At 57.7% G+C, this 57,477-nt stretch carries 56 protein-coding genes and 1 pseudogene (1 of these 57 cut by a window edge); 43 read left to right on the top strand and 14 right to left on the bottom strand.

Features of this window, described 5'->3' with window-relative positions; genetic code table 11:
* Positions 1–64: 64 nt before the first annotated feature.
* The 10 genes from ruvC to ybgF all read left to right on the top strand — a co-directional run bounded on the left by ruvC (position 65) and on the right by ybgF (position 7,781).
* On the top strand, positions 65–601 hold the full coding sequence (ruvC, locus tag NAT23_RS02455; RefSeq protein ID WP_251925156.1) for a crossover junction endodeoxyribonuclease RuvC: 537 nt from the start codon (positions 65–67) through the stop codon (positions 599–601).
* 106 nt (positions 602–707) lie between these two features.
* Positions 708–1,328, top strand: coding sequence for a Holliday junction branch migration protein RuvA (gene ruvA / locus NAT23_RS02450; RefSeq protein WP_251925154.1), 621 nt, complete (start codon positions 708–710; stop codon positions 1,326–1,328).
* A 1-nt stretch (position 1,329) separates the two neighbouring features.
* The gene (gene ruvB, locus NAT23_RS02445) at positions 1,330–2,367 is read left to right on the top strand and encodes a Holliday junction branch migration DNA helicase RuvB (RefSeq protein ID WP_251925152.1); all 1,038 of its coding nucleotides are present in this window, start codon (positions 1,330–1,332) and stop codon (positions 2,365–2,367) included.
* Between the two features lies 1 nt (position 2,368).
* A complete protein-coding gene (gene ybgC, locus NAT23_RS02440) occupies positions 2,369–2,767 on the top strand; it encodes a tol-pal system-associated acyl-CoA thioesterase (RefSeq protein ID WP_251590039.1) in 399 nt (132 codons plus the stop codon).
* 33 nt (positions 2,768–2,800) lie between these two features.
* On the top strand, positions 2,801–3,484 hold the full coding sequence (tolQ, locus tag NAT23_RS02435; RefSeq protein WP_285836022.1) for a protein TolQ: 684 nt from the start codon (positions 2,801–2,803) through the stop codon (positions 3,482–3,484).
* A 2-nt stretch (positions 3,485–3,486) separates the two neighbouring features.
* Entirely contained in the window at positions 3,487–3,921 is a 435-nt protein-coding gene (gene tolR / locus NAT23_RS02430; RefSeq protein WP_251590037.1) for a protein TolR, read from the top strand.
* A 9-nt stretch (positions 3,922–3,930) separates the two neighbouring features.
* On the top strand, positions 3,931–5,151 hold the full coding sequence (gene tolA / locus NAT23_RS02425) for a cell envelope integrity protein TolA (RefSeq protein WP_251925150.1): 1,221 nt from the start codon (positions 3,931–3,933) through the stop codon (positions 5,149–5,151).
* The gene (gene tolB / locus NAT23_RS02420; protein WP_251925147.1) at positions 5,151–6,449 is read left to right on the top strand and encodes a Tol-Pal system beta propeller repeat protein TolB; all 1,299 of its coding nucleotides are present in this window, start codon (positions 5,151–5,153) and stop codon (positions 6,447–6,449) included. Before tolA ends, tolB begins: the two co-directional genes overlap by 1 nt.
* Before the next feature lie 48 nt (positions 6,450–6,497).
* Entirely contained in the window at positions 6,498–7,007 is a 510-nt protein-coding gene (gene pal / locus NAT23_RS02415) for a peptidoglycan-associated lipoprotein Pal (protein WP_251590033.1), read from the top strand.
* A 57-nt stretch (positions 7,008–7,064) separates the two neighbouring features.
* Entirely contained in the window at positions 7,065–7,781 is a 717-nt protein-coding gene (ybgF, locus tag NAT23_RS02410) for a tol-pal system protein YbgF (protein WP_251925145.1), read from the top strand.
* 78 nt (positions 7,782–7,859) lie between these two features.
* Here ybgF and NAT23_RS02405 read toward each other — a convergent pair whose 3' ends face one another.
* The 3 genes from NAT23_RS02405 to NAT23_RS02395 are packed head-to-tail and all read right to left on the bottom strand — an operon-like array spanning position 7,860 to position 10,581.
* Positions 7,860–8,531, bottom strand: a complete 672-nt coding sequence (locus NAT23_RS02405) for an HAD-IA family hydrolase (RefSeq protein WP_251925143.1) — start codon at positions 8,529–8,531, stop codon at positions 7,860–7,862.
* The gene (ubiG, locus tag NAT23_RS02400; protein ID WP_251925140.1) at positions 8,528–9,250 is read right to left on the bottom strand and encodes a bifunctional 2-polyprenyl-6-hydroxyphenol methylase/3-demethylubiquinol 3-O-methyltransferase UbiG; all 723 of its coding nucleotides are present in this window, start codon (positions 9,248–9,250) and stop codon (positions 8,528–8,530) included. The genes NAT23_RS02405 and ubiG overlap by 4 nt, the downstream gene beginning before the upstream one ends.
* On the bottom strand, positions 9,247–10,581 hold the full coding sequence (locus NAT23_RS02395) for a TRZ/ATZ family hydrolase (protein WP_251925138.1): 1,335 nt from the start codon (positions 10,579–10,581) through the stop codon (positions 9,247–9,249). Before NAT23_RS02395 ends, ubiG begins: the two co-directional genes overlap by 4 nt.
* Before the next feature lie 116 nt (positions 10,582–10,697).
* Between NAT23_RS02395 and mtnA the strand changes: the two genes are divergently transcribed.
* The 7 genes from mtnA to msrA all read left to right on the top strand — a co-directional run bounded on the left by mtnA (position 10,698) and on the right by msrA (position 21,477).
* Positions 10,698–11,744, top strand: coding sequence for an S-methyl-5-thioribose-1-phosphate isomerase (gene mtnA / locus NAT23_RS02390; RefSeq protein ID WP_251925136.1), 1,047 nt, complete (start codon positions 10,698–10,700; stop codon positions 11,742–11,744).
* 72 nt (positions 11,745–11,816) lie between these two features.
* Positions 11,817–12,707, top strand: a complete 891-nt coding sequence (gene galU, locus NAT23_RS02385; protein WP_251590027.1) for a UTP--glucose-1-phosphate uridylyltransferase GalU — start codon at positions 11,817–11,819, stop codon at positions 12,705–12,707.
* Positions 12,708–12,709: 2 nt separating this feature from the next.
* On the top strand, positions 12,710–13,996 hold the full coding sequence (locus NAT23_RS02380; RefSeq protein ID WP_251925134.1) for a nucleotide sugar dehydrogenase: 1,287 nt from the start codon (positions 12,710–12,712) through the stop codon (positions 13,994–13,996).
* A 163-nt stretch (positions 13,997–14,159) separates the two neighbouring features.
* Positions 14,160–15,077 carry a hypothetical protein gene (locus tag NAT23_RS02375; RefSeq protein WP_251925133.1) on the top strand — a complete coding sequence of 306 codons (918 nt, stop codon included), beginning with the start codon at positions 14,160–14,162 and terminating at the stop codon, positions 15,075–15,077.
* Positions 15,078–15,121: 44 nt separating this feature from the next.
* Entirely contained in the window at positions 15,122–16,963 is a 1,842-nt protein-coding gene (tamA, locus tag NAT23_RS02370) for an autotransporter assembly complex protein TamA (protein WP_251925130.1), read from the top strand.
* On the top strand, positions 16,963–20,847 hold the full coding sequence (gene tamB, locus NAT23_RS02365; protein ID WP_251925128.1) for an autotransporter assembly complex protein TamB: 3,885 nt from the start codon (positions 16,963–16,965) through the stop codon (positions 20,845–20,847). Before tamA ends, tamB begins: the two co-directional genes overlap by 1 nt.
* A gap of 3 nt (positions 20,848–20,850) precedes the next feature.
* Positions 20,851–21,477, top strand: coding sequence for a peptide-methionine (S)-S-oxide reductase MsrA (gene msrA / locus NAT23_RS02360; RefSeq protein ID WP_251925126.1), 627 nt, complete (start codon positions 20,851–20,853; stop codon positions 21,475–21,477).
* A 9-nt stretch (positions 21,478–21,486) separates the two neighbouring features.
* Here msrA and can read toward each other — a convergent pair whose 3' ends face one another.
* Positions 21,487–22,140, bottom strand: a complete 654-nt coding sequence (gene can, locus NAT23_RS02355) for a carbonate dehydratase (RefSeq protein ID WP_433962193.1) — start codon at positions 22,138–22,140, stop codon at positions 21,487–21,489.
* 127 nt (positions 22,141–22,267) lie between these two features.
* On the opposite strand from can, the gene gorA reads away from it, so the two are divergent.
* The 4 genes from gorA (at position 22,268) to NAT23_RS02335 (ending at position 26,230) form a co-directional block, all read left to right on the top strand.
* Complete coding sequence (gene gorA, locus NAT23_RS02350; protein WP_251925123.1) at positions 22,268–23,632, top strand: glutathione-disulfide reductase; 1,365 nt, start codon at positions 22,268–22,270, stop codon at positions 23,630–23,632.
* Between the two features lie 192 nt (positions 23,633–23,824).
* Complete coding sequence (gene ectA, locus NAT23_RS02345) at positions 23,825–24,400, top strand: diaminobutyrate acetyltransferase (RefSeq protein WP_251925121.1); 576 nt, start codon at positions 23,825–23,827, stop codon at positions 24,398–24,400.
* 73 nt (positions 24,401–24,473) lie between these two features.
* Positions 24,474–25,739, top strand: coding sequence for a diaminobutyrate--2-oxoglutarate transaminase (gene ectB, locus NAT23_RS02340; RefSeq protein ID WP_251925119.1), 1,266 nt, complete (start codon positions 24,474–24,476; stop codon positions 25,737–25,739).
* 95 nt (positions 25,740–25,834) lie between these two features.
* Positions 25,835–26,230 (top strand): ectoine synthase, encoded by a 396-nt coding sequence (locus NAT23_RS02335; protein ID WP_251590008.1) that lies wholly within the window; start codon positions 25,835–25,837, stop codon positions 26,228–26,230.
* A gap of 105 nt (positions 26,231–26,335) precedes the next feature.
* Here the strand turns inward: NAT23_RS02335 and NAT23_RS02330 are convergent, their stop codons facing one another.
* Both NAT23_RS02330 and NAT23_RS02325 read right to left on the bottom strand, forming a co-directional pair.
* Entirely contained in the window at positions 26,336–26,884 is a 549-nt protein-coding gene (locus NAT23_RS02330; protein WP_251925108.1) for a DUF1161 domain-containing protein, read from the bottom strand.
* Positions 26,885–27,277: 393 nt separating this feature from the next.
* A pseudogene (locus NAT23_RS02325) lies at positions 27,278–28,174 on the bottom strand (dicarboxylate/amino acid:cation symporter); the annotation flags it as partial.
* A gap of 372 nt (positions 28,175–28,546) precedes the next feature.
* On the opposite strand from NAT23_RS02325, the gene NAT23_RS02320 reads away from it, so the two are divergent.
* The 6 genes from NAT23_RS02320 to yidD all read left to right on the top strand — a co-directional run bounded on the left by NAT23_RS02320 (position 28,547) and on the right by yidD (position 32,351).
* Positions 28,547–28,990: a transcriptional repressor gene (locus tag NAT23_RS02320; protein ID WP_251925105.1), complete on the top strand. Its 444-nt coding sequence runs from the start codon at positions 28,547–28,549 to the stop codon at positions 28,988–28,990.
* A 79-nt stretch (positions 28,991–29,069) separates the two neighbouring features.
* The gene (locus NAT23_RS02315) at positions 29,070–30,032 is read left to right on the top strand and encodes a metal ABC transporter solute-binding protein, Zn/Mn family (protein ID WP_251925102.1); all 963 of its coding nucleotides are present in this window, start codon (positions 29,070–29,072) and stop codon (positions 30,030–30,032) included.
* Positions 30,033–30,035: 3 nt separating this feature from the next.
* A complete protein-coding gene (locus NAT23_RS02310; protein ID WP_251925100.1) occupies positions 30,036–30,764 on the top strand; it encodes a metal ABC transporter ATP-binding protein in 729 nt (242 codons plus the stop codon).
* Positions 30,765–30,775: 11 nt separating this feature from the next.
* On the top strand, positions 30,776–31,597 hold the full coding sequence (locus tag NAT23_RS02305) for a metal ABC transporter permease (protein ID WP_251925098.1): 822 nt from the start codon (positions 30,776–30,778) through the stop codon (positions 31,595–31,597).
* 21 nt (positions 31,598–31,618) lie between these two features.
* Positions 31,619–32,077 carry a phosphoribosyl-AMP cyclohydrolase gene (gene hisI, locus NAT23_RS02300; protein WP_251925096.1) on the top strand — a complete coding sequence of 153 codons (459 nt, stop codon included), beginning with the start codon at positions 31,619–31,621 and terminating at the stop codon, positions 32,075–32,077.
* The gene (gene yidD / locus NAT23_RS02295; RefSeq protein ID WP_251925094.1) at positions 32,055–32,351 is read left to right on the top strand and encodes a membrane protein insertion efficiency factor YidD; all 297 of its coding nucleotides are present in this window, start codon (positions 32,055–32,057) and stop codon (positions 32,349–32,351) included. The genes hisI and yidD overlap by 23 nt, the downstream gene beginning before the upstream one ends.
* A 9-nt stretch (positions 32,352–32,360) precedes the next feature.
* Here the strand turns inward: yidD and NAT23_RS02290 are convergent, their stop codons facing one another.
* Both NAT23_RS02290 and NAT23_RS02285 read right to left on the bottom strand, forming a co-directional pair.
* Positions 32,361–32,771: a SufE family protein gene (locus tag NAT23_RS02290; protein ID WP_251925092.1), complete on the bottom strand. Its 411-nt coding sequence runs from the start codon at positions 32,769–32,771 to the stop codon at positions 32,361–32,363.
* 70 nt (positions 32,772–32,841) lie between these two features.
* A complete protein-coding gene (locus NAT23_RS02285; RefSeq protein ID WP_251925090.1) occupies positions 32,842–33,999 on the bottom strand; it encodes a tyrosine-type recombinase/integrase in 1,158 nt (385 codons plus the stop codon).
* 244 nt (positions 34,000–34,243) lie between these two features.
* Between NAT23_RS02285 and NAT23_RS02280 the strand changes: the two genes are divergently transcribed.
* On the top strand, positions 34,244–35,206 hold the full coding sequence (locus tag NAT23_RS02280) for a DNA-binding protein (RefSeq protein WP_251925088.1): 963 nt from the start codon (positions 34,244–34,246) through the stop codon (positions 35,204–35,206).
* A 266-nt stretch (positions 35,207–35,472) separates the two neighbouring features.
* Here NAT23_RS02280 and nfuA read toward each other — a convergent pair whose 3' ends face one another.
* A complete protein-coding gene (nfuA, locus tag NAT23_RS02275; protein WP_251925086.1) occupies positions 35,473–36,060 on the bottom strand; it encodes a Fe-S biogenesis protein NfuA in 588 nt (195 codons plus the stop codon).
* A gap of 161 nt (positions 36,061–36,221) precedes the next feature.
* Between nfuA and metH the strand changes: the two genes are divergently transcribed.
* The 3 genes from metH to NAT23_RS02260 all read left to right on the top strand — a co-directional run bounded on the left by metH (position 36,222) and on the right by NAT23_RS02260 (position 42,282).
* On the top strand, positions 36,222–39,950 hold the full coding sequence (metH, locus tag NAT23_RS02270; protein WP_251925084.1) for a methionine synthase: 3,729 nt from the start codon (positions 36,222–36,224) through the stop codon (positions 39,948–39,950).
* 195 nt (positions 39,951–40,145) lie between these two features.
* The gene (locus NAT23_RS02265; RefSeq protein WP_251925082.1) at positions 40,146–41,798 is read left to right on the top strand and encodes a nitrite/sulfite reductase; all 1,653 of its coding nucleotides are present in this window, start codon (positions 40,146–40,148) and stop codon (positions 41,796–41,798) included.
* Complete coding sequence (locus NAT23_RS02260) at positions 41,791–42,282, top strand: DUF934 domain-containing protein (protein ID WP_251925080.1); 492 nt, start codon at positions 41,791–41,793, stop codon at positions 42,280–42,282. The genes NAT23_RS02265 and NAT23_RS02260 overlap by 8 nt, the downstream gene beginning before the upstream one ends.
* 85 nt (positions 42,283–42,367) lie before the next feature.
* On the opposite strand, the gene NAT23_RS02255 is transcribed toward NAT23_RS02260, so the two are convergent.
* The 4 genes from NAT23_RS02255 to NAT23_RS02240 form a co-directional block, all read right to left on the bottom strand.
* A complete protein-coding gene (locus tag NAT23_RS02255) occupies positions 42,368–43,171 on the bottom strand; it encodes a TatD family hydrolase (protein WP_251925077.1) in 804 nt (267 codons plus the stop codon).
* Between the two features lie 118 nt (positions 43,172–43,289).
* The gene (locus NAT23_RS02250; protein ID WP_251925075.1) at positions 43,290–44,876 is read right to left on the bottom strand and encodes a peptide chain release factor 3; all 1,587 of its coding nucleotides are present in this window, start codon (positions 44,874–44,876) and stop codon (positions 43,290–43,292) included.
* A 110-nt stretch (positions 44,877–44,986) separates the two neighbouring features.
* Positions 44,987–45,124 (bottom strand): hypothetical protein, encoded by a 138-nt coding sequence (locus NAT23_RS02245; RefSeq protein ID WP_251589982.1) that lies wholly within the window; start codon positions 45,122–45,124, stop codon positions 44,987–44,989.
* Between the two features lie 132 nt (positions 45,125–45,256).
* Positions 45,257–45,916: a metallophosphoesterase gene (locus NAT23_RS02240; protein WP_251925073.1), complete on the bottom strand. Its 660-nt coding sequence runs from the start codon at positions 45,914–45,916 to the stop codon at positions 45,257–45,259.
* A 196-nt stretch (positions 45,917–46,112) separates the two neighbouring features.
* Here NAT23_RS02240 and NAT23_RS02235 point away from each other — a divergent pair, with 196 nt between their 5' ends.
* From NAT23_RS02235 to NAT23_RS02180, 12 genes are all read left to right on the top strand, one after another.
* Positions 46,113–46,274: a hypothetical protein gene (locus tag NAT23_RS02235; RefSeq protein ID WP_251925071.1), complete on the top strand. Its 162-nt coding sequence runs from the start codon at positions 46,113–46,115 to the stop codon at positions 46,272–46,274.
* A gap of 171 nt (positions 46,275–46,445) precedes the next feature.
* Positions 46,446–47,708, top strand: coding sequence for an ATP-binding protein (locus NAT23_RS02230; RefSeq protein WP_251925070.1), 1,263 nt, complete (start codon positions 46,446–46,448; stop codon positions 47,706–47,708).
* A gap of 39 nt (positions 47,709–47,747) precedes the next feature.
* On the top strand, positions 47,748–48,287 hold the full coding sequence (locus NAT23_RS02225) for a response regulator transcription factor (protein ID WP_251925068.1): 540 nt from the start codon (positions 47,748–47,750) through the stop codon (positions 48,285–48,287).
* A gap of 69 nt (positions 48,288–48,356) precedes the next feature.
* Entirely contained in the window at positions 48,357–49,181 is an 825-nt protein-coding gene (locus tag NAT23_RS02220; RefSeq protein ID WP_251925066.1) for an inositol monophosphatase family protein, read from the top strand.
* Between the two features lie 104 nt (positions 49,182–49,285).
* Positions 49,286–49,552 carry a GrxA family glutaredoxin gene (locus NAT23_RS02215; RefSeq protein ID WP_251925064.1) on the top strand — a complete coding sequence of 89 codons (267 nt, stop codon included), beginning with the start codon at positions 49,286–49,288 and terminating at the stop codon, positions 49,550–49,552.
* 73 nt (positions 49,553–49,625) lie between these two features.
* Complete coding sequence (locus tag NAT23_RS02210; protein ID WP_251925062.1) at positions 49,626–51,503, top strand: monovalent cation:proton antiporter-2 (CPA2) family protein; 1,878 nt, start codon at positions 49,626–49,628, stop codon at positions 51,501–51,503.
* Positions 51,500–52,342 carry a fructosamine kinase family protein gene (locus NAT23_RS02205; RefSeq protein WP_251925060.1) on the top strand — a complete coding sequence of 281 codons (843 nt, stop codon included), beginning with the start codon at positions 51,500–51,502 and terminating at the stop codon, positions 52,340–52,342. The genes NAT23_RS02210 and NAT23_RS02205 overlap by 4 nt, the downstream gene beginning before the upstream one ends.
* A gap of 171 nt (positions 52,343–52,513) precedes the next feature.
* Positions 52,514–53,359, top strand: coding sequence for a 1-acylglycerol-3-phosphate O-acyltransferase, YihG family (gene yihG / locus NAT23_RS02200; RefSeq protein ID WP_251925058.1), 846 nt, complete (start codon positions 52,514–52,516; stop codon positions 53,357–53,359).
* The gene (locus tag NAT23_RS02195; protein WP_251925056.1) at positions 53,329–54,186 is read left to right on the top strand and encodes a LysM peptidoglycan-binding domain-containing protein; all 858 of its coding nucleotides are present in this window, start codon (positions 53,329–53,331) and stop codon (positions 54,184–54,186) included. Before yihG ends, NAT23_RS02195 begins: the two co-directional genes overlap by 31 nt.
* An 89-nt stretch (positions 54,187–54,275) precedes the next feature.
* A complete protein-coding gene (locus NAT23_RS02190; protein WP_251925054.1) occupies positions 54,276–55,436 on the top strand; it encodes a glycosyltransferase family 4 protein in 1,161 nt (386 codons plus the stop codon).
* On the top strand, positions 55,408–55,950 hold the full coding sequence (locus NAT23_RS02185) for a phosphatase PAP2 family protein (RefSeq protein ID WP_251925052.1): 543 nt from the start codon (positions 55,408–55,410) through the stop codon (positions 55,948–55,950). Before NAT23_RS02190 ends, NAT23_RS02185 begins: the two co-directional genes overlap by 29 nt.
* Before the next feature lie 5 nt (positions 55,951–55,955).
* The gene (locus NAT23_RS02180) at positions 55,956–56,561 is read left to right on the top strand and encodes an alpha-ketoglutarate-dependent dioxygenase AlkB family protein (protein ID WP_251925050.1); all 606 of its coding nucleotides are present in this window, start codon (positions 55,956–55,958) and stop codon (positions 56,559–56,561) included.
* Positions 56,562–56,587: 26 nt separating this feature from the next.
* Here NAT23_RS02180 and gcvT read toward each other — a convergent pair whose 3' ends face one another.
* Positions 56,588–57,477, bottom strand: partial view of a glycine cleavage system aminomethyltransferase GcvT gene (gcvT, locus tag NAT23_RS02175; RefSeq protein ID WP_251925048.1) — the 3' portion only. It continues 220 nt past the right edge of the window; the window shows 890 of its 1,110 coding nt (coding positions 221–1,110); the start codon falls outside the window, past its right edge; its stop codon occupies positions 56,588–56,590.

The following is a 57,477-nucleotide window of genomic DNA, read 5'->3' as shown; positions in this document are numbered from 1 at the left end:
TTCATGCGTCCCCCTTTACAGGGTTGGTCCCAAACGCATCCAGGTCCAAAGGAAGAGGGCAACCATGATCATTCTTGGCATCGACCCAGGTTCCATCCGCACAGGCTTTGGGGTGATCGATATTACGGACGGCCAGATTCGCTATATGGACAGCGGCTGTATTCGCATCACGGCATCAGACCTTCCCCAAAAACTTGCACAAATCTACGCAGGCGTCAGTGAGCTGATCGCCCGTCACCGCCCGGCAGAACTCGCCATCGAGCAGGTGTTCATGTCAAAGAACGCCGACTCCGCGCTGAAGCTCGGCCAGGCCAGAGGCGCAGCCATTGTCTGTGGCGCCAATCATGGGCTTGAGGTTGCCGAGTACGCGGCCCGCCACATCAAGCAGACCGTGGCCGGTCATGGCAACGCCGACAAGCACCAGGTTCAACAAATGGTCACGCTGACGCTTGGCATTGACGGACCGCTGCAAAGCGACGCCTCTGATGCGCTCGCCATCGCATTGACCCACCATTACGCCTGCCGCGGTGTCTCGGGGCGCTCCCACAGTCAGAAGCGACGCAGCAGCGGGCGCAAGAGCTGGCGTCAATTTTCGGTCTAACGGCCTGTTTTCAACCAACTACCAACCGTAACGCAGCCTCTCTGGTCAATCGTCAGGGGCGCAAGTATAGTGGCCGTTTGCAAGCCAAGCGTTGGAATCTCATCTCATGATTGGTCGCCTGTACGGAACCATACTCGAAAAGCGCCCGCCGCTGGTTGTGATCGACGTACATGGCGTCGGTTACGAACTCGAAGCCTCCATGACTACGCTCATTCACATGCCCGAACCCGGGCAGATGGCGTTGCTTTATACCCATTTGGCCGTACGGGAAGACGCCCATCTGCTTTATGGCTTTTTCCATGAAGAAGAGCGGCAGCTCTTTCGCGAGCTGATTCGAATCTCAGGCGTTGGCCCCCGGCTTGCCCTGGCAATCCTTTCCGGCATGGAGAAGGATGTCCTGATTCGCTGCGTGATGAATGAAGACAGTAAGGCGCTTACGCGTCTGCCGGGCGTTGGCAAGAAAACCGCTGATCGATTGATCATCGAGCTGCGCGACCGTCTGAGCAAATGGACCACGACCCACGATTTATACAGCGACGACGCCACCGCGAGCAGTGCAGCGGCGCCAGCCCGACAGGACAATTACGCCGATTCCGAGTCGGCGCTGGTCGCGCTTGGCTACAAACCGACTGAAGCCGCCAAGATGCTGGCCGATATCGACACCGAACAGCCGACCGAGGCCATCATTAAGGCGGCGCTGACACGCAAGATGGGAGTAGGGCGCTGAGATGATTGAATCCGATCGCTTGATCAGTCCCAAAACCGACAGCCACGAAGAGCGCGCCGATTCGGCCATTCGACCCAAGCGCCTGTGCGATTACATCGGCCAGCGCCAGGTCCGCGACCAGCTCGATATTTTCATTACCGCGGCTAGACAGCGCGGCGATGCACTCGATCACACCCTGGTATTTGGCCCACCGGGGCTTGGCAAGACCACGCTTGCCAACATCATCGCCACCGAAATGGGCAGCGAGCTGACGGCCACCTCCGGACCCGTGCTCGAAAAGGCCGGTGATCTCGCAGCCCTTCTTACAAGCCTGAGCAAAGGCGATGTACTGTTTATCGATGAAATTCACCGCATGTCAGCCAACATCGAGGAAATTCTCTATCCCGCCATGGAGGATTTTCAGCTCGACATCATGATCGGTGAAGGGCCGGCGGCGCGATCGATCAAGATTGATCTGCCGCGCTTTACTCTCGTCGGCGCAACCACCCGCGCGGGGCTTTTGACCTCGCCGCTGAGAGACCGTTTCGGCATCGTCCAGCGCCTCGAGTTCTATCAGATTGATGAGCTGAGCCAGATCGTTACGCGCTCGGCAAGGCTTCTGGGCCTTGAGAGCGAGCCCGAAGGGGCACTTGAGATTGCACGGCGCTCACGAGGTACGCCCCGTATCGCCAATCGGCTGCTTCGTCGGGTGCGAGATGTGGCCGAGGTCAAGGGCGATGGCCGGCTGACCGCCGAGATTGCCGATATTGCGCTGAACATGCTGCACGTCGACCGTCATGGATTGGATCACATGGACCGACGGCTTCTTCTGGCCATGATCGATAAGTTCGACGGCGGACCGGTCGGGGTCGAGAGTCTTGCGGCGGCCATCAGCGAAGAGCGTGACACCATCGAGGATGTGCTCGAGCCCTATCTGATTCAGCAGGGGTTCATGCTCAGAACCGCGCGCGGGCGCATGGTGACCCGTTTGGCGTACACCCATTTCGAGCTCCCGCCGCCGTCGCGCATGGCCGGCGAAGCGCCAAGAGTACAGGAATGACATGAGCAGTCAGATCCACGTTCGCGTCTACATCGAAGATACCGACGCCGGCCGGATTGTCTATCATGCCCGCTATCTTCACTATTTCGAACGGGCTCGGACCGAATGGCTCCGCGATCTGGGTCTTGAGCAACAGGGGCTTCTGGATCAAGGCGTGCAGTTGGTCGTTCGCTCGATCACCTGCCGTTTCAAACGTCCGGCCCGGCTCGATGATGTGCTTTCGGTGAGTACAACGGTGCTCCGTCATTCCTCCTGTTCGGCGGTATTCGAGCAGCGCATCGAATGCAACGGGGAACACTTGTGCGATGCCGAGGTCGACATAGCATGCATCGATGCCCACCGGCAGCGACCGATGCGTTGGCCGTCCGTGTTCAACGCCGCTTTCACCAACGACCACTAGTCCGAGTTACGAGGAATTTCCGTGAACGATTCGATGTCCATTGTATCGCTCTTTCTTCACGCCAGCCTGATTGTCCAGGTGGTGATGTTGATCCTGCTTGCTGCCTCCATTCTGTCCTGGGTGCTCATCTTTCAAAAAAGCTTCGGTCTGCGGCGCGAGGAAAAGGAATACACCAAATTCGAAACCCGGTTCTGGTCCGGTGTGGATCTCAATGAGCTTTATCGCGAAGTTCCATCAGAAGGTGCCACCGGTGCGGCCCACGTCTTTCGTGCAGGCTTTCGCGAATTCAATCGACTGATGCCAAAAGCCCGAAGCAATCAGGCGGTGCTGGATGGCGTTCAACGCGCCATGCGTGTTGCGCTTTCAAGAGAAGAAGAGCGGCTCAATCAGCACTTGCCGATCCTTGCAACGATCAGCTCGTCCAGCCCCTACATCGGCCTTTTCGGCACGGTATGGGGCATCATGGGCTCCTTCCAGGCGCTGGGTAACGCTCAGCAGGCAACGCTTGCAACAGTCGCACCGTGGATTGCCGAGGCGCTCGTCGCCACCGCCATGGGCCTGTTCGCCGCCATCCCGGCCGTTATCTTCTACAACCGGCTGACCACCAAAAGCGATCGGCAGATGGGCCGCCTTGAAGATTTTGCCGAGGAATTTCATTCCATCCTGCACCGAAATGTTCAATCGCGTGAACAGGATGAGAAGAGCAAGGAGCACTGATCATGCAGGGCCCCTACAATCGACGAAAACGTCGCAAGCTTTCGAGCGAGATCAATGTTGTCCCGTTCATCGATGTCATGCTGGTGCTTTTGATCATCTTCATGATTACCGCCCCGATGATGAATCAAGGAGTCGATGTCGAGTTGCCGAAGGTCAGTTCCGAGCCGATCGAAAACCAGGCGGACCCGGTCATTGTCTCGGTCGACAAGGCCGGGCAGTACTACATCAACCTGGGCGATGATCACGAAAAGCCGATCGAGCTTGATGAAATCGGCGATCAAGTGGTCAAGATCGTCACTCGCAACCCAAAGACACCGGTCATGGTGCGCGGAGACACCAACGCGACCTATGGGCAGATCGTTACGCTCATGAGCACGTTACAGGGCGCAGGTGTGCCAAATGTCGGTCTGATTTCCGATCCGCCCAGCGCGAACTAGGAACACACGATGGCTTATCATTCACGCCCGCCCGGCTATGGCCTGCCTCTGGCTCTTGCGCTGGCGCTCCATGGCGGCATTCTTGGCCTTACTCTGATGACCTGGCCGGAAAAGAAGCCTGACGAAAGCTCCAATGCCATCGTCAATGCGCGCCTCGTTCAAATGGAAACCGCCACTGACAAGCCTCAGCGACCTTCTGAGGCCAAGGGAACGGCCATGCCCGACGCGCCGGAAAAACAGTCCGAAGCACCGACCCCAGAGAAAGAGACGGCCGCACCAGAGCCTGCTGAGACCACCCCAAGTGACGATCAGGTTGACCTGAAGCAAGCTGAAGCAGAGGCCAAGCAAAAGGCTGAAGCAGCCGCCAAGCAAAAGGCCGAAGCAGCCGCCAAGCAAAAGGCCGAAGCAGCCGCCAAGCAAAAAGCTGAAGCAGAGGCCAAGCAAAAGGCCGAAGCAGCCGCCAAGCAAAAGGCCGAAGCAGAGGCCAAGAAGAAAGCCGAAGCAGAGGCCAAGAAGAAAGCTGAAGCAGAGGCCAAGAAGAAAGCTGAAGCAGAGGCCAAGCAAAAGGCTGATGCAGCCGCCAAGCAAAAGGCCGAAGCAGCCGCCAAGCAAAAGGCCGAAGCAGCCGCCAAGCAAAAAGCTGAAGCAGAGGCCAAGAAGAAAGCCGAAGCAGAGGCCAAGAAGAAAGCCGAAGCAGAGGCCAAGAAGAAAGCTGAAGCAGAGGCCAAGAAGAAAGCCGAAGCAGAGGCCAAGAAGAAAGCCGAAGCAGAGGCCAAGAAGAAAGCTGAAGCAGAGGCCAAGAAAAAGGCCGCAGCTCAGAAAGAAGCCGAGCGTCAGAAAAAGCTGGCCGCCGCTGCCGCCGCAGCGAGCCAGGATGCGTTCGGCAGTGCCGTAAGCGATGAGAAACAGTCCATTTCCAACGCCAAACAGGCGCAGGAGGCTGCCAATGGCTTCAAGAATCTGGTCCGGCGCTATGTTGAGCAGGCGTGGCGTCAACCCGATAATCTGAGCCCGGACATCAAGGCAACGCTTACACTTAAACTGTTGCCGACCGGTGAGCTGGTCGATGTTCGAGTAACACGCAGTAGCGGCAATGCGGCGTTCGATCAATCGGCGATCCGCGCGGTGCAACAGGCGGCACCGTTCAAGGAGCTGCAACAGCTGTCGCCCGCCCAACAAACACAATTCAGAGAGTTCAATCTGCTGTTCAATCCGGAGGATGTGCGCTGATGAGACAAATGCTACGAGCCGCGCTGGCCTTTATCGTCCTGGCGCTTGCCGCCAGGACGGCCATGGCGGCCAATGACCTGACCATCGAAATTACCAAGGGTAATGATCAAGCGATTCCAATTGCGGTCGTTCCGTTCAAGGGTGAGGGCACATCCCCCGGCACCGATGTTGCCCAGGTCGTTGCCGATGACCTCGAGCACAGCGGCCGCTTCGATCCGATCGACCGCAAGGATCTGATTTCACTGCCAGGCGCGGGGGACACCCTCAACTACAGCGACTGGAAGATGATCAATGCCAACTATGTGGTGGTCGGCAAGATGACGCCAGAAGGCAATGGCTACAAGATCAGCTTCGAACTGCATGATGTGCTGGGGCAAAAACGTGTACTGGGTCAGTACGTCAGCGCCTCCAGGGATCAGCTACGCGCAGGCGCGCACTTCATCGCCGATCAAATCTACAAGAAGATCACGGATGTTCGTGGCGCATTTTCGACGCAGATCGCCTACGTCAGTGCAACCGGCACCGACCAGAACATGCAGTTTACCTTGAACGTTTCAGACTATGATGGCTACAACGCTCGCCAGGTCTTGAGTTCCAACGAGCCAATTCTATCGCCGGCGTGGTCTCCCGATGGCAAAAAGCTGGCCTATGTCTCATTCGAAGGCGGTCGACCGGCCATTTACGTTCAGCAGCTTACCAGTGGCAAACGCATCAAGTTGACGTCGTTCAAGGGCATCAATGGCGCACCGGCATGGTCACCGGATGGGCGTCGTCTGGCCATGTCGCTTTCAAAAAGCGGGCATCCTGAAATCTATGTCATGAACCTTGCCGATCGTTCACTGACGCGGCTAACCAATTCGAGCGCGATCAATACCGAGCCAAGCTGGTCTCCGGATGGTCAGCACATCCTCTTCACTTCCGACCGCAGCGGTGGACCACAGCTCTACGAATACACCCTCGGCAGTGGTCAGGTCAGCCGCAAAACCTTCACAGGTGCCTACAATGCCGGCGGCCACTATGGGCCTGATGGCAAGAACATCTTCATGGTTACTCGTGATGACAGTGGCTATCACGTTGCAAAACAAAGCCTTGAAACAGGCCGTGTTACAGTGCTTACAAAAACACGCTGGGACGAGGCACCGACCATTGCACCGAACGGGACAATGGTGGAATATGCCACTCAGCGGGGAACTCAAGGAGTTCTCGGCTTGGTGTCAGACGATGGGAAAGCGGAATTCGTGATTCCATCGACAAAAGGGAATGTCCGTGAACCGGCGTGGTCGCCCTTTACGGACTAAAACGCTAAGCTAGTATTTGTTGTACTTTTAAAGAGCAAGGAGAGTCCTATGCAGTTCACCACGACAGCCAAAACTCTGGCAGCCGCACTTTCATTTGCAGTAATCGCCGGCTGCTCCAGCGGTGGTGGCACGCAAGACGGCACAGGAAGTGGCACCATGGATACCGATGGCATGACGTCTGGCACATCCAGCCAGGGCATGAACAGCGGTCAGAACATGAACGTCCAGATGCCGGACGTCATGACCATCTACTTCGAGTTTGACCAGGAAACTATCCAGTCCAAGTACGAGCAGGTCCTTAACGGCCACGCGGCGTATCTGAAAGCCAATCAGAGTGCAAGCGTTGTTCTGCAGGGTTACGCCGATGAGCGTGGCACCCGCGAATACAACCTGGCGCTTGGCGAGCGCCGTGCCAATGCTGTCAAGCAGTACCTGGTCATGCAGGGCGTTTCTGCTTCACAGATCGAAGTCGTAAGCTACGGCGAAGAGCGTCCGGCAGTTGAAGGGCACTCCGAGTCTGCCTACGCCGAGAACCGTCGTGTCGTCTTTGACTACTAAGACGCGGAGTATTGCATGAACTACAGTCTGAAAAGACTGTGCGGCGCGGGAGCTTTAATGCTCCCGCTGTCCGTTGCGGGGCTCTCCCCAGCACTCGCCGCACAATCGAACTCCCTCTACGATCAGACCGGCATCAGCTCCGGCGGCCTGTCTACATTTAATCAGCTTCAAAGCCAGCAGCAGGATATCAATGCGCTGCGCGGGCAGATCGAAGAGCTGAAACATCAGCTCCAAGAGCAGAAAGAGTTGTCCCAGAAACGTTATATGGATCTCGAGCAGCGTCTGTCCAACGCCGATAGCCAAAGTGCGTCGACGTCGAATCAGGCGAGCTCGAACGAGGATAACGATCCGATCTCAACGGCGGCTCGCCAGGGGTCAAGCACCGCAGCAACGGGTAATGACGGCGCGCAGCAGGCCTATCAGGACGCATTTTCGAACGTTCAAAGCCGCAAGTTCGACGAGGCAATCGATGCCTTTGAGAAATTCACTGCGAGCTATCCGGAGTCGAATCTGAATGCCAACGCCTATTATTGGCTCGGCGAGTCCTACGCAGCCAAGTCGCAGCTGAGTAAATCAGCCGGTGCGTTTCAGACGGTACTCGACAAGTACAGCAACAGCAGCAAGGTGCCCGATGCGATGTATCGCCTGGGCTTGGTCGAGGCTCGGCTAGGTAATGGCTCCAAGGCCATGGCGCTATTGAAGCAAGTCGTTAGCGACTACCCCAATTCCGGTGCAGCGACCAAGTCGCAGAACTTCATCGATCAGATGCGCTGAGAAAAGCGGCGACACGCCGCTTTTCCCCTTTGGGCATGATGGCTTTCAAACGGCTCATCCTTTTGAACGCATTTGCGTCTAAAGACCCAGCTGTGCTCGAAGTGCCTTGGTGGCATCGGCTGGCGTATCAAACAAAAGATCCGCCAACCACGAGGCTGGATCATCTTCATCTCGCAGATAGCCGTAACCCACTGCAATCGCCACCATGCCGGCGCGTCGAGCGGCATCGACATCACGCTCATGATCGCCCAGATACCAGCACGCACTTGGTGACACGCCGAGCCGCTCGGCCGCAACCAGTAGCGGCGTAGGATCGGGTTTTTTCACGGGAAGATCATCCGCGCACAGCAGGACATCAGGCTGTACATTCAGTGCCTCAAGCAGGGGCATCGCAAACTGTCGGGGCTTATTGGTAACGATTCCCCAAGGCACGGCACGCCGCTTGAACGCCTGCACCAGATCGGCAAAACCGTCGAAGAGCCGACTATCAACGGCCACATCCTCGCCATAGAATTCCAGAAGCTGTGTCCGACAGGCATCGTGCTCCGGGTGATCAATGGGCATATCGAGCGCAAGTGTCACCAGCGCACTGCCACCGTGAGAGACCTCGCGCCGGATCGTTGTTTCATCCAGCGCAGGGCGACCATAGTGTTTTCGCAACCGATTGGTGGCCCGCGCCAGATCAGGCGCGGTATCGACAAGCGTGCCGTCGAGGTCGAACAGAATTGCTGCAGGGGTCGGCAGCGTCATGAGGCGGTCTCTTCCTTGCGGAAATGAGCAAAGTAGTTGACCTTCAAATCGTTCGGCGACAGACGGTAGCCTCGGGTCAACGGGTTGTACTGCATCCCGGTCAAATCCTGCGGAGAGAGCCCGGCCTGGCGTGCCCAGCGCGCCATTTCTGATGGCCGGATGAACTTCTTGTAATCATGGGTGCCCTTGGGCAGAAGCCCTAACACATATTCGGCACCGACCACCGCCAGGGCGTACGCCTTCGGATGTCGATTGATGGTCGAGAAGAACACATGCCCACCCGGCTTGACCAGGCGCGCGCAGGCCTCGATCACGCTTGCCGGTTCAGGCACATGCTCAAGCATCTCCATGCACGTGACGACATCGAACGTACCGGCGTGTTCATCAGCAAGCTTTTCGGCACTGATACAGCGGTAATCAACGTTGATGCCACTTTCTTCCTGGTGAAGTCGTGCGACCGCAAGCGGCGCCTCTCCCATGTCGATGCCGGTCACCTGTGCACCGCGATAGGCCATGGCCTCGCTTAGAAGACCACCCCCGCAGCCGATATCCACAACGGTTTTACCAATCAGATGCGCACGCTGGTCGATGTAATCGAGCCGGAGCGGATTGATGTCATGAAGCGGCTTGAATTCACCGTCTCGGTCCCACCAGCGTTCCGCCAGCGCTTCAAACTTGTCGATTTCAGCGCGATCCACATTCTCTGTCTGCGTTGTCATGCCGTGCCTTCCTTGCTCATTTCGTTGCGTCGAACCTCGACGGTATCCATCAGGGCCGCTTCATCGATGCGGGTTAATCGACCATCGCTTAAAAGCGGTGACCCCTTGACCCAGACGTGGGTGACCTGACGGCTATTGACCGCATACACCAGCGCCGATTCCGGATGGTGAACGGGGAGGGTATTGAGTGCGTTCAAATCGACCGCCATCAGATCGGCCTCGAAACCGGGCTTCAGCTGACCGACGCGATCGCCCAATCCGATCGCGCGCGCGCTTTCACGGGTCGCCATGGCAAGCGCGTCCATCGCCGGCAGGGACTGCGCGTTTCGGCTTATTCCCTTGGCAAGAAGCGCTGCCGTTTTCATTTCATCGAACATATCCAGATCGTTGTTGCTGCACGCACCGTCGGTGCCAAGGCCGACCACCGTACCTTGAGCACGAAGCTCCGTGACCGGACACATGCCGCTTGCCAGTTTCAGATTCGACTGGGGGCAGTGAATGATCGACGTGTTTGACTCGGCCACAAGCGCCATGTCCGAGGCGTCGAGTTGCGTCATGTGTACTGCCTGAAAATTTGGGCCGAGCAGCCCTGCCGAGGCCAGTCTCGAAAGAGGGCGACGGCCGGTCTTGGCTCGCTCCTGCTCGATTTCATCGGCGGTTTCGTGCACGTGCATCTGAATCGGAAGCCCCAGCGATTGCTGCGCCTTGTAAAGCATTGCCAGGCTGTCATCGCTCACCGTATAGGGCGCGTGGGGGCCGAAGGCGAGGGTCAACGTGTCATGAGAAGCCACCTGATCCATTAGTGCCCGGGTCTTATCGAGCCCATGGCTGAAATTTTTTGACCAGGGGATTTCGAAGTCGATCAAGGGCGTGCAAAGCTGCGCGCGCATGCCGGAGGCCACGATCGGCTCAACTACGTCTTCCGGGGCCAGGTACATGTCGGAGAACGTGGTGGTTCCGGAGCGGATCATTTCCGCCATTGCCAGCCGCGTGCCATCGGCAACAAACTCGCCTTGCATGAAGCGGGCCTCCGCCGGCCAGATGTGCTCATTGAGCCAGGTCATCAGCGGAAGGTCATCGGCGTAGCCACGCAAAAGGCTCATGCCGGCATGATTGTGCGCATTGACAAACCCCGGCAGCACGGCATGCTCGGTCAGTCGGTGGTGCGTCTCGGCGCAGTATCTTGGCGCGATCTGATCGATGGGGCCTAGATCGATGATGCGCCCTTGATCGATTGCGATCGCCTGATGTTCAAGTACAGGCTGGTCGTCCGTCATTGGCAGGACCCACCGACATTCGAGCAATAACTGGATCGACTGGGGCGAAGACATCGTATATAGGCTCCTTGTAAGATGGAACTCTATTCTAGCGGTTAGACTGGCCGGGGTCAGGTACAGGCGCCTAATCGCTTGCACATCTGTCTTTCTTTTTCAGGAACTCGTCTTCTATGTCCACACCGCTTAACAGCGCCATCGATTGGCAGGGCGATACACTCTGGCTGCTCGATCAAAGGGCGCTGCCCGTCGACACACACTGGCTCGAATGTACGCACGTTGATCAGGTCAACGAGGCCATTCAAACCATGGTGGTTCGTGGGGCGCCGGCCATCGGGATCGCGGCGGCCTACGGCGTTGTCCTCTCGGCCATCGCTCACCGGGCGGCCTCCACGATCGATCCGATCATCGATGACTGTGCTCGCTTGGCTCAGTCACGGCCGACGGCAGTCAATCTTCAATGGGCCATCGATCGAATGCTTGGCGTACTTAAAAAGCATTCAGCACCGCTGCCCGCCATCGATGCCCTTGTGCACGAAGCCGAGACGATTCATCGAGAAGACATCGAAAACAACCTCGCGCTGGCCGAGCACGGCGCCGCCTTTCTGGCGCAGCAGGAACCCACCCCCTTTGCCGTGATGACGCATTGCAACACCGGGGCACTTGCAACCGGTGGCCATGGAACGGCGCTCGGCATCATACAGACTGCATGGTCTCAAGGGGTAATCGACCATGTGGTGGTCAATGAAACCCGCCCCTGGATGCAGGGCGCTCGTCTGACCGCCTGGGAGCTTCAACAGGCCGGCATTTCAATGGCGCTTCAAACCGAAGGCGCTGCAGGGCTGACCTTTTCAAGCGGCAAAACCCGGTGGCTCATTGTCGGTGCTGATCGCATCGCTGCCAACGGAGACGTTGCCAACAAGATCGGCACCTACACGCTTGCCATCGCGGCTCGCCATCACGGCATGCGCGTTATGGTCGCAGCACCGATCAGCACGTTCGATCTCTCGATTCCGGATGGGTCACACATTCCAATCGAGACACGCTCGGAAGACGAATTGTTCTACCAAGGCAGCACGCGGATCGCGCCAGACGGCATCCGCGCCTTCAATCCGGCCTTCGATATTACGCCTCATACACTGATCGATGCGCTCGTTACCGAGCAGGGGGTCATCGAGGCGCCGTGTCGGGAAAAAATCGAAAACCATGTTAAAGTTTAAACCCAGTTACGCACAGACATGTCATGATCGGTCTGATATGTTGCCACCCCCAATCAAATAAAGGACCAAGGAATGATCCGTAAAGCAGTCTTGCCCGTCGCCGGTTTTGGTACTCGTTGTCTGCCTGCCTCCAAGGCCATTCCAAAGGAAATGATCACCATCGTCGACAAGCCGGTGATCCAGTACGTCGTTCAGGAAGCGGTCGAAGCAGGCATCAAAGAGATCATTCTCGTTACACATGCCACCAAGTCAGCGATCGAAAACCATTTCGACACGCACTTTGAGCTCGAAAACCAGCTCGAAGCCAAAGGCAAAGACGAGCTGCTCGATGAAGTACGCAACATTGTCCCAAGCGACGTGTCCATCATCAGCGTTCGCCAGCATCAGGCCCTCGGCCTCGGTCACGCTGTCGCCTGCGCACGTTCTGTCATCGGCGATGAAGAGCCGTTCGCGGTCCTTCTGCCGGACGTTCTCGTCGACTGTGACGGTCGCGACAAGAACGACCTTCGCGGCATGATCGAAGCCTATGACGCAACCGGTCAGGCGCAGATCATGGTTGAAAGCGTTCCGCAGGAAGTCGCTTACAAGTATGGCATCGTTGCCCTCGAAGGCGATGCGCCGTCTCCGGGTCAGAGCGCCAAGATCACCGGCATGGTCGAAAAACCGGCCACCGGTGAAGAGCCGTCTACCCTTGCCGTCATCGGCCGTTACCTTCTGCCGGGCCGCATTTTCCCGCTGCTTGCCGAAACCAAGCCGGGTGCAGGCAACGAAATTCAGCTGACCGACGCCATCGACGCGCTTCGTGGAGAAAGCGACGTAGCGGCGTATCGCATGCAGGGCGATACCTACGATTGCGGTCATCAGCTAGGCTACCTGGAAGCCACGCTGTCCTTTGCCAAGCGCCATCCGAAATTCGGCGAAGGATTCCGTGAACTTCTGACCCGCTATAGCCAAGAGGGATAATCATGCAAGTCGTTGTACACGGAAGTACGTTGAGTGCGGCCACCGCCGCGACCGCGCTTTCCATGGTTGGCCACCGTGTACATTGGTGGCCGCACCCCGACACGCCCTTTGAACGGCTCGAGGAAAGCGAGTGGCTGAACAGCGAGCCGGGTCTCAAGACCCAGCTCGATCAGGCGCGCGCCCAGGGGTCGCTCACCATTTGCGACAAGCAGAGCGGGCTGCCCCGGGCCAACATCTATTGGCTCGCGCTCGATCCCGACAAGTACGACTACGCCCGAGACTGGGTTCAGACCGTACTTGCCAAGGAGAAGGGCGAGTTCGTCATCGTCAACAACAGCACGTTCCCGATCGGGTACACGGAAACACTGTCGAATCTGTTTACTCGGCCGGGCCAGTCCTGTGTTGCGCTGCCTGACATGCTGGAAGAAGGGCGGGCGATGGCCATGTTCACCCGGCCGACCCGCATCCTTCTGGGCAGTGATGACGAGTTTGCCATCAAGCAGATCCGTGAACTGCTGCGCGCCTTCAACCGGCGCGAAGACTCATTCCAGTTGATGCCCTGCAAGGCCGCCGAGTTCACCAAGCTCGCGATCATCGGCATGCTGGCAACGCGTATCAGTTACATGAACGAGCTGGCAAGCCTTGCCGATACGATGAACGTCGACGTTGAAGTGGTGCGACGGGGCATGGGCGCCGACCCTCGCATCGGGCATCAGTACCTTTACCCAGGGTGCGGCTTCGGTGGCCCGAACTTCGCCCAGCATCTGACGCGCCTTTCAGAGATTCAGGCGGAAAAGGGCAGGGATTCCCAGCTCATGCAGCAAGTGCTCGACATCAACGAGCACAAGAAGGAAACCCTGTTCAGGAAGCTCTGGCAGCACTACGAAGGGCAGCTTGTCGGTAAGACAGTTGCCATCTGGGGCGCCTCGTTCAAGCCTCACACGGCGAGTATCGACAACGCGCCGTCAATCGCGTTAATGCAGGCGCTGTTCGCCCAGGGCGTCAAGGTGCAGGTTCACGATCCGATGGCACTGCCTCGGCTCAAGGAGTTCTTCGGTGACCATCCGCTTTTGACACTTTCCAACAGTGCCTATGAAGCGTGTGACGGTGCAGAAGCACTTCTGCTTGTCACCGAATGGAAAGGGTATTGGAACCCGGAATGGCAGCGCTTGAGCACTCTGCTCAAAACGCCGCTCATTCTTGATGGGCGCAATATCTATGACCCCGCCTATGTAGCCGACAAGGGCTTCATTTACCGGGGTATCGGCCGTCGCGCCGACCCACGGTAGCGTGTGGTGGAAATCAAAAACGGGCTCCCTTGGGAGCCCGTTTTTTTAAGTCCATGTCAGCCTGAATGGCAAACTGAGGCGTGTTAGTCTTGTCTTTGTAGTTGATCTGACAGACAACACCTGATCTGTCCTTGCCCGGCCGCCGAATCACGACGGAATAGACATGCAAATAGTGCCCGACCCCAACGATAAAACGTCTTCGAACACATCGTCAGCGCGCAAACCGTCTCGCGATGGTGCCTCAGCCGCACCGACGTCGAAACAGGCTCTGCTCTGGGCCATGCTGGGCCTTGTCACCTTAAGCGCGGCCGGCGGCTTCTATTACCAACACCACCAGCTTAAAGAAACCCGGGCACAGCTTGACGCACTGCAAAGTGCCCTCGGCGAGAGTTCCGATACCGATACCGATGCCGAAAACGTGATCACCCGCATGCGCGCGCAGTCTAAAAAGCTTGAACAACAGGCTGGTATCACGGCCCAGCTCGAACAGGACGTCGAGGCGCTCGGTGCTCAGCATAAGCAGTTTGCCTCGGCTTCCAACGTGGCGGCTGCGGAAGAGCATGCTCAGGGCGAGCGCGCTCGGCTTGAAACGCAAAATGAGGCGCAATCGGCGCGACTCGACCAATATACCCAAACACTTACAACGCTCAAAAATCAGCAGGACGCCATAACCGCAGCCCAGACGTCACAGCGTGAGCGTATTGATCGCGTGCAGGAAGGGCAAACGCAGCAAGGTGCCTCACTCGATGAGTTAAAGGCAGGGCTCAAGCGTCAGGAGGTTCTTTCCAAACAGCTCGATAGTCTCGAGCGCCGTCTGAACGAGCTTGAAAACGGCCAAAAGGCGCCGGATGAGCTGGCACAACTTCAAAAGGACCTGGCCCAACAGAAAAAGGCCATGGCTCAGCTTTCAAGCCAGCTCGATGCTCAGTCCTCGGACATTACTGCGCTTCGGGCGGCCAATGAAGGGCCGAACGGCGATCTTGATGTCATTAAATCGCGTCTGGATCGGCTGGACGACAGCCGCCGCCAGTTGAGCGGCCGCGTTGCCCAGCTCATTACCGAAGTCAACAGGCTTCAATAAATCAATCAAGTCAACAAAAAAATCAAGACAAGAACGGACAACACATGACCAGGACGTCATCAGCACTGTGGGGAAGATACGCCGGCCCGGCCGTACTCGCTTTGTCGCTGCTACCGGCTTCAGCGTACGCACTCGATGCCTCGGTCGAGGGCATCGACGGGGAACCGGCCACCAACATCGCCAATTTTCTGGCGCCGATCTCCATTCCTGAAAACGCGCGCCTTGAAAGCTACAAGGCGGAGGTGGCCGATAAATCACAAAAGGCGCTGCACGCGTTCGGTTACTACTCGGCCGAACTCGACATCACCCTTGAAAACCGTGACGACGTCACCGTGCGGGTAACGCCTGGAAGGCCTGTGAAGCTCAATCACCTGTGGCTCCAGTTAAGCAGCGCTGGCGCCGATGATGACGCGCTCAAGCAGTTGATCGATGACAGTACGCTCAAGGCGCGCAAGGGCAAGGCGCTTCATCACGCCGATTACGATGGGCTCAAGACCAAGCTTCAGAACATGGCGCTTCAGCGTGGCTACTTCAACGCGCGCTTTGTAACCCATCGCCTCGAAATTCGCCCCTGGGCCCACCAAGCCAACGTTGCCTTGTCGATGGACACTGGCCCCCGCTACCGCTATGGCGACATCACCATTTCCGGCAACCAGATCGATGAAAACCGCCTAAAGGCCATGATGCCGTTTCATGAAGGCGAGTATTACGAAACCAACGACCTGGCCACCTACAATCAGCGCCTGTCCCAGATGGGGTGGTTCAAGAGCATCACCGTCGCCCCAAGACTCGATACCGCCGAAGAAGATACAACGATCGCCACGCCGGGCACCCCTGAGCTGGGGCAGCCGCCAGGCGCCGGCGCGCAAGACAGTACCGAAGACAGTACCGTCCAGCCCCCCAAAGAGGCCCAGGTACCGATCGACGTCAATCTGGTGCCCGCCGATCGACACCGCTTCGAAGTCGGGGCCGGCTACGCTACCGACGTAGGCCCGCGGTTTCGCTTCAGCTGGGATCAACCCTGGGTCAATTCCCGTGGCGACAGCTGGAATAATTCGCTCTACCTCTCTGCGCCTCGAACCGTGTTCGAAGGGCTTTATTCTATTCCGCTGGACAACCCCCTGCGTGATAGCTGGGAAATTCCCTACGGCCTCAAGAAGATCGACAACGAAGATACCCGAAGCTTTGAAAGCTCGATCGCGCTTGCCCGCCAATGGAAGTTCTCCAACGGCTGGCATCAGCGTGTCTATGTTCGAGCCACCCGCGAAGACTTTACCCAGGCCGACCAGGACGCAACGGTCTATCTTCTGGTCCCCGGCGTCAGCTGGCGTCGCACGGCCGTTGACGATCAACGCTTTCCCATGCACGGCAACCGCCAGGACGCACTGTTTGAAGTCTCGGACCCGGCCTGGGGCTCCGATGCCCGGTTTGTTCGAACACGGCTCAGCTCGCAGTGGATCACGAGTCTCGGCACTGACAATCGCTTTGTCGGCCGCGTGACCGTCGGCGCAACAGCCACCGACACCTTCGATCAGATTCCCCCGTCGCTGCGCTTTTTTGCCGGCGGCGACAACAGCCTTCGCGGCTACGACTACGAAAGCCTCTCTCCGGAAAACGACGACGGCGAACTGCTCGGCGGGCAACATCTGTTGACCAGCACCGCCGAATACCAGCGCCGAATCACCGGCGATTGGTGGGGTGCGGTGTTCACCGATGCGGGTAACGCGTTTAATAAATGGTGGCCCAACGACATCAAACACAGCGCCGGCATCGGAGTGCGCTGGATTTCACCGGTCGGCCCGATTCGCTTCGACCTGGCCAAGCCCCTCGGGGACGAAGACGACTCCGGCGTACATATTCACTTTGCGATAGGGCCTGAATTCTGATGAAGAAGGTACTCAAGGGCGTTTTCTGGACACTGATCAGCCTTGTCGCCTTGGTGTGTCTTTGCCTGGGGCTTGCGCTGTCACCGTGGGGCACCCAACAGCTTCTGGGTTACGCCAAGTCAAAAGGCTGGATCGAGTATCAATCGGTCTCGGGTGCGCCGCTGGACGACCTGACCCTGACCGGAGCATCGCTTGATACGGCAGGGCTTAGCCTGCGCGCGGATACGCTGCGCCTTGATTGGTCAAGCGACTGCCTGACCAGCGGCGCACTGTGCATCGATGATCTGACCGGCCAAAACATCGACGTCACATTAAAGCCGGCACCGGGCGAGGCACCCGAGGCGGAAGAGGCATCGAACGGCGGCGGGCGAATCTCGACGCCCATTCCGTTGGAGGTTCGTAATCTCGATGTCGATCAGCTGAACGTGACGCTTGCCAACGGCGCGCGGCTTGGTTGGGCACGCTTCACATCAGGGCTGCGGTTTGAAGGCCATACGATTCATATCGACCGCACCGAGCTTGTCGACCCGTTTTACGACGCAACCGCCGTCACGCCATCGACCGATCCTGCGCCCGCGCCGGCCAAAACGGGCAGCGCCATTGATAATCCGCTCAAGGCGCTGGACCAGGAGCCATCGACGGATCGTATTGACCTACCAGGCATCGTGCTGCCGGTCGATATCGATCTACCGTTTCTGGCCGTCAAAAATGCCCGTATCACGAGTGCTCCCGACACCCCACAGACGATCGAGACGCTGGAACTTGCCGTTCAAACGCGCGACAGCCACATCAAACTCGAGCGTGCGCACCTGGAAGCCCCGCAAGGTCGACTCGACCTTAACGGTGAGATCACTCTTTCTGACAACTACCCGATGACGTTTGACCTCGACAGCCGAATCAACGCAGCGCCCTTTACCGGCCAGAGTCTTGCGCTGTCACTTACGGGCGACGCCTCGAAGGCCTCGCTGGTGCTCAAGGCCGAAGGCGACGTAACGGCAAGCGTGGAGGGCAACGCCGATATGCTGGCCCCACGCCTGCCGTTTGATATAAATCTCACCGCGCAGAAGACCCAGTGGCCGTTCAAGGGGGTGCCTACCTATTCCCTGGATACCCTCACGGCCCGTTTGAGCGGCGATCTGGACGGTTACCGACTTGCCATCGACGGGACAGGCGCAGGCCCGGAAGTCAGCTCACTGGCACTCAATGCCCGGGGCAGCGGCAATGCAACCTCTTTTGACTGGCAGACGCTTCGCCTTGAAACACCAAAGGGTCGGCTTTCGAGTGAGGGAACCCTTTCGTGGGCCGAGGGAATTGCTGCCCGCGCAACACTCGATCTCGCCTCGCTTAATCTTGGCGCCCTGACGCCGTCCGTTTCAGGAAGCCTGAACGGTCAGGGCAAAGTCGAATTTACCCAGCAGCCAGAAGGCCCATGGTCGGTCGATATGCCGGGATTGAAGCTAACGGGTACGGTTCAAAATCGGCCGTTCCAACTCGATACCGCGCTTTCCGGCACCAGTGACATGCGCTGGGACATCGAGCGCTTTGCCCTGCGCCAGGGCCCGAACCGTGTCCGGGCCGAGGGGACGCTTTCTGATACCTACAACCTCGACGCGACCATCGATGCCCCGAACCTGAGTACGCTTTTGCCAACGCTCGCCGGCCGACTCGATGGCACCATTGCGCTTTCCGGTAGCGCGGAAAAGCCGGTCGCCAAGGTGCGCCTTGAAGGGCGGTCGCTGGCCTTCAACACCCTTTCGATCGGTCAGCTGGGCCTGTCAGCCACCAGCTCCGGCAAGACCGACCCGCGACTTGATGTGGACCTGTCGCTTGACGAGCTTCAAACCGGCGCACAAATCTGGTCAAGCATTGCGCTGACGCTCGACGGCCGACTGAGCGACCACCAGCTTGCACTCGATGCCAAGGGCGGGCCCAATAACGCAGTCGATGCGCTGTCGAGCCATCTGGCCGGGCGCTTCGATCAGCTCAAGCAGCGCTATACCGCAACGATCGATCAACTTGGCACAACGCTTTCGCGCGGGGATCGAATTGCGCTCAATGAGCCGCTGCGCGCCACCGTGCGCCTTGATCAGTCGCGGGCTCACCTGGAACCGTTCTGTCTCGTGCGTGAGCAAGGGGGCTCGCTGTGTCTTTCCGAGGCGGCCGACCTTGGTGCTGACAAGGGCGCCATGACGCTCTCGCTCAATGATATTCCCATGAGCGTTGCCAACAGCGCACTGCCTGATGGCTGGCAGGCCAGCGGCACCACCCTTGGCAACATCGATCTTGCCTGGCAGAACCAGGCCACGAGATGGCAGGCCGATGGCGAGCTTCGCTCCACGCTGGACCTTGAAGGCCAGGCCGCCGATGGTAGCCCATGGCAATTGCCTCAAACCCGGGCCCGATTGAGTCTTGATGCCACGCAATCCCGGGCGCGTGCCGACCTGGATCTTGACCTCTCCGAGGCCGGCAAGCTCGGACTCGAAGTCAATGTCGATGATCCGATGGGCGCGCGGAGCCTCGATGGGGCATTAACGGTCGACCGGCTTCAGCTCGAGCCGTACCAGCCCCTGGCCGCCCAGCTCGATACGCTGAAAGGGCAACTCAACGGGCGAGTGGCGTTGTCAGGCTCGACAATCGCGCCCCGACTCAATGGTCAGCTGACGCTCGATCAGGTTCGAGTCAGCGGCCGGGATATTCCGGTTGCACTGGACGACGCCCGGGTCGCGCTGAACCTGCAGGGGGATCATGGCACCCTCGACGGCGCACTGACGTCCGGCGACGCTACATGGGATCTGGGCGGGCAGGCGAGCTGGCCAGAAAGCGGCAACTGGGACGCCCGAGTCACGCTCGATGGCGCCGACCAACCGCTTCTGGCATCGCTTCCCGCTTACGGGCGTGTTCGTGTCGCGCCGGATCTTCAGGTGGAGGCCACCCCCGAGCGTCTGGCCATCGGAGGCACCGTGCGGATTCCTTGGGGCCGAATCGAGGTCGACGCCTTGCCGCCGTCCGCGGTCTCGCCGTCCAAGGATGAAGTGATCCTGACCCGCGAGGAAGCCGCTCAGACGGATCAGGCGCTTGAGCAGGGTGAGCTTCCGGACTGGGCTACCGGGCAGGCTCTTGAAGAGGCGGGGATGGATCTCGACGTGAACGTCAATGTCCTTATCGGCGATGACGTGACTCTGAACGCCTACGGTCTGGCCTCCAACCTCAACGGCACGCTGAGGGTGCGCCAAAGCCGCGGCACGCTGCAGCTTTTGGGCGACATTGACCTCAGTGGCGGTCGCTTCAAGGCCTACGGCCAGAACCTGATCATTCGCAAGGGCAAGGTTACCTTCAACGGGCCGCCTGCCGAGCCGTACCTGGATTTCAGGGCCATCCGTGACCCGGACACGATCGAGGACGACAACATCATTGTCGGCCTTCAGGTCACCGGCAGTGCCAGCCAGCCCAACATCCAGGTGTTTTCCGACCCTGAAATGAACGAGACGGCCGCACTTTCGTACCTGCTGCGAGGGCGGGCGCCGGACGATTCGGGAGACAGCGACAATGCGCTCGCCTCGGCGCTGATTGGCCTGTCGGTCTCTCAAAGCGGGCGCGCGATCGGCTCGCTCGGCGAAAATTTTGGCATCCAGGATCTGACCCTTGATACCGCAGGCTCCGGGGATTCAAGCCAGGTGGTTGTCAGCGGCTATCTGTTCGATGGCTTGAAAGTCAGCTACGGCGTTGGCATGTTCTCCTCCATTGCCGAGCTGACGCTTCGCTACAAGTTGATTCAGAGTCTGTACCTGGAGGCCGTCTCCGGCACCAATCAGGCGCTGGATCTGATCTATACATTCAGTCTTGGCAAGGCAAAAACGCCTGCCGAGCAACGCACGGAGGAATGAGATATGGGTCTATCGACCATGCCGACCGCCGAAACGGCCTTACCCGGCCGGGATACGTCCATGCCGGTGGTTACCGAGCATCACGTCAACGAGCGCTCGATCGTTCCACCGTATCCAAGCGGCCATGAAGAGATCGTGCTGGGCCTTGGCTGTTTCTGGGGAGCCGAGCGGCTGTTCTGGCAAACGCCTGGCGTGTGGGTCACGGCGGTCGGTTACGCCGGCGGCCTGACCCCAAATCCTACCTACAAGGAGGTGTGTTCAGGGCGAACCGGCCACGCGGAAGTGGTGCGTGTGGTGTTTGATCCGACCGTTATCGGTCTGCCCGAGCTTCTGCGCATTTTCTGGGAGTCTCACGACCCAACACAGGGCATGCGTCAGGGAAATGACGTCGGCACCCAGTACCGGTCGGTCATTTATTACACCGACGCGCATCAGCTGGAAAAAATAAAGGCCAGCGCCTTGGAGTATGAACGGGCGCTGGATCAGGCGGGGGTAGGCAAGGTAACCACCGAAATAAAACCGCTGGAGACGTTCTACTTTGCTGAAACGGATCATCAGCAGTACTTGAGCAAGAATCCAGCGGGGTATTGCGGCCTCAAGGGCACCGGCGTCAGTTGCCCGATTGCCTGAGCGTGAAGCTCAGGCAGTCCCCACGGGCTTGATGAAGTCGAACCGGTAAAGCTGGTCGATCTCATCGAGCCTATCTTGTGAGCATTCGAGATCCTTGACCTGGCCATTACTCAGGCTGTAGCACCAACCATGAATCGACAGGTTCTGACCGCGTGCCCACGCGCGCTGAATGATCTTGGTCGAACACAGGTTGCTGACCTGTGCCATGACGTTGAGTTCACACAGACGATCGGCCTGCTGTTCGATCGAAAGCGGTGACAGTTCGCTTCGGTGCATGGCACTGAGCTGTCTTAGCGAGTGCAGCCAATAATCGACAATGCCGCATTCGTCCCCGTCCAGCGCCGCTCGGACACCCCCACAACCGTAGTGACCGACAATCATGATGTGCTCGACGCCCAGCACATCGACCGCGTACTGGATCACGGACAGGGCGTTCATGTCGTTGTGGTGAAGAATGTTGGCCACGTTTCGGTGGACAAATACTTCCCCCGGCGGAAGGTCGATGATCTGGTTGGCCGGCACCCGGCTGTCACTGCAGCCTATCCAGAGAAACTTGGGGGTTTGCTGCTTGGACAGGCGTTCGAAAAAGGCAGGGTCCTGCGTCTGCATCTCCTCTGACCATTTTCTATTTTGTTCCAATAGCTTCTGAATATCAGGAGAAATGCTTTTGCTCATCGGTTTTAGCCCTTAATACGTCTTGAGTGAATTACACAGCTAGTATAATGACCCCCAAATCGAACGTCTGTAGTTGATCCGTGACTACATCACTATCCATCCGGGAGCTTTATTAGTGTCCAGTTTTGAGTACGACCTGTTTGTTATCGGTGCCGGTTCCGGCGGTGTACGCGCCGCGCGTACGGCAGCCTCAAAGGGCGCCCGCGTTGCCGTGGCCGAAGACCGCTACCTCGGTGGCACCTGCGTCAATGTAGGCTGTGTGCCCAAGAAATTATATTCCTACGCCGCGCATTTTCAGAGCGACTTCAAAAATAGCAAAGGCTATGGCTGGAGCATCGATGACGCGCCACGATTTGATTGGGCGACGCTGCGCGATAACAAGACCCGCGAGATCGAGCGGCTGAACGGCATTTACGGCAAACTGCTCGATAACTCCGACGTCACGTTGATCGATGGCCGAGCAACCGTCGTCGGACCCAATGAGGTCGAGGTCAATGGCACGCGCCACACGGCGAAAAAGATTTTGCTGGCAACCGGTGGCTGGCCATGGGTACCGGAGTTTCCGGGCAAGGAGCACGTGGTCAATTCCAACGAAGTGTTTGACCTCGAATCGTTCCCGAAGCGCTTTCTGGTGTTGGGCGGGGGGTACATCGCCGTCGAGTTCGCCAGCATCTTCAATGGACTCGGCGCAGAGACGCATCTGGTTTATCGAGGCGAGCTCTTTTTGCGCGGCTTTGATAATGAAGTGCGTGAATTCACGCGCGATGAAATGGCCAAGAAGGGCGTCAACCTTCATTTTCAGACCAACATCGAACGCATCGATGCACGCGGTCAGGAACTTGACGTCACGCTGACCACAGGCGGTGTGATCACGGTGGATGCGGTGCTTGGCGCCACCGGCCGTAAACCCAATCTCGACGGGCTCGGGCTCGATAACGTCCATATCGATATGACATCCTCGGGCAAGATTGACGTTGATGAGCACTATCAGACCGCAACGCCGTCAATTCTGGCCCTTGGTGATTTGATCGAAGGGCCGGAGCTGACGCCGGTGGCACTTGAAGAGGCCATGCGTCTGGTCGAGTGGCATTTCAGCGATGAACGAACGCTACCGGCACTTGAGCTCGACAAGGTGGCGACTGCCGTATTCTGCCACCCCAACATCGGTACGGTAGGCTTGAGTGAAGAGAGCGCCCGCGAGCGCTTTGACAAGATCCGGATCTACACCGCCGACTTCAAACCGATGAAACACACACTCTCCGGGAGTGATGAACGCTGCTTCATGAAGCTGATCGTCGATGACGCCTCCGACAAGGTGTTGGGTGTTCATATGGTCGGTGATGAAGCCGGAGAGTTGATTCAGGGCATGGCCATTGCCGTGCGAGCGGGGCTGACCAAGACCGATTTCGACGCAACCGTCGGAATTCACCCGACCAGCGCCGAGGAATTCGTGACCATGCGTTCCGTCACGCGTCACTGAGCACTCGTTACGCTACAAAAAACGCCGCTTATGCGGCGTTTTTTTATGGATAGACCTTAGGGGTACACGAAAAACCGGCACAATGGATAATTTTATTTTATGGAAAAAAAGACATTCTATAAATAATATATTTGATAAGCCGATAACTCGTTGTTATGATTATCGCTTAACCCCTCATCTACGACGAATGGCATGGACACATCACAACAGACCTTTACCTCATCACGCGACCTGAATCGACAGGGCGGTGCGGAAACGATCATCGAAGGAAAAACCCCACTTCTCATACGCTCACCCGGAACCGATGACGGCTGGGCCATCTATGAATTGATCAAGTCCTGCCCGCCGCTGGATGTGAATTCAGCGTACGCATACCTCCTGTTGGCCACACAGTTTCGTGACACCTGCGCCGTGGCGACAACAGAAGACGGTGAAATCGTTGGGTTCGTGTCCGGCTACGTTAAAAGCAATGCCCCCGACACCTTCTTTCTATGGCAGGTTGCCGTAGGCGCCAAGGCCCGCGGCACAGGGCTTGCCCCGACACTGATCGAGACCGTGCTCAAGCGTCCGAGTCAGGAAGGCGTGCATCATCTGGAAACAACGATCACCCCCGACAATGACGCCTCGTGGGGGCTTTTCAAGAAGCTGGCCCGCCGCTGGCATGCTCCGCTTAACAGCCGCGAGTATTTCTCGGAAGAGCAGTTGGGGGGCGAGCACGACCCGGAAAATCTGGTGCGCATTGGGCCCTTCGCCCCAAGTGGCATCTGAGTCGTCCGTCACAGGAAGCATTTCGCATAGATCGATCTTATTTCGTGAATCACTTTCAGGAGCTTATATCGCTATGGATACACAGTATCTCGAAAATATCGAATCGAACGTTCGTACCTATTCTCGTTCATTCCCGGTCATTTTCGACAAGGCCCAAGGCGCCAGAATCTGGGACGCTGATGGCAATGAGTATCTGGATTTCCTGGCAGGAGCTGGCACCCTGAATTACGGTCATAACGAATCGGATCTCCAAAAGGCCTTGATCGACTATATTCAGTCCGGCGGTATCGTGCATGGGCTGGACATGTGGACCGATGCCAAATACCAGTTCTTCAAAACGGTCGAAGAGGTGCTGCTCAAACCGCGCGGCCTGGATTACAAGATTCAGCTGCCGGGGCCTACCGGCACCAACGCGGTCGAGGCGGCCATCCGGCTTGCACGCCACGCCACGGGCCGCAAGAACATCATCACGTTCACCAATGGCTTCCACGGTGTCACCATGGGCGCGCTTGCAACCACCGGGAACGCGAAATTCCGTCAGGCCGCCGAACTTCCGGCAATCGGTGCCCAGTTCATGCCTTATGACGGCTATCTGGGTGAGGGCGTGGACACGCTGGACTACCTCGAAAAGGCCCTGACCGATTCATCGAGCGGCCTGGACAAGCCCGCGGCGGTCTTTTTCGAGACAGTACAGGGCGAGGGCGGCATCAACGTGGCCTCGATCGAATGGATGCAGCGACTCGAGCACCTATGTAAAGCGCATGACATCCTGATGATTGTTGATGACATCCAGGCAGGCTGCGGTCGTACCGGCAAGTTCTTCAGCTTTGAGCACGCTGACATCAAGCCAGACATCATCACCAATTCAAAGTCGATCTCGGGCTTCGGCCTGCCGTTTGCCATGGTTCTGATGCGACGCGATCTGGATGTCTGGAAGGCCGGCGAATACAACGGCACCTTCCGTGGTTTCAACTTCGCCATGGTGACGGCGACGGCAGCGCTCAAGAAATACTGGTCAGACGACACCTTTGAAAAGGACATCCAGCGCAAGGGTGAAATCGTCAAGACGCGCTATCAGGAACTCGCCAGCCTGATCAGCGACCACGGGCATTCAGCCAGTGAACGTGGGCGTGGACTGATGCGAGGACTCGATGTGAAAACCGGTGAAATGGCCGACAAGATCACCAAGCGTGCGTTCAAGAAAGGGCTGATTATTGAAACCTGTGGTCACGACGGCAACGTCATTAAATGTCTGTGTTCGCTGACGATCACGGGGGATGAGCTCGAAAAGGCGCTCGATATTCTTGAAGACAGTGTCAAGGACGCCCTGGCTGCATAAACCGATAGCGTCGGCAATCGATAAACGCCAGCAACATGGTTGACGCTTTTTTCGACATCGACGGCGCTTGAGCGCCACGACCTGGAGGGTACTTCGTGATTGTTAGAAACCTGGAACAATGCCGCAATTCAGAACGGTTCGTTGAAGCGGAAAACGGCAACTGGGACAGCACACGCCTGATGCTTGCCGACGATAACTGTGGGTTTTCATTCAACATCACCCGAATTTATCCGGGGACCGAAACCCACATTCACTACAAGAATCACATTGAAGCCGTGTTTTGTTATGAAGGCGAGGGCGAGGTCGAAACCATTGCCGATGGCAAGAAATACACCATAAAGGCAGGCGACATGTACCTCTTGGATCAACACGATGAGCATTGGCTCAGAGGCAAGGAGCAGGGCATGACGGTCGCGTGCGTGTTCAATCCGCCGCTGACCGGTCGTGAAATTCACAGAGACGATGGCTCCTACGCCGCGCCCGACGCCTAGATCGGCTGTCTGCAAAAACCGGGCTTGAAATACTTCCGGAATAGAAAAGAAAACCCGCCGATTTGGCGGGTTTTCTTTTGTCGATCCACTGCATCCAACGACGGCTTATTTGAGATACCAGGGCGTGCCATCCTTGCCATCTTCGAAAATGTCCTTGTCTTTGGGCACACTGGACGTCGACGCCGTATTTTTATGCCGAGTCAGATCATCCGATCGTTGCCCGGCGTCTTCGGAAGGCGCGGCCTTGTAAGTGCCATGCTGACGAGCCGATGACTCGGAAGTATCGTCAGGCGCTGACGCCGAGGGTTCGGTCGTCGCCGGTGCGTTCGACGAGTGTGCATCCGGGCGTGATGCATCTTCCTTTTGCGCTTCGATGGCGCTTTCGGACTCGGGCCCATGTTCGGCCTGAGCTTTCGGGGCATGGCGTGTATAGAGGATACGAAGCCGGTTATTGCCGCAGCGTCCGACAATGGTGCCTTCTGCGTTTTCAGCCTGAGCGGCCGGAATGGCATGCAGACTGAACTGATTATAGGGCACGCCGTTCTCGTGAATCTTGCCGGCAATCATATCGATGGTCGTATCGCATGACGCGAAAACGGTATGTGCACTGAAACTCAATCCAACACATAGCGCCATTCGCATGAGGTAGCGCATGTTCATTTTCCTCCAGAAAATTCCTCTCGACCTTACCATGACCCGATTTCATTGCCACAGTTCACTGCCAGGCATTTGACCGAACCGCGCCAAACGCGCAGGTAACAAGCGATTCGGCACAGAACATGGCTGCCTGTTAACTTCGCATAATATATATTATGTTAAATTATATATTGAGAAGCATCTAACACATATCCGATTCTCTAGGTATCTACCTAGGCTGGTTGCTCCTCCAGATTCATGATCAGTGCGCCCTGCTCAACTCGCGCTGGATTCGTCAGTCAATCCAGTCCGACGGTTAATTCAGCTCAACGTGACTCTATTAACCGTTACGGTTCAAGTGGCGTCGTCACTAGTGCGTTTTTCCAGTGACGACGCCACAGTGCTCAAAACTTACGACGTCGAATTCGCCGTATAAGCCTCGTCGTCGGTTTGAGCTTCGGTGCGCGCGATGATCGCGCTTCCGGTCAAATCGCCGGTGACATTAAGCGCGGTACAACCCATGCCAACCAGCGCATCGATTGACGTCAAAAGCGCCACCGTCTCGATCGGCAAGCCAACTTGTGCAAAAACCGTGGCGATCATCACGATTCCAGCCCCCGGGACTCCGGCGGTGCCGATAGAGGTAAGCGTGCCGATCAGAACGATCTCGAGCATGCTGGTGAGATCAAGTGAAATGCCTGCCACGTTGGCTGCAAAAACCGCCGAGATTGCAATCCGAATCGCAGCGCCGTCCATGTTAACGGTTGCCCCAAGAGGCAGACTGAACGCGTAAAGGCTCCGTGGCAGCTTAAGGCGCTGCGCCGCGTTCAGCGTTAATGGCAGTACGCCGCTGCTGCTCTGGGTGGCGAACGCGGTTGCCATGGGCGTACGCGCCTCGCGAAAAAACGCCCCAAGTCGCACCCCGAACCCTTTCATCAGCAGGCAATAAAACACCAGATGCACGGCCAATGCCAAATAGAGCACCAGCACCATGTTGCCAAGGGAAAGAATCGTGCCAAATCCCTGCCTGGCGACCGTACCGGTCACAATGGCAAACACGCCAATGGGGACGACATGCAGCACCCCCGCCATCACCTTCATCGTTACCGCGTTCAGCCCCTCGATCACGGTATAAAGCTTTTCCGCAAGCACACTCTGGGTTGTTACGTTAGCTTCTTCAGTACGCGAAGCGCCGCTTTGGGTGGACGCCCCGGACTGGCGCAGCTTGAATAACGCGATGCCAAACACAAAGGCGGTAAAGATGATGCCCAGCAGATTGGGCTCAGCCAGAGGAGTCGAGATAGACTCGAACGAGTGACTTCATTTAAACGCCTTGATAAGTAAATGATGAGCGCGTCGTGGGCCACACATCGCTTGGCATGCGCCTGCGCCGCCACACAGTGAATGCGCGCATTATCGATGCGCGCCCCGGTCAACCGTCAATACCGGCTGGCGTATGGATCACCACCGTGCACATGAACAATTTGGCTCAAAGACGGTCAATGAACACCATGAACGCGTCAGGCAGCGCATCGCGGCAAACGATGAAGCCAGGGACGCCAGGGTTTCCGATTGGACATGAAGCCGACAACGTGCAGAGCATAGCGTGTGCTGACGGCATGAGAGATGTTATGTTATCACCCGTCGTTTTTCTTCCCGATCTACCGGTGGCTTTATTTAATGACTCATGCTCATTCATTGAAGGACATGCTGACCGCGGCCGAGCATCGCTGTGCGGACCAGGGCGTTCGTTTCACCGCGATCAGAAAGCGCGTATTTGAATTGATTGCAGGCTCGGATTCAGGCGTCAAGGCCTACGACATTCTCGATTTGCTTGCAAAGGAACATGCCTCGGCCCGACCGCCCACGGTGTACCGTGCGCTGGATTTTCTGCTGGAACTCGGGCTTATTCACCGCATCGAATCCCTGAACGCCTATGTGGCGTGCCCCTGCCCCGATCACAAGCGCGGGTTTCAGCTGATGATCTGCCAGGAATGCGGCAACGTCGAGGAACTTCACGACGAGCGCATGTCTGAACATCTTGATGGCGTCGCGTCCGAATACGGGTTTTCAATTCGGCGGCAGACCATTGAGCTGCTGGGTCTGTGTCGTCAATGCCACTGACGGCGCATTGTACTGACCGACAATGTTATAGTATAACATTTGCGCACGCATCGTCAGCCACTCTTACCGGATCGCCCGCATGAATGTTAAAGCCCTTGCCGTAAGCACTGCCCTTTTTGTTACGTCCTTGCCCGTCATGGCCGCACCGCTTCAGGTGTCGACCAGTATATTGCCCGAAAAATGGCTGATCGAGCAGCTCGGCGGCGATTCGGTCGAGGTTCAGACGCTGGTTGAGGAAGGCAAAGAGCCCGAGGACTTTTCCCCCTCACCTCGCCAACTCTCAACGCTTACACAGTCAACGCTTTACTTCGCTATCGGCGTCCCGTTCGAGAAGGCCTGGCTTGAGCGCTTCGAGCAGCGCGCGCCTGAGATGAAGGTTGTTCATCTCGATCAAGGCCTTAAAAAGCGCGCCATCGAAGCCCACGCCGAGCCTGCAAGCGGCGCTGATGCACATGGCGCTCATGACCACGAAAGCCACGGGCATGACGCGCATGAACATGCTCATCATGGCGATCATCAGACAGGCCACAGCCATCACGAGGGGCAACCGGACCCCCACGTCTGGCTTGACCCCGACAACATGGTCGTCATGGCACAAACCGCTGCGGATGCCCTGAGCGATGCCCTGCCCGACCAGGCTGAGGCCATCGAGGCGCGCGAACAGGCCCTGATCCAGAAGATCGAAAACACCACGGGCTCGATTGAGCGCGAGCTTGCGCCATACAAGGGGCAAAGCTTTATGGTCTACCACCCGGCGTTCGGGTATTTCGGCGACCGGTTCGGGCTCAACCAGCTTCCCATCGAGCTTAACGGCCGTGAGCCCACGCCTCAGGCACTCAACGCACTGATCAAGACCGCACACGACCAGAACATCCATACCATTTTCATTCAAAAGCAGTTCTCTACGCGCATTGCGTCACGGCTTGCCGATGAAATCGATGGCACGGTGGTCGCGATCGACCCGTTGAGCCCGGACTATCTGAGCAATCTCGAACACATTGCCGATGCCTTGACGCGCGGCTTTTCGAATCAAGACGGATAATCGATGAGCCAACCCGTTATCTCGCTCGACCAGGTCTCCTTTGCGTTTGGTACCGAGCATGTCCTGAAAAATGTCAGCCTCGATGTGCAGCCCCACGAATTTCTGGGGCTGATTGGCCCCAACGGCGGCGGTAAAAGCACACTGCTTCGACTGATTCTGGGCTTGCTGCCGCCACAGAGCGGCCAGGTACAGGTGCTTGGCACCTCGCCTCGAAAAGCGGCGAGCCAGCTTGGGTATGTGCCTCAGTTCGCTCGATTTGCCCGCGCCTTTCCGATCAGTGTTGAAGATGTCGTGTTGATGGGACGCTTGAAGCGCGGGCGCATGCTGCTGCCCTGGCGGCGGCGCGACCGCGACTCGATCACGCCCACGCTTAAGCGACTTGGCATCGATCACCTGCGCCATAAACCGGTGGATGCCCTGTCCGGCGGGCAGCTGCAACGGGTATTGATTGCCCGGGCACTTGCCGCAGAGCCCCGAATTCTCCTGCTCGATGAGCCGACGGCAAGCGTCGACCGGGATGGCGAAACAACGCTTTTCGAGTTGTTCAGCGAGCTCAAGCGTGAAATGACCGTCATGGTCATCTCGCACGATCTGGGCTTTATCAGTGACTACGTCGATCGGGTCGCGTGTCTCAATAAACAGCTGATCATGCATCCAACCGAGGCCGTGACAGCCGATACAATCAACCAGCTCTACGGTGAACAGGTACAAATGGTTCACCACCACCACTGATGGGTATCATCTTGGCTCTGCAAGATTTCTTCTACGCCCTCGCGCACCAGTCGTTTCTCTTGAACGCCCTGATCGTTGGACTGCTTGCGGCCGTCGCCGGCGGGCTTGTCGGGCCGTATGTCGTGGTCAAGCGTATCGGCTACCTTGGTGGCGGCATCGCGCACACCGTGCTTGCGGGCATGGGCATCGCCTACTTTCTTGGCGCCTCACCGATTCTTGGCGCCTTTATCTGCGCGATCATCGCCGCCTTGATCATCGGGGTCATCAGCCTTAATCAGGCCGATCACGAAGATACCCTCATCAGCGCGTTCTGGGCCGTTGGCATGGCCACCGGCGTCTTGTTCATCAGCCAGACACCCGGCTACGCAACCAACCTGACCAGCTATCTGTTCGGCAACCTTCTGCTGACACCGTCCGGGCTTGCGCCGCTTCTAGCGCTCGTCGTTGCAGTGATTGGTGCGCTTTTACTGTTTGTGCACAAGCCCTTGACCGCGGTCATTTTCGATGACGAATTCGCGCGCCTTCGCGGCGTGCCAACCAAGGCACTCTACCTGCTGCTGCTGTGTCTGGTTGCGATCACGGTGGTCATCTTGTTGCAGGCGGTTGGCTTGATCATGGTCATTGCCCTTCTGACCCTGCCCTCGGCGCTCGCCGGCCATCACGTCGGCTCGCTCGGCAAGATGATGCTGTTTGCCTCGATCGCCGGCGGCGCGTTCGTGTTCATCGGCATGGGCATTTCATGGGTGTCGGATCTGCCATCCGGGGCGACCATTGTTCTAGTCTGTGGCGTCAGCTATTTTTTCTCCCTGCTATTAAAACGTTTGCGCAGTTAATTACCACCTACAGGAAGTCAGATGCCCTCGTCTCTCGCGCTTTTTCGCGCGCTCGAAAAGTCCGCGCCCGGTACCAAAACCACTACCGATACGCTCTTGGACGCCATTCCCTGGAACGACGACGGCCTGATTCCGGCCATCGCTCAGCAATTTGATAGCCGGGAAGTACTGATGATGGCCTGGATGAACCGCGATGCGTTGACTGAAACGCTCGAGAAACACCGGGTGTGCTATTGGTCGCGCTCGCGTCAGCGCTTCTGGCGCAAGGGCGAGTCTTCCGGCCAGGTGCAGGTGCTCAAATCCGCTCATCTTGATTGCGACGGCGATACCCTTCTGCTGCTGGTCGATCAATTGGGACCGGCCTGCCACACCGGGCGCAAAAGCTGCTTTTATCATCAGCTTGATCGAACGGAGAGCACGATCACCACCGCGCCCGACGTCGATCCGGAGACCCTTTATGGCCAGCGAAAGGATCGCTGAACGCGCCTGGAGCACTGCAAAAATCGGGTTGGCCTGGGTCTTCAAGAAAGGGATCAGGGGCTATCAGCTTTTTATCAGCCCACTGACCGGGCCCAGCTGTCGGTTTTACCCCACCTGCTCGAGTTACGCGCTCGAGGCAATCTCGCAGTATGGGCCGTTCAAGGGCGGCTGGATGGCCTTGAAGCGGCTGTCAAAATGCCACCCCTGGCATGAGGGCGGCATCGATCCGGTGCCGCCCCCAAGCGGTGAGCGCGATAGCACTCACCGGCACTGAACGCCTGGGTTATTGGTGCACGCGCGCACTTTGGTAGATGTGGTCAAGCATCGCATGCAGGCCATTGCTGCGCGTGGGAGACAGGTGTTTATCCAATCCGAGCGCCTGCAGGAATTCCGTTGAGGTTGTCATGATTTCAGCCGGCGTTCGATCGTTGTAGATCCGCATCAATACCGCGATCAGGCCGGAAACGATAGCGGCGTCGGAGGTGGCCTGAAAATGCAGCCGCCCTTCTTCCAGCTGCTCGTGAATCCAGACCTGGGATTGGCAGCCCTCGATTCGAGTGTCGCTTGTTTTAAGCGCGTCGGGAAATTCGGGCAGCGCCTTGCCCATGTCGATCAGATACTGGTATCGATCCATCCAGTTGTCGAAAATCTCGAACTCATCGATAAGTTCCTGCTGCGCATCACTCGTACTCATGACATCTCCTTGGTCGCGTAACGAGCATTATAACGGGCGTTGGCAAACTCGACGAGCGTGTCACTCGGAATCACGGTGCGTCCGTTGCCAGACCATGGCGGCTCTGCTGCTGCTGCCACTCATCGCTCTCGGCGTGGAGATAGCGCGCCGTGGTTTCAAGACGCGCGTGGCGCGCGTTCAGAGCGAGGTATCTAAGCTCGATGCCGGCCTGCGCCTGATGCGTCAGCGACGTATGGCGCAACCAGTGTGGTGTGGCGGCTCGAAGCCGCTGTACGAGGCGCTGCTCATCTGAGGTTGATGCGTCGAGTTCATCGGCAAGGGCTGCGTAGGTCTGCTTGAATAATCGGTAGAGCTGATTGTCACTGAGCCCTCGCTTGCCATCCAGTGCGCGCAGCACCGGCGCATCCTCCATCGGGCCAGGTTCCGGCGGCAATTCAAGTGCTTCACGCCACTGCCCAAGTAGCGCCATCATATCGGCGGGGACCGGCAGGCGTGCCCACTTATCGCCCTTTCCCACCACCTGCCACCACCACTGCCCTTCATGCAGAAAAAAATCGTTCATGCGTGCTTGGCTCATCTCGCTGATGCGCGGCGCCAACAGGTAGGCAAACCCGAACATGAACCGCAGGCGCTGCGCCTCGAAGCGCTCGCGTGAAGCGCCTTGCTCTGCGTGCGGCCGGTTCAGCCGCGCCCAAATCTGAGCCCACTGATCGCGTTCGAAGTAACGCTCCACCGGGCGCGCGCTGTTGTTGAATCGGCGCGCTCGGTCTCGAATCAATGAAAACGGATTGTGGCGAACCCAGCCGCCCTGCTGAAGCCAGCTCATCAAGCTTTGTAGGATCACCAGCGCCTGACGCCGGCTCGCAGGCGATAACCCACCTCGAAACGGGCGCCACGTTGGATGATGACGCGGGCGAGTCGGCCCAACCCACACCGAGGCCGGCTGCGGATCTTCCAGAAATCGATCGAACGCATCGATGTGCGACCGCTTGAGGCTATTAAGTGTCAGCGCCTGCGCTTCAAGCCACAGCACAAAGCGCTCGGCCTCCTTGCGATAATGACGCAGGGTTTTCGGGCTTTGGCGGTACTCGAGCAGCCACTGAAGCACGGCTTCCCGGTCGTTGTTGGCCTCGACAAGCCCTGACTCCTCCGTACCGGCACCCCTTTCGCCAGCCATCAGCGCCTGCTCGTTACTCACCTCAAGCGGTGCAAAGGTCTTATCGCCCACGCCCTCTCCTCTAACGCGCTCTTTCAGGGCGCTTTTGCCCCGCTTTATCTCTGAGACCCACACTACGCCACTTAGCCCAATAAACTCAAGATAAGACGCGTAATCTTGAATTTTAATTGCACTTCGTAGTGTATTTTACGTATTACGTAATACGTAATAACCTTTATTTTACGACAAACCTCGGCTATTCTCGGCGTATAAAGCAGGCATAAATGACAACGCAGGGATCAGGGAGTTACTCACCATGGCTCGAGCAGGGATCAGCTATGACGATGTGCAGCGCGCCATTGAGGCACTGCTGCAACGCGGCGAGTCGCCAAGCGTTCAGCGAATTCGTGAAACGCTTGGCACCGGGAGCTTCACCACCATCAGTGACCACCTTCGGGAGTGGCGGACACGGCGCACCGAAAACCGGGATCAGCCGCTGCCCCAGTCACCGCCCGACCGCCTTCAAGAAGCCCTTAACGGGCTGTGGCAACAGGCACAGGAAGAGGCGTTCGAGGCGTTGGCGCTCTATCGAAAGCAGGCCGATGAACGCATTGAAGAGGCCCACACTGACGCAGGCCAGGCCAAGCGGATGACCGAAGACGCGCAGCAACGTCTCAGTGCACTCGGCGAGCGCTTCGATCAGATACAGGCGCGGCTTGAAGAAAAGACCACGGCACTCGCCCACCGCGATCATGAGTTGGCTCAGGCGCGCAAGCACATTGATGACCTGCAGGCGCGCCTAGATACGCGCGATGAGCAGATCGAGGCCTTGAGCAAGGAGCGGGCTCAGCAGGAGGAAGATCACCAGCACGTTGTTGCCCAGATGGAAGAGACGCGCAAGAAACAGCTCGCGCAGGAAGAAAGCCGTCACGAGACGGCGGAGAATCGCTTGATGCAACTGCTCGACGCTGCTCGCCAGGAAAAAACGGACATCGAGAAACAGACGCGTCGCAAGACGGATCAACTCGAGGAGCGCATCGACCGGCTCAATCAGCAGCTCGAAGCCATGCGCCAGAACGCCCAGGATGAGGAGCGCAAGGCACGCGAGGCGGAATGGAAAACTCAGCAGGCTCAGCAGACCCTTCGTGAAACCAGCGAGCGCGAACAGCGCCAGACTAAGCTGCTCGATGAAAAGGAGCGGGAAAACGCCCGTATCAAGACCGAACTCCGCGTTCTGCAGGAGCGCCTTTCACGGGCGACGCTACCGCCTTATATCTAGACCCGGGCCTCATATCTAGACCAGAAGCTCACACGGCGGGGGATGCCGATGCTGGATACAAAAATGCCCCGCGGGTCTGCAGTCCGTGTCGGTACAATTCCGGGTGGAGGCAGCCAGCGAGGCGTACTGGATTATACACCGAACCAAACGCCCGCTGCAAAACAGGTAATGTGAGCACAAAAAAAGCGCCTCAAGGGCGCTTTTTTTAATTCAGCCGAACCGCACCTGCGGCTCAGGCATCACCAACTAATAGTAGTAATTACTAATTAATAGTAGGCATTGGTGGTGTCGGAGTGGTCGGTCACATCGCGTACGGCAGTAATTTCGGGAATGCGCTCGATAATGGTGCGCTCGACCCCCTGCTTGAGCGTGACATCGACCGCGGCGCAGCCCTGGCACCCACCGCCGAACTGCAGAACAGCCACATTATCCTCGGTCAGCTGAATCAGCTTGACTTCACCGCCGTGCGCGGCAAGCCCCGGATTGATTTCGCTGTAGAGGATGTAGTTGATGCGATCTTCCATCGGGCTGTCGGCGCTGACCTTCGGCATCTTGGCGTTGGGCGCCTTGATCGTCAGCTGGCCGCCCATGCGGTCCTTGTTGAAATCAACGACCGCTTCTTCGAGAAACGCCTCGCTGTGCTTTTCCAGAAGCACGGTGATCTTTTCGAGCTCGAGCTTGATGTCAGTCGGCTCTTCCTCGCCCGGACGGCAGTACGCCAGGCAGGTTTCGGCGTACGGTGTACCGGGTTGCGTGATGAAAACGCGGACGCTGATGCCTTCGACGTCCTGCTTGGACAAAAGCTCGGACAGGTACTCCTGCGCGTTATCGGTAAATTCGATGCTATCGCTCATGAATATCCCCTGGATACAATGCGGAAATTGGCTTTATGGTACGCCATGATCCGCATCAGGGACAATTCCCGAGTATTTTGATCGGGTAATTTTCACCGCCGCAGGCAAGGCCGGGTCTGATACTCTACCCCGCGCCGGCCCTGGCCGATCATCCAGTAATAATGAATCCTATAGATCCTGGAGTCTCACCGTTGACGACTAGCACCTCTTCCCGTGACCTGACACGTGCGCTTGAAGACCGCATCCTGATACTCGATGGCGGCATGGGCACCATGATTCAGGGCTACGCGTTTCAGGAGGCGGATTTTCGAGGAGACCGCTTCGAAGACTGGGCCACCGACCTTCAGGGCAATAACGACCTGCTCACCCTGTCCAAGCGCGACGACATCAAGCACTTGCACCGTTTGTACCTGGAAGCCGGCGCTGACATTGTCGAAACCAACACCTTCAACAGCACCCGGCTGTCTCAGTCCGACTACGCGATGGAATCGCTGGTGGTCGAGCTCAACTACGAGGCCGCAAGACTCGCTCGCGAGGTATGTGACGAGGTTGCCGTGGAAACCGGTGTGCCGCGCTATGTGGCAGGTGTTCTAGGCCCGACAAGCCGTACCGCGTCACTCTCACCGGACGTCAACGACCCGGCCAAGCGCAACGTTACCTTCGATGAGCTTTACGAAAATTACCTCGAGGCCGCCGAGGCGCTGATCGACGGCGGCTCTGACCTGATCCTGATCGAGACCATCTTCGATACCCTGAACGCCAAGGCTGCAATCTACGCCCTCGAGGTGCTGTTCGAGCGCCTGGGGTACCGGGTGCCGATCATGATTTCAGGCACCATCACCGATGCCTCGGGGCGCACACTTTCAGGTCAGACCACGGAAGCCTTCTGGAACTCGGTGCGCCACGCCAACCCGATCTCGATTGGCCTCAACTGCGCGCTCGGCGCCGAAGACCTGCGCCCCTACCTTGAAGAACTCTCGACCAAGGCCGACACTTTCGTAAGCGTGCACCCCAATGCAGGCCTGCCCAACGAATTTGGCGAGTACGATCAGTCGCCCGAAGAAATGGCCGAGATCGTGCGCTCGTTCGGCGAGAGCGGGCTGGTCAACATCATGGGCGGCTGCTGCGGCACCACGCCCGGGCATATCCGCGCCATTGCCAACGCCATGGCGGGCCTCGCCCCCCGTAAGCGGCCAACACCGCCGCCGGCCTGCCGCCTTTCCGGGCTCGAGCCGTTCAACATTCAGGCCGACAGCCTGTTCGTCAACGTTGGCGAGCGCACCAACGTTACCGGCTCGGCCAAGTTCAAGCGCCTGATCAAGGAAGAGGATTACACCACGGCGCTTGAAGTCGCGCTCGAGCAGGTCGAAAACGGCGCGCAGGTGATCGACGTCAACATGGACGAAGGCATGTTGGAGTCGCAGGAAGCGATGGTGCGCTTTCTGAACCTGATCGCCTCGGAGCCTGACATCTCTCGCGTGCCGATCATGATCGACTCCTCCAAGTGGGACATCATCGAGGCCGGCCTCAAATGCGTTCAGGGCAAGGCGGTGGTCAACTCGATTTCACTGAAGGAAGGCGAAGCGCAGTTTCGCGAGCAGGCGCTCAAATGCCGCCGCTATGGCGCCGCCATCATCGTGATGGCCTTCGATGAAGACGGCCAGGCCGACACCTTCAAGCGCAAGACCGAAATCTGCGAGCGCGCCTACCGCCTGTTGGTCGATGACATCGGCTTTCCCGCCGAAGACATCATCTTCGACCCCAACATCTTCGCAATCGCCACCGGTATCGATGAGCACAACAACTACGCGGTCGATTTCATCGAGACCTGCCGCTGGATCAAGGACAACCTGCCCGGTGCGATGATCTCCGGCGGCGTTTCCAACGTCTCGTTCTCGTTTCGCGGCAACAACCCGGTGCGCGAGGCGATTCACTCGGTCTTTCTTTACTACGCGATCAAGTCTGGCCTCACCATGGGCATCGTCAACGCAGGCCAGCTTGCGGTCTACGACGACCTGCCGGCAGAGCTCAAGGACGCCGTCGAGGACGTGGTGCTCAACAAGCGCGATGACAGCACCGAACGCCTGCTCGACATTGCCGAGAAGTACCGGGGCGACGGCTCGAGTGGCCCCAAGAAGGAAGACCTGGAGTGGCGAAGCTGGCCGGTTGAAAAACGGATCGAGCACGCACTGGTCAAGGGCATCACCGCCTACATCGAAGACGACACCGAACTTGCCCGACAAAATGCGCCCCGTCCGATCGAGGTGATCGAAGGCCCGCTGATGAACGGCATGAACGTGGTCGGTGATCTGTTCGGCGACGGCAAGATGTTCCTGCCGCAGGTGGTCAAGTCGGCGCGCGTCATGAAACAGGCGGTAGCGTATCTGATCCCCTACATCGAGGCGGAAAAGGACGGCGCGGACGAAAGCAAGGGCCGCATCATCATGGCGACGGTAAAGGGTGATGTGCACGACATCGGCAAGAACATCGTCGGCGTGGTACTTCAGTGCAACAACTACGAGGTCATCGATCTCGGCGTGATGGTGCCGTGCGAGAAGATTCTGGCTGCGGCCAAGGAGCATAACGCCGACATTATCGGGCTTTCGGGGCTGATCACGCCCTCGCTCGATGAAATGGTGCATGTAGCGAAGGAGATGACTCGTCAGGGCTTCACCCTGCCGCTTTTGATTGGCGGTGCGACCACGTCGAAAGCGCATACCGCGGTCAAGATCGAGCCGAATTACGCAGAGCCCGTCATCTACGTAAGTGACGCCTCGCGCGCCGTCGGTGTGGCCGGAAAACTCCTGTCACCGCAGCTCAAGCCCGACTACGTGGCAGGCATTCGCGCCGAGTACGAGAAAGTGCGTGAACGCAACAGCAAGCGCCGCCCCAAGGGCTCCGACATCAGTTATGAAACCGCGCGCCAGAAACGCTTCAGCCCGAACTGGGGTATCTATACCCCGCCCGAACCTGCCGTCAAAGGGCTGATGACGTTTGATGATTACGATCTGAACGAGCTGGTGGAGCGCATCGACTGGACGCCGTTTTTCATGAGCTGGCAGCTGGTGGGCAAGTATCCCAAGATCTTCGACGACGCCGTGGTCGGCGAGGCGGCGCGTAACCTGTTTGATGACGCGCAGACCATGCTCAAGAAGCTGATCGAGGAGAAACACCTCGAAGCGCGCGGCGTGATCGGTTTCTGGCCGGCCAATACCGTTGATGACGACGTCATCGAAATCTACAGCGACGATGCCCGCACTCAGGTCATCGAGCGGCTGACCCATGTGCGCCAGCAAAACAGCAAGAACCCCAACGGCCTGTGCTACAGCCTTGCGGACTTCATTGCCCCCAAGGACAGCGGCAAATCCGACTGGCTCGGCGGCTTCGCCGTCACCACCGGCCACGGCGCCGACGAACTTGCCAAGCGCTATGAAGACGCAGGCGATGATTACAACTCGATCATGGTCAAGGCGCTTGCCGACCGACTGGCCGAGGCCTTCGCCGAGCGGCTTCACGAGCGAGTGCGCAAGGAATTCTGGGGCTACGTGCCTGATGAAGCCCTCGACAATCAGGCTCTGATCGGCGAGAAATACCAGGGCATTCGCCCGGCCCCCGGCTACCCGGCCTGCCCCGACCACACCGAGAAAACGGCGCTGTTTTCGTTGCTGGAAGCGCCCGAGCGTACCGGCATGACACTTACCGAAAATTTCGCGATGTGGCCGGCCGCTGCGGTGTCCGGATGGTATTTCTCTCACCCCGAGTCCCGCTACTTCTCGACCGGCAAGATCGGCCGGGATCAGGTCGAGGCCTTGAGTGAGCGCAAGCAGATGCCGATAACCGAACTTGAACGCTGGCTTTCGCCCGTTCTGACCTACGACCCGGACGCCTGACGCCGAGTGTCAGCGCCTGACGTATCCGATTTAGTGATATGGCTTTTTACGTCGGGCGTTAGGCCCGGTTTACCGGGCCGGTCGAAAGACGTGTATCCTGTCCGGCATGATGAGTTGATAAGTCCGGCACCAGACCGGCTTCACGTGTCTTATTCATGTGGCAAGCGCCACCTAACAGCAGGACATCTCTCCACGATGTATCGCTACGACACTTATGACCAGACCCTCGTCGAAGAACGAGTGGCTCAGTTCCGTGACCAGATGAACCGCCACCTGGCGGGCAAGCTCGGCGAAGAGGAATTTCGTCCGCTTCGCCTCCAGAACGGACTCTACGTGCAGCGCCATGCGCCGATGCTTCGCATCGCGATTCCCTATGGCATGCTCTCGAGCACCCAGATCAAGACGATCTCCGACATCACTCGGCGCTATGACCGCGCCTACGGGCACCTGTCCACGCGCCAGAACATGCAGCTCAACTGGCCAAAGCTTGAAGACGTGCCTGACATCCTGGGTGAGCTTGCCAAGGTTCAGATGCACGCCATCCAGACCAGCGGCAACTGCGTGCGCAACACCACCACCGACCAGTTCGCCGGCATCGCCCAGGACGAGATCGAGGACCCGCGCCCGTGGTGCGAGCTGATCCGTCAGTGGTCGACCCTGCACCCGGAATTCGCCTACCTGCCGCGCAAGTTCAAGATCGCCGTGACCGGCGCGACCAGTGACCGCGCCGCGGTTCAGGTCCACGACATCGGCATCAATCTTTGGCACACCGATGACGGCGACGTTCGTGCACGCGTTCTGGTCGGCGGTGGCCTTGGCCGAACGCCGATGATCGGAAGCATCATCCGCGAGGATCTCCCGTGGCAGCATATGCTGACCTACATCGAGGCCATCGTGCGGGTGTACAACCAGTTCGGCCGCCGGGACAACAAGTTCAAGGCGCGCATCAAGATTCTGGTCAAGGCACTCGGTATCGAGGAATTCCGTCGCCGGGTCGACGAAGAGTGGGCGCACCTTGAAAACGGCAGCCAGACCATCACTCAGGACGCCATCGATCACGCGCGCAGCTTCTTCCCGGAGCCGGAGCGCCGCATCGTCGAGCAGTCCGGCATCGATGCGTTTGAGCAGGCGCGTCAGAACAACAAGGCGTTTTCCCGCTTCGTGACCAACAACGTCATGGGCCACAAGGTCAACGGCTATTGCGCGGTTACGCTCTCGCTCAAGCATCATACCCATGCCCCGGGTGACATTACCGCGGATCAGATGGACCTGGCCGCACAGCTTGCCGACGAATACAGCTTCGGTGAACTGCGCGTGACTCATGAGCAGAACCTGGTGCTCTCCGATGTGCCCGTCGATCAGCTCGAGGCGCTGTGGGAAGTGCTTGATGCCAACAACATGGCAAGCCCAACCGTTGGCACCCTGACCGACATCATCTGCTGCCCGGGGGGCGATTTCTGCTCACTGGCCAACGCCAAGTCGATCCCGATCGCTCAGGCGATTCAGCAGAAGTTCGAGGATCTGGATTTCGTCTACGACCTTGGCCCGCTCGATCTCAACATCTCGGGCTGCATGAACGCCTGTGGCCACCACCACGTCGGCAACATCGGCATTCTGGGCGTCGACAAGAAAGGCGAGGAGTATTACCAGATCTCACTCGGTGGCTCCAGCCTTGACGATGCCTCGCTCGGCAAGATCCTCGGCCCGTCGTTCTACCGGGAGGATGTGCCGTCCGTCATCGAGAAAGTGCTGCAGGTCTACGTGCGCGAACGCGACACGGAAGAGCGTTTTGTCGACACCTATCGCCGACTCGGCATCAAACCGTTCAAGGATCATGTCTATGCCTGATGTATTGCGCGTCGACGGTCTTCAACAAGACGAGTGGACACTAAGCCGTGACGAAGAGGCTCTTCCCGAGGCACGCCCGGCCATCGTACCGCTGGCACTGTGGCAAGCGAGCACGGACCGCGAAGGGCTTGCCCCCTGGCTTCCGAGCGACACCGTACTTGATGCCGAGCTGATGGCAACGCTTGGCGAGTGCGCCTTGATCGCGATCGATTTCCCCGCCTTTACCGATGGGCGCGGCTATACCATGGCCCGCCTCATGCGCGAGCGCGCTGGATTCAAGGGTGACATTCGCGCGATCGGCGACGTATTGATCGATCAGCTCTACTACCTGCGTCGCTGCGGTTTCGACAGCTTCGCACTGCGCGATGACCAGGACGTCGACGACGCCCTGCGCGCGTTTCAGAGCTTCAGCGTTCATTATCAGACCGGTGTGGATCAAAACGAGGCGCTGTTTGAACGACGCCTTCGTGAGCGAAGCGCCTGATCACATCAAGCGCTGTACGGAAAAGCCGCCCACTGGGCGGCTTTTTTTATGCCATCGTTTTTTCAATGCTCAAAGTCGCCGGCGCTTAAACACCGAATACACGCCTTACTGTATTGGACGTTGCCGTAACGATAGATGCCTCGCACTCGCCGCGAAGCACCGCTGCAGCCTTTAGAACACGCGCGAGATTGGCCGGCTCATTGCGCTTGGTAATGCCCTGGGGCGCCATGTCGGGGCTGTCGGTCTCAAGCACGTAGCGGTCTGCGGGAAGCGCCTTGACGATGCGGTGCAGCCGGTGCGCGCCGTCATGAGTCATTGCCCCGCCCACGCCCAGCACGTACCCCAGATCCAAAAATCGCACGGCCTGCTGCCAGCTTCCGCTGAAGGCATGTACAAGCCCGCGTGCCGGCAGATCCAGCTGCTTCAACCGCTTGGAAAGCTCATCGTTCATGCCGACACAGTGAAGCACGACCGGCAGGGACCGCGCCTTGGCCAGACGAAGCTGGGGCTCCAGCAGCGCCCACTGTGCGTCAAAACGCTCAAGCCGGCGATCAAGGCCGCATTCACCCACGCCCACTACACGACGCTCCCCACGATCGAGCGCCTGTTTAAGACGTACGATGTCATCGTGAGGCTTACCGTCGTGTGTGGGTCCATCGATGCCCCGGGTATCGTCAAGAACATGATCGTCAAGAAAGTACGGGTGCAGCCCATGACATAAGGACAACCCAGGCAAGGCATCGGCCAGTTCGAGCTGGCGCTTGAAGCGCTTGGCCGTCGTACCGGCGTCGATCATGCCTGTAACACCTGCATGCAGCGCGCGCGCATGAACGGCGTGGGCGTCATCGTCAAACGCGTCGCGAGACAGGTGACAGTGGGCGTCAATCATGGAACCTCCCGATACATCGAAGAGACTTATCTATCCCCGCATGAAAAAAGCTGCCAGAGGCAGCTTTTTTACCATGGCCGATCCAGGACCAACCGTCGAATACGTCACATCGAGCGCATCAGTGCTCGCGCGTGGCGGAAAAGCGCAGGTCAGGCCAGCGCTCCTGCGTCAGCTGAAGATTGACCCGGGTCGGGGCCAGATACGTCAGGTACCCACCGCCATCGATTGCAAGGTTTTCAGCGGTCTTGTTTCGGAACTCGTCGATCTTGCGCTCGTCGCCATACACCCATCGCGCCGTCTGAACATTGATCGGCTCGTAGATGCAGTCCACCTTGTATTCGTCCTTGAGCCGGTGTGCGACCACATCGAACTGAAGGCTGCCCACGGCGCCGACGATCAGGTCGTTGTTGTTGAGCGGCATGAAGACCTGTGTCGCGCCCTCCTCGGACAGCTGCTGCAAGCCCTTTTGAAGCTGCTTCATCTTGAGCGGGTCTTTCAGGCGCACGCGCTTGAAGAGCTCCGGTGCGAAGTGCGGAATGCCGGTGAAGCGCATGTCTTCGCTGAGCGTGAAGGTGTCGCCGATCTGGATCGTGCCGTGGTTGTGCAGGCCGATTATATCGCCGGGCCAGGCTTCCTCGACGTGGGACCGATCAGAGGCCATGAAGGTCAGGGCGTCTGCGATCTTGACGTCTTTCTTGATGCGCACATGGCGCATTTTCATGTTCTTTTCGTACTTGCCCGAACACACCCGCAAGAACGCCACGCGGTCGCGGTGTTTGGGGTCCATGTTGGCCTGAATCTTGAACACGAAGCCGGTGAAGCGCTCATCGTCTGCCTCGACCTCGCGGGCATCGGTGTCGCGCGGCTGCGGCCTGGGGGCGTATTCCACGAACCCGTCGAGCATTTCCCGCACCCCGAAATTACCCATGGCGGTGCCGAAATACACAGGCGTCAATTCACCCCGCAGATACGCCTCGAGGTCAAATTCGTGAGAGGCGCCTCTGACCAGCTCGATTTCGTCACGAAGTTCGTTTGCGACGTATTCGCCAAGCGCCTCATCCACCTTCGGGCTATTGAGCCCTTCGATGAAAACGTCGTCCGGGATGCGATTACCCTGCCCCTGTTGGTAGAGGTGCACGGTGTCATTGAGAATGTGATAGACGCCCCGGAACTGCTTGCCCATGCCGATCGGCCAGGTAATGGGCGCGCACTGGATATTGAGCGTGGTTTCAATATCGTCCATCACCTCGATCGGGTCGCGAATGTCGCGGTCCATCTTGTTGACGAAGGTGAGGATCGGCGTTGTTCTGAGCCGGCAGACCTCCATCAGCTTGATGGTGCGGTCCTCGACGCCCTTGGCGCCATCGACCACCATCAGCGCGGAATCGACGGCCGTCAGCGTACGGTAGGTGTCTTCGGAGAAATCTTCGTGACCGGGTGTGTCGAGCAGATTGACCATGCGGCCCTTGTAGGGAAACTGCATGACCGAGGTCGTCACCGAGATGCCGCGCTCCTGCTCCATCTTCATCCAGTCGGAGGTGGTGCTTCGGGCATCGCGCTTGCTTTTGACGGCACCGGCCACCTGAATTGCATTTCCGAACAACAAAAGCTTTTCGGTGATGGTGGTCTTGCCCGCATCGGGGTGAGAGATGATCGCAAAGGTGCGTCGTTTGGCGGCTTCTTGCGACACGGCGGTAGTTGGCATTGAGCGATTCTTCTTGGTGAGTACGCCATCGGCGCACCAAGGTGCGCCGATGTTGGAATGGGTCGAATCCCGCTATTTTCGCCGATCCTGCGTCTACACTCAATCAAGCATCACAGGGTGTTTAAATTGACCTTGAGCTGGAGCTGCACTTCGACATCGGTATCCTGTGGCGTATGAATAATGCGCTGCACCTCGAATTCCTGATTGTCCAGCATCATCCATTCCCCGCTTTTTGGAATCCACTTCATCTGCACCACTTTCGGTTTCGAAAAGGTGGTTGGTTGAAAAACGCAGCGAACGCGGTACATGGCCACTCCTGGCTAGACGGTTGATTGAGACGCTATCGGCACCGTGGCGCTAAACTTTAGCGCGTTCTTAAATCAACCGGCCAGCAGGTCCAGCACGTGGGTCAACGGCTCAAGCGTCAGCTTGTTCGATGTAAATGCCCCGGTATCGATATAGCGCACATTACCGAGCATGACCGGGCTTGCAACAATCGTGTGTCCGACGATAACGGCGTCGATGCCCTCAACCGGCGTTTCAAGCTTCTTGCTATAGCGCTTGCGTGACCAAAGGCTTTGGCGTTTCACATCCTCGCTTTGCGTTTCGAGCACCTGCCAACGCAACGGTGGGTCTGCGTGAACGATGCCTACCCGGCCTCGCCCGGTCTCGATCTCATAGGCAATGGCCATTTTGGCCACGGCCTCCTTAAGCAGGGCCGCCACCTCCGGTGGATTCTGCTTCAAGACCCAGCGCCCTCCGTTTTCCTGCCACTGATGCCACATTTCACCATTCATGGCTTTTATTGCCATGGCTTCGTGATTGCCCTGAACGGAAAAGAACCAGGGCTCGCGCATCAGCGCCAAACATTTCATCGAGTCAGGGCCTCGGTCGATCAAATCGCCAACGGCAAACAGTCGATCACACGTTTTATCGAACTGCACTTCTTCAAGCAGCGCCATTAGTTGATCGTATTCACCATGAAGGTCCCCCACTACAAAATCCCGACCCTGCGTATTTTGCGCGATATGTTCGAGCATTCCCGGTTCCTTTGATTCATAAGGCAGTCAGCGTGCGTATGGTACTAAGGATAGGACCTTTCTCAACTACACAGTGCCTCGGCCGTTAAATCACCCAAGCAATTGGGCACTTGACGCAACTTTTTGTAGTTATATTTCTTTTTGTTAGACTTTGGCTTAAAATAACTCATAGACACATCGCAGCTGGAGACTCGATATGATTGGCGGCCACAACGTAATGCTCGAAGAAAACCGAAAAATGAACGCTCGTCGGCAGCAAGAAGCGGGAAATATGTCGGTAAAGCCAACAGATCCGGGCAAAAACAGTCATTCGATTATGTCAGGAAGTCTGTCGACCCAGACGCTGACAGCGCATTGATGTGAACCTTCCCAGACAAAAACGCCAGCCTTATAGAGCTGGCGTTTTCGATTCCGCATCCTTTTTGTAGTTTAACTACATTCAGCTGGTTCAGATTGCCGCAGCGAAGATATGCCGCAGTGAAAGTGCGCTACCATGGGCCCTTACGTTCGACCGAAGTGGAGCCCGTTCATGCCCCAGCAACCCCTGGCCCTGTCAACGCCAAGCCGTAACCTGGTCCTTTTGACCATCGCGCGCGGCATTACCTGGACCGGGTTTTTGATTGCCATCATCTTTGGCATCGAGGTTCTGAACTTCCAGCTCTACCTGGTGCCGATCTTTTTGATCATCGTGGTCATGGGCTTGTTCAACGTTGCGACCTGGTGGCGACTTGGGTGGCTTAGATCGGTAACCGAAGCCGAGTGCCTTGTTCATCTTTTGATCGATGTCATCGGCCTGACCGCGATCTTTTACTTTACCGGCGGCTCGACCAACCCGGTGATCAGCTACTACATCGTACCGATCACCATCGCAGCCGCTACGCTTCCGGTTCGTTATACGATCCTGACGACCGTCACGGCGTTCGGTGGCTACAGCGCCTTGATGCTGTTTTATCAGCCCATCCCTGAACTGTCGCGCCACATCGCGGGCACCGGCATTAGCCTGCATGTCCTTGGGATGTGGCTCAATTTCGCCCTGTGCGCGAGCCTCATTACCTATTTCGTATTCAAGATGGCACGCGCCCTGCGTCGACGTGACCGCACCCTTTCAAAAACGCGCGAAACGGCGCTTCGAAATGAGCAGATTCTCGCCGTTGCAAGCCAGGCTGCCGGCACCGCGCACGAGCTTGGCACGCCCCTTGGCACCATGGCGGTGCTGCTTGGTGAGATGAAAGAGGACGCAGACAGTGACATTCTGCGTGAGGACATTACCCTGCTTCAGCGCCAGGTCGAGCAGTGCAAGACACACCTTCGATCCCTGGTTGCCACCGCTGAGCGGCGGCGGGTTGGCCCGCTCGAGCATCAGGACGTTCAGGCCTATCTGGAGCGGGTGATCGAGAAATGGCTAGTGATTCGACCGGACGTCACGCATCGATTGACCTGCCTTGGCCGACGCCACGCGATCATCCCGACCGACGACACGCTTCAGCAGGCGCTTCTCAATCTGCTCAATAACGCGGCAGACGCCAACCCCCAGAACATCGACATCACGCTCGACTGGGATGAGCAGCAGGTCATCGTGGATATCCGCGATCACGGCGCCGGTGTTCCAATGGACATCGCCGACCAGCTCGGGCAGACATTTGTGTCTACCAAATCAAAAGGCATGGGCATTGGCCTTTTTCTGACCCATGCGACCATCAATCGTTTCGGCGGCAGCGTCAGCCTTTACAATCACGAAGAAGGCGGCACCCTGACCGAAGTCACGCTGCCTCGCGTGGACAGCAAAGAGTGATGGACACAAAGAGTGATTCGTTCGTTAAAGGAGAACGCAATGGATACCAAAACCCCCTTTTTGATCGTCGATGACGATGAACTCTTCCGACAGGTAATGACCCGCGCCATGAAGCGCCGCGGCTTCGAGGTGCTGGCAGCGGCCGATCACGAGGAGGCCATGATGCTCGCCCGGGCAACGCCTCCGGTCTATGCAACGCTTGATTTGAAACTCGAGCACAGCTCGGGCCTTCAACTGCTGCCGGAGCTTCTTGCTGTAAGCCCCAAGTGCAAGGTCATTATCCTGACCGGCTATTCGAGCATCACGACCGCTGTCGAGGCCATGAAACTCGGTGCCTACAATTACCTTTGCAAGCCCGTGGACGCCGACGATGTGCTCGGTGCGCTCGACCGCCCCGACCAGGGCGACCCGGATGCTGAAATCGCCGAAAACCCGCCCTCGATCAACCGCCTGACGTGGGAGCATATCCAAAAGGTGCTGCAGGAAAACGATGGCAACATTTCAGCCACCGCCCGAAGCCTTGGCATGCACCGGCGCACACTTCAGCGCAAGCTTCAAAAACGCCCGGTACGGCGCTGAGTGCCGACGCGCGCGCTATACTCCGACACCTACGAAGATTCTATCAACGCATTGATGAAGTGAGCCCCCATGACGCTGCAGACCCGACTAGAGCGCGCCATCAACATTGCCGAAGAAGCCGGGCGACGAATCAGAAAAGCCCGTGAAGAATGTCAGTTCGACAGCCGCTACAAGGATGGCAATGAGCTGGTGACCGATGTGGATGTCGAGATCGATACCTTCATCAGCAATGAGCTCGAGACGCACTTTCCAGGCGAACAGCGCCTGAGCGAGGAACTGACGCCCGACCGGGACGCCATTCTTGAAGACGATGCGCTCTGGATCGTCGACCCTATCGACGGAACGGTCAATTTTGCCCACGGCCATCCGCATGTCGCGGTGTCGATCGCCTGGTCGGAAAACGGCCGCGTCCAAATCGGCGTGGTGCACTCGCCATTTTTGAACGAGACGTTCACGGCCATTCGCGACAAGGGCGCCTGGTGCAACGGTGAGGCGATCTCTCCAAGTGACTGCCAGTCAACAGATGCGGCATTGATCGCCACCGGCTTTCCCTACGACAAGGACGCTCGGTTTCCGCTGCTTCGCAGGCTGCGTGCCATTCTGGGCACGTGTCGCGACATTCGCCGAAACGGTGCTGCGGCGCTCGATCTGTGTCACGTTGCCAACGGCACCCTCGATGGTTACTACGAAAGCGTCTCACCCTGGGATTTTGCGGCGGGCATGCTGATCGCACGTGAGGCAGGCGCCCGTACCGGCCATCTCTATCCATGTCCGGAAGGTATTCCAGAAGAGCTTTATGGCGAGAATCTGCTGGTAACCACCCCCGAGATTCACTCAGAGCTCAAGCGCCTGCTCGAACGGGCGGATCGTAACGTCTTTGACGATGAGCGATAATTTAGCGATTCAATAAGCGGGTTCAGGCCAATCTATTGGCGAGTCACCCGCTTATGCCCCATCATTTGGCATCAAGTACATGCCCATGTTTTCAGGAGAAGTTCATGTTCACCGTGATTTTTGGTCGCCCAGGCTGCCCGTTTTGCGTTCGCGCGCAGGAGCTGGCGGAATCGCTCAGCGACGTCCGTGATGATTTCAGCTATCGCTACATCGACATTCACAAGGAAGGTATTTCCAAGGCGGACATGGAAAAGACCATTGGCAAGCCGGTCGAAACCGTGCCGCAAATCTTTGTCGATGAAAAACATATCGGTGGTTTCACCGAGTTTAACCAGTACGTCAACGACAACGCCTTGCTGACGCCCGCCTGAGCATCAATCGAGGCTGGCCCTTAAGGCCTCCTCCGTTCTAGCATTAAAGGCATCGACTCAAGGAACCACGTTGATGCCTTTTCTTGTTGAAAGTGCTCTGCTTCTCGGCGCCACGATTATCGCGGTTCCCATCTTCCAGCGTTTGGGGCTTGGCTCCATCCTGGGTTACCTGTTTGTCGGCGTTCTGTTCGGCCCGTCCCTACTTAAGGTGTTCTCGGAACCGGACGCCGTTCTGCATTTCGCCGAGTTCGGCGTGGTGATGCTGCTGTTCGTGATCGGGCTCGAGCTCGAGCCGAAGCGCCTTTGGCGAATGCGTGCAAGGCTTCTGGGCCTGGGCAGTGCCCAGATGGTGCTTAGCGGCTTGGGGCTTGCGGTAATCGGGTGGATGCTGGGCCTGCCCACAGGGTCGGCGTTGCTGCTGGGGTTCATTCTTGCCCTGTCCTCGACGGCGTTTGCGCTGCAAGTGCTCAACGAGCATCGACACCTCACCACCGCTCACGGTCAATCCGCGTTTTCAATGCTTTTATTCCAGGATCTGGCCGTCATCCCATTGCTGGCGGTACTGCCGCTGTTTGCCGGTGGGAGCCTCGGAAGCGCCTCGGACATCGTATTCGGCCTATTGAAAAGCCTGGGCACGGTCGCAGGCGCCATCGTGATCGGACGCATGATCTTTCCTCGCGTTCTGCGTCTGGTCGCACGCAGTGAGCTTCATGAGGTATTCACGGCAGCGGCCCTTTTCATGGTGCTTGCCATGGCGCTCATCATGCAGTGGGCGGGGCTTTCAATGGCACTTGGCGCTTTCCTGGCGGGCGTGCTGCTTGCCGATACCGTGTATCGCCATGAACTCGAGGCCAACATCGAACCCTTCAAGGGCATCCTGCTGGGTCTTTTTTTCATGGGCGTTGGCATGTCGATCAACCTGGAGCTGGTGTGGCAGAACCTGCTGCTGGTGATCGGGATCACGGCCGTGCTCCTGCTCGTAAAGATTGCCGTTCTTGCGCTGATCGGGTTTGCGACCAAAACCCCTCGCCATGAAATTCCGGCGCTGGCGGCCATTTTGTCTCAGGGGGGAGAATTCGATTTTGTTCTGTTAACGGCAGGCGTAAGCGTTGGCGTGTTCAGTCAGAACGTTGCAAGCCTATGCATCGCCGCTGTGACGTTTTCAATGGCGCTGACGCCCTTCCTTTATCGCTTCGCTTTGAACTGGGGGCACCGCTTGTCCACGACGCGGTCCTTCGACCAGGAAGCCATCGACGATACGCCCCCGGTGCTGATTGCAGGCCTTGGCCGGTTCGGTCAGATGATTGCTCGAGTGCTGAAGTTACAGGGGATCAATTTTGTCGCCCTCGACCCCAATATCAAACAGGTAGAGTTCATTCGTAAATTCGGCTCACGCATCTACTACGCCGACGCGACCCGACCGGAGCTTCTGCGTGCTGCCGGCGCCGATAACGCCAAGGTGCTTGTTATTGCCGTTGATGACCCTGAAGCCGCGCTTACCATTGCGCGCCTTGCCAGGCAGCATTTCCCGCATCTAACGGTTTATGCCAGAGCCCGCAACCGACACCACGCCTGGCAGTTGATGGAGCTTGGGGTTGAACATCTGGTTCGTGAAACCTTCGATTCGAGCATGGAAATGAGCATCGACCTTCTAAAGGGGCTGGGTTATCCGAGCTCTACGGCCAGTGAGGCGGTACGTACCTTCCGGGAATTCGACAACGAACTCTTCTGGTCATCCTACAAGCACCGAAATGACAACGATGCGTTGCTCGAAAGTGACCGACTGGCTATCGAGGAGCTGTATGAGCTGTTCAGAAAAGGTCAGGATAACGTCGAGGAACAACGCGAGAAGAAAGAGGCATCGATCAAGAAAGCCGCGCGACAAGGCGTCAAACGCAGCAAGCACACACAGACCGATGAAACGACCTCATCTCAGGAGAGCGAGCAATGACACAGGCGCTGAATCGTGTGCTCGACCGATTGGGGCTGAGCCCGGATGCACCTCTTATCCCTCTTCAAGGCGGTGACATCAGCGAGGTGTATCGTGTGGATACCCCTCACGGGCGTGTTGTAATCAAGCGTGCTGCGCCGGATATCCTTCGCGCGGAGTGCGATGGTCTGGCCGCACTGGCCGCGATTCCCACTCGACTGGAAATTCCAGAGTGTCTTGAGCTTGATGATGATGTTCTGGCCATGACCTGGCTTTCACCGGGGAAGCCAAGTGATTCAAAGACCCGCCTTCTGGGTGAGGAACTTCGTCATTTATACACTCGATCACGCGCAACGACGCACGGATGGGCCACGACGACATTTGCAGGCCCTACACCGCAGATCAATACGCCGCTCGAAAACGGTGCAGATTTTTTGATCGAGCAGCGTCTCAGGCCGTTGGCCGAACGCTGCCTGCGCGAAAACAAGCTGCCGGAACAGGACGCTCGTGATCTGGATGCCCTTTTTGCGCGCGTGTCTGGTTTACTGCCGAATGAGCCACCCTGTCTAGTACACGGTGATCTCTGGCATGGAAATGTGCTTTATACCGAAACGGGTGTTGCCTTGATTGACCCTGCGATACATCGTCACTACGCCATGTTCGATCTTGCGATGCTGGCTCTTTTTTCGCCCATATCAACCAACTTTGAACGGGCGTATTGGGATGGGCCGCGGCCCGAGACGTGGCCAGCGCAATGTGCGTTGTTTCAGCTTTACCCGCTTCTTAATCACCTTTTGTTGTTTGGTCAGTCTTTCCTAGGTCAACTTCAATCAAAAATCAAAATCTTAGAAAAAGATTAATATAACGGTATAAAATTCAAGTACTGCTTTGGATTTAAAGGAAATATAAATGCGCGAATAACGAATAGTCAGACAGGCTGCGTACTGGATTCTGTTTAATAGTTGCTTTTGTATCAAGGCCCTATGCACAATGAGCGGCGTAACAAACGAGTGCTTTCTGCGGGAGTGTGAATGTTTTTTATAAAAGGCTGCGCCAGCTTATGCTTCTTGACGGTCAACACCCTCGTGTGCGCCCTGCCTTTTTATGTACTGGCACTCTTGAAACTCGTACTTCCAATTCACCGGGTACGTAACACGATCATTGGTGGGCTCAATCGCATTGCCCTGGTCTGGATCGCATTGAACACGTTCTGGATTCGCACCGTTCTAAAACCGACGCTTCACGTCAGCGGCGCTATCCCAAACGCACGCGATCAATGGTGGGTCGTCATCGCCAATCACAGAAGCTGGACCGATATCCTGCTTTTGCAATACGCCCTACAACAATCCACGGCGCCGCCCCGCTTTTTCATCAAGCGAGAGCTTATCTGGATTCCCGTGATCGGCCTTGCGTTCTGGGCGCTTGAATTTCCGATGCTCAATCGAGGCAAGGGGGGGCGCAAAGCGGCCGAAAAGGACCTGGAAGCCACCCGCCGCCTGTGCCGACACGCACTTGAACGTCCGATTACCATCTATAACTTTGTTGAAGGCACCCGCTTTACCCCACAAAAACGCCTGCAACAAAAAAGCCCGTTCACGCATTTACTTCGCCCCAAGGCCGGCGGCTTGAGCATCGTTCTTTCCTTGCTGGGAAGCCGCCTTTCGGGCATCTTGGACGCAACGCTCGACTACCAGCACGGGTCGACCCGCTTTTGGGATTTTCTGTGTGGGCGCAGCGGTATCTTGCGCATTCATATTGATCGCCTGCCGCTAAAACCATGGATGACGGAAACGCACATCCTCGAATTTGAACGAAAAAAACGGTTTCATGCATGGGTCAATGCACTTTGGCACGACAAAGATCGACGCCTTTCCTGATTGTCTTATTAATTCTCCTGTTTGGAGTAAGCGGGTGCGCGACCAGTGGTGGTGCGTCCGGCAGCGGCGGCTGGGTTCAGGTACAGCGCGGAGACACGCTTCATCGACTCTCCAGACGCTATGGCATCCCCCTTCTTAGGCTTCAGCGTTTCAATCCAGGCGTCAATGCCAATGACTTGAAGATCGGCCAGCGCCTGATGATGCCTTCTCACGCCGAGCGTGCACCGGGCAGCGGCCCCTATCGGTATCAGATTCGCCACGGTGATACGTACGGGCGTATCGCCACGCACTTTAGAACGTCGGCCCAAAGTATCGCTGGCGCCAACCCGGGCGTTCACCCTCGAAGTCTTTCGATTGGCCAGATCATCAAGGTGCCGGCAGGTCGGAGCGGGTCAAGTGCCAGCTCGGTTGCCCGTACGCGCCCGCATGTGGATACGACCTCATTGCCTGCAAGCGCGCGCAACTGGCCCTGGCCCATGCGCCAGGCAAGCGTTGTACGTGCGTTCGGTACCGATGCACATGGCACACTGCAGCCGATGATGCTGAGAGCAGGTACTGATCATACGGCACGTGCGGTTGCCAATGGCTCGGTTAAATTCGCCAACAGCATGCGCCAGCTCGGCAATGTCGTCATCGTGCATCACGCCAACAATATGCAGACCATCTTCGCGTACTGCGGACAGGTGCATGTACGCGAAGACCAGTCGGTTTCACCAGGAACACCCATTTGTGAAACCGCGCGCAGAGGCGACACAGGTCACTACAACCTTCTCTTCGATGTGCGCAAGGCCGGTCAACCCGTTGATCCTCGCCGCGTGCTACAGTAGCTGTCATTCAATCATCACTTTTATTACGCGACGCTGTCATGACGAGTAAAGATACTGGACATATACCGACTTCCGGCCAAGGAAAAGTCATGTCTCGCATTGCGTTCGTAAGCGAAACCTGGGCTCCGGAAATCAATGGCGTAGCCCATACGTTGACCCAAATCGCCAATGAACTGTTGGAACGCGGGTTCGAACTTCAACTGGTTCGCCCGCGTCCGGTTGACCGCCAAAACGACCCTCACGTCGTCAAGGAGCTTCAGGTGCTTGCCATTCCCATTCCCGATTATGAAGGGGTTCGCATGGGAGTTCCCGCGCCATTGAAGCTGATTCGTTTCTGGAAAGTGCACCGACCGGACGCCGTATACATTGCCACTGAAGGCCCGCTGGGGCTCAGCGCCCTGTTCGCGGCCAACCATCTTGGGCTACCGGTGGTCAGCGGCTTTCACACCAACTTCGATCAGTACAGCGAGCACTATATTCTGCTCAAGATGCTTCGTCCGTTCGTCCGCCCTTTTCTCAAACGCTTTCACAATAAGAGCGCGATCACTTTGGTACCCACTTCGTCTCAAGCCAATGCTTTAAAAGCCAAGGGCTACAAGAACACCAAGGTGATGGGCCGAGGGCTTGACCCGAAACGCTTCACCCCAGCGTTTAGAAGCGATCCCCTTAGAGACCGGTGGGGTGCGGCCGAGGATGACCTGGTAGTGCTCTATGTCGGCCGGCTGGCTGCAGAAAAGAACGTGCCTTTGATGGTCAATGCACTTCAAGCCCTGCACAGCAAGGACCCTTCGATCAAGGCTGTGTTCGTCGGCGATGGGCCGATGCGTAAGGAGCTTGAAGAGACACTTAGCTGGGCAGAGTTTGCAGGGTTTCAGGAAGGTGACGCGCTGGCATCCTATTACGCAAGCGCCGACCTGTTTCTATTCCCCTCACGCTCGGAAACCTTCGGTAATGTGGTCACCGAAGCGATGGCAAGCGGGCTTGCCTGTGTCGCGCTTGATTACGCCGCGGCCGGCGAGCTCATCACCTCGGGCCAGGAAGGCCTTCTGGTGGACTACAGTGATGACAAGGGCTTCATCGATGCATCACTGACACTTGGCCAGGATCTAGAACGAACGCGCAGGATGGGCAAGGCCGCCAAAGAACGCGTTAATCAAATGACCTGGTCAAGCATTTGCGACCAGTTCGTCGACTACCTGCATCAGGCACAGGAGGTGAGTGATGCAAGAACGCAATTCTCCAATGTTTAAACGGCTGGACCTACTCGAGTGGCGCGCCTGTCACCGCCTGTCGCGTCTTGGCGCCTATCGTCCGATTCTTTGGGTGCTGCGCATCGCAAGCCGTCTGGGCGATGGCCCGGCCTGGATTGCACTGTGCTTCAGCATTCCCATCTTCAAGGGTCTCTATGGCTGGGTACTGGCCGTGGAATTCGGCATCACTGCAGCGGTTGGTGGCCTGCTCTACCGATTGCTCAAAAACCGCCTGTGCCGTGAGCGCCCGTACATCTCGTTCGAGATTCCCTGCACGATGCCACCGCTTGATCGCTACAGCTTTCCAAGTGGGCATACGCTGCACGCCGTCATGTTTACGACGCTTACGGCCATGTTCGTACCGATCTTGCTCTGGGTCGTTTTGCCGTTTGCGATACTGGTCATGATCTCGCGGGTTATTCTCGGACTTCACTATCTAACCGATGTCGCAGCCGGTGCGCTGATCGGGTTTCTTCTGGCCGAACTCAGTATTCTGCTGATCACAATTCAATGACCTCGGTGCAACACCCGCTGCCCGACTGGCCCCTGTGGTACTTTCCGAAGGCCTTGCCCACCGACAAGGCCGACCACCTATTCAAAGTGCTCGATGCGCTTGAGCACTGGCAACAGCCAAGCATCACGCTCTATGGCAAGACCCATCCGATTCCACGCACTCAAATCTGGATGGGGGCTGACGGCGCTGACTATACCTACTCCAACCAACGCTTCGAACCCTCGTCCTGGCACCCCAGTGTCCGAGCGCTTGCGCGCTGGCTGACCCGGCTGACTCGCCACTACATCGATGATGCGCCAGCCTACAACAGTGTCCTGTTGAACCGGTATCAGGATGGCCAGCAACGCATGGGCTGGCACAGTGATGACGAGCCTGAACTCGGGGAGACACCAATCATTGCGTCATTGAGTCTCGGAGCCGCCCGCCCATTTCGGCTAAGGCGTCGTGCGCGGGAGGCTCGAGAAATTACGCCTCCCCAAAATATCTGGTTGGCCCATGGCAGTGTTCTACTCATGGGCCGAGGCATTCAGACGCATTGGCAGCATGCGCTGCTGCCAAGAGCCATCGATTCTCCCCGTATCAACCTGACATTTCGCCATATTTTTGTTTAATTTCTTTAAGAATATAACGGTATAAATCAACGCGCATAGTTAGGGGTAACAAAGGGCATGGCCGTTACCGTCATTTCATGGCGCTTGCCTCGAACATCGGCCCAAACCCTGGTGCCATTCTGAGTCATTTCAACCGGCAGATACGCCATCGCGATTGGCTTGCCAAGCGTCGGACCAAACGTTCCGGAGCTGATTTCACCAACCTGATTATCCTGCTCGTCGAACAGCGCACTTCCGGCGCGAACCGGCGCGCGCCCAGAGACTACCAGCCCGACACGTTGAGTCAGGTGATCTCGATTGGCAAGCTGAGTCAGGATGACGTCGGCGCCCGGAAATCCACCCTCGCGCTCACCGCCTTGACGACGCGCTTTGCCAACGGCCCAGTGGAGGCCGGCTTCAATCGGTGTTGTCTGTTCATCGAGGTCGTTGCCATAAAGACAGAGACCGGCTTCGAGTCGAAGCGAATCCCGCGCGCCAAGCCCGATCGGTTCGACCGACTCGAACGCCATCAGATGCTCCATCAATCGCTCTGCATCTGCCTCGGCCACTGAAATCTCGAACCCATCCTCGCCGGTATAACCGGATCGGCTGAGCCACACCGGAATGTCCGCCAGCGCAAGTGCGCGATGATCCATGAACACCATGGTTTCGGTCTCGGGGTTCAGGGCCTTTAGCACCTCGCAGGCCTTGGGGCCCTGCACCGCGATCAATGCCCTGGACAGCACCTCGACGTTTACCTGGTCGGGTAAGCCTGTTTTCAAAAGTGTGATGTCAATATCACGGCGGGCGGCGTTGATGACCAGATGCAAGGCGTCACCCTGGTTGGCGACCATCAGATCATCCACCACCCCACCTTCCTGAGTGGTGAACAGCGCATAGCGCTGTCGCCCCGGGGAAAGGCCAACGATGTCGGCGC

Origin of the sequence: Larsenimonas salina (genome assembly GCF_023736155.1) — a bacterium.
In the GTDB taxonomy this organism is placed as follows: domain Bacteria; phylum Pseudomonadota; class Gammaproteobacteria; order Pseudomonadales; family Halomonadaceae; genus Larsenimonas; species Larsenimonas salina.
The sequence above is the reverse complement of the archived record's forward strand: the minus strand, read 5'-3'. Positions and strand labels throughout refer to the sequence as shown.

Coding starts and splice junctions, on each gene's coding strand:
- NAT23_RS02210 (WP_251925062.1), top strand. CDS start 49,626: ATGCCTTTTCTTGTTGAAAGTGCTCTGCTTCTCGGCGCCACGATTATC.
- ruvA (WP_251925154.1), top strand. CDS start 708: ATGATTGGTCGCCTGTACGGAACCATACTCGAAAAGCGCCCGCCGCTG.
- NAT23_RS02330 (WP_251925108.1), bottom strand. CDS start 26,884: ATGCGCTACCTCATGCGAATGGCGCTATGTGTTGGATTGAGTTTCAGT.
- NAT23_RS02405 (WP_251925143.1), bottom strand. CDS start 8,531: ATGACGCTGCCGACCCCTGCAGCAATTCTGTTCGACCTCGACGGCACG.
- pal (WP_251590033.1), top strand. CDS start 6,498: ATGCAGTTCACCACGACAGCCAAAACTCTGGCAGCCGCACTTTCATTT.
- NAT23_RS02375 (WP_251925133.1), top strand. CDS start 14,160: ATGCAAATAGTGCCCGACCCCAACGATAAAACGTCTTCGAACACATCG.
- ybgC (WP_251590039.1), top strand. CDS start 2,369: ATGAGCAGTCAGATCCACGTTCGCGTCTACATCGAAGATACCGACGCC.
- NAT23_RS02280 (WP_251925088.1), top strand. CDS start 34,244: ATGGCTCGAGCAGGGATCAGCTATGACGATGTGCAGCGCGCCATTGAG.
- NAT23_RS02235 (WP_251925071.1), top strand. CDS start 46,113: ATGATTGGCGGCCACAACGTAATGCTCGAAGAAAACCGAAAAATGAAC.
- NAT23_RS02240 (WP_251925073.1), bottom strand. CDS start 45,916: ATGCTCGAACATATCGCGCAAAATACGCAGGGTCGGGATTTTGTAGTG.
- NAT23_RS02225 (WP_251925068.1), top strand. CDS start 47,748: ATGGATACCAAAACCCCCTTTTTGATCGTCGATGACGATGAACTCTTC.
- NAT23_RS02255 (WP_251925077.1), bottom strand. CDS start 43,171: ATGATTGACGCCCACTGTCACCTGTCTCGCGACGCGTTTGACGATGAC.
- ybgF (WP_251925145.1), top strand. CDS start 7,065: ATGCTCCCGCTGTCCGTTGCGGGGCTCTCCCCAGCACTCGCCGCACAA.
- NAT23_RS02315 (WP_251925102.1), top strand. CDS start 29,070: ATGAATGTTAAAGCCCTTGCCGTAAGCACTGCCCTTTTTGTTACGTCC.
- nfuA (WP_251925086.1), bottom strand. CDS start 36,060: ATGAGCGATAGCATCGAATTTACCGATAACGCGCAGGAGTACCTGTCC.
- NAT23_RS02250 (WP_251925075.1), bottom strand. CDS start 44,876: ATGCCAACTACCGCCGTGTCGCAAGAAGCCGCCAAACGACGCACCTTT.
- mtnA (WP_251925136.1), top strand. CDS start 10,698: ATGTCCACACCGCTTAACAGCGCCATCGATTGGCAGGGCGATACACTC.
- ubiG (WP_251925140.1), bottom strand. CDS start 9,250: ATGACAACGCAGACAGAGAATGTGGATCGCGCTGAAATCGACAAGTTT.
- NAT23_RS02290 (WP_251925092.1), bottom strand. CDS start 32,771: ATGAGTACGAGTGATGCGCAGCAGGAACTTATCGATGAGTTCGAGATT.
- tolB (WP_251925147.1), top strand. CDS start 5,151: ATGAGACAAATGCTACGAGCCGCGCTGGCCTTTATCGTCCTGGCGCTT.
- NAT23_RS02230 (WP_251925070.1), top strand. CDS start 46,446: ATGCCCCAGCAACCCCTGGCCCTGTCAACGCCAAGCCGTAACCTGGTC.
- ruvC (WP_251925156.1), top strand. CDS start 65: ATGATCATTCTTGGCATCGACCCAGGTTCCATCCGCACAGGCTTTGGG.
- NAT23_RS02265 (WP_251925082.1), top strand. CDS start 40,146: ATGTATCGCTACGACACTTATGACCAGACCCTCGTCGAAGAACGAGTG.
- NAT23_RS02380 (WP_251925134.1), top strand. CDS start 12,710: ATGCAAGTCGTTGTACACGGAAGTACGTTGAGTGCGGCCACCGCCGCG.
- ectA (WP_251925121.1), top strand. CDS start 23,825: ATGGACACATCACAACAGACCTTTACCTCATCACGCGACCTGAATCGA.
- tolQ (WP_285836022.1), top strand. CDS start 2,801: ATGTCCATTGTATCGCTCTTTCTTCACGCCAGCCTGATTGTCCAGGTG.
- galU (WP_251590027.1), top strand. CDS start 11,817: ATGATCCGTAAAGCAGTCTTGCCCGTCGCCGGTTTTGGTACTCGTTGT.
- metH (WP_251925084.1), top strand. CDS start 36,222: ATGAATCCTATAGATCCTGGAGTCTCACCGTTGACGACTAGCACCTCT.
- NAT23_RS02185 (WP_251925052.1), top strand. CDS start 55,408: ATGCAAGAACGCAATTCTCCAATGTTTAAACGGCTGGACCTACTCGAG.
- NAT23_RS02320 (WP_251925105.1), top strand. CDS start 28,547: ATGACTCATGCTCATTCATTGAAGGACATGCTGACCGCGGCCGAGCAT.
- hisI (WP_251925096.1), top strand. CDS start 31,619: ATGCCCTCGTCTCTCGCGCTTTTTCGCGCGCTCGAAAAGTCCGCGCCC.
- ectB (WP_251925119.1), top strand. CDS start 24,474: ATGGATACACAGTATCTCGAAAATATCGAATCGAACGTTCGTACCTAT.
- tolA (WP_251925150.1), top strand. CDS start 3,931: ATGGCTTATCATTCACGCCCGCCCGGCTATGGCCTGCCTCTGGCTCTT.
- NAT23_RS02395 (WP_251925138.1), bottom strand. CDS start 10,581: ATGTCTTCGCCCCAGTCGATCCAGTTATTGCTCGAATGTCGGTGGGTC.
- tolR (WP_251590037.1), top strand. CDS start 3,487: ATGCAGGGCCCCTACAATCGACGAAAACGTCGCAAGCTTTCGAGCGAG.
- yihG (WP_251925058.1), top strand. CDS start 52,514: ATGTTTTTTATAAAAGGCTGCGCCAGCTTATGCTTCTTGACGGTCAAC.
- NAT23_RS02205 (WP_251925060.1), top strand. CDS start 51,500: ATGACACAGGCGCTGAATCGTGTGCTCGACCGATTGGGGCTGAGCCCG.
- yidD (WP_251925094.1), top strand. CDS start 32,055: ATGGCCAGCGAAAGGATCGCTGAACGCGCCTGGAGCACTGCAAAAATC.
- ruvB (WP_251925152.1), top strand. CDS start 1,330: ATGATTGAATCCGATCGCTTGATCAGTCCCAAAACCGACAGCCACGAA.
- NAT23_RS02220 (WP_251925066.1), top strand. CDS start 48,357: ATGACGCTGCAGACCCGACTAGAGCGCGCCATCAACATTGCCGAAGAA.
- NAT23_RS02215 (WP_251925064.1), top strand. CDS start 49,286: ATGTTCACCGTGATTTTTGGTCGCCCAGGCTGCCCGTTTTGCGTTCGC.
- NAT23_RS02190 (WP_251925054.1), top strand. CDS start 54,276: ATGTCTCGCATTGCGTTCGTAAGCGAAACCTGGGCTCCGGAAATCAAT.
- msrA (WP_251925126.1), top strand. CDS start 20,851: ATGGGTCTATCGACCATGCCGACCGCCGAAACGGCCTTACCCGGCCGG.
- NAT23_RS02310 (WP_251925100.1), top strand. CDS start 30,036: ATGAGCCAACCCGTTATCTCGCTCGACCAGGTCTCCTTTGCGTTTGGT.
- NAT23_RS02260 (WP_251925080.1), top strand. CDS start 41,791: ATGCCTGATGTATTGCGCGTCGACGGTCTTCAACAAGACGAGTGGACA.
- tamB (WP_251925128.1), top strand. CDS start 16,963: ATGAAGAAGGTACTCAAGGGCGTTTTCTGGACACTGATCAGCCTTGTC.
- tamA (WP_251925130.1), top strand. CDS start 15,122: ATGACCAGGACGTCATCAGCACTGTGGGGAAGATACGCCGGCCCGGCC.
- NAT23_RS02245 (WP_251589982.1), bottom strand. CDS start 45,124: ATGAAGTGGATTCCAAAAAGCGGGGAATGGATGATGCTGGACAATCAG.